Source organism: Rothia sp. CCM 9419 (assembly GCF_048512815.1).
In the GTDB taxonomy this organism is placed as follows: domain Bacteria; phylum Actinomycetota; class Actinomycetes; order Actinomycetales; family Micrococcaceae; genus Rothia.
In genome coordinates, this window is sequence record NZ_JBLXXY010000009.1 from 1 (window position 1) to 57671 (window position 57671).

The window sequence follows — 57671 nt, forward strand, 5'->3', positions numbered from 1 at the left end:
CTCATCCAGTGGCTTCGCGAGAAAATATTTTCTGAACCACACCCCTCTTAGTATCTCTCCCTTATCAGAGAACAGATTCTCTGAAATTATTCTTCTTAATGGAAGAAATGACGGCTGCCAGTAAAGTACATTGTCACACCAGCAGATTCAGCGGCAGCAATGACTTCTTCATCACGAATAGAGCCACCAGGCTGAACAACCGCACGAACACCAGCGTCTATGAGCACCTGTAGACCATCAGCGAAAGGGAAAAAGGCGTCAGAGGCAGCAACTGAACCGCGAGCGCGTTCAGCATTATCGGCAAGAGTGTTAGCGCGTTCAACCGAAAGTTTACAAGAATCTACACGGTTTACCTGCCCCATGCCAATACCGACAGCAGCACCTTGATGAGCTAGAAGGATAGCATTTGATTTTGCAGAACGTAGGGCACGCCAAGCAAAGCTCAAATCTTTGAGGGTTTGTTCATCGGCAGGTTGACCGGCAACGAGAGTCCACGCGGTAGGCGTATCACCCTCAGCTTGTAACTGGTCTGCATCTTGGAATAATGCGCCACCAGAAATTTGACGGTATTCGATGGTGCTTCGCGTATAGTTCTGAGGCAGTTCGAGAATACGTAGGTTCTTCTTAGACCGTAAAATCTCTAAAGCATCTGCACTATAGGACGGTGCAACAATTACTTCGGTAAAAATGTTTTTGATGTTCTGCGCCATCTGTGCGGTCACTTCGCGGTTTGCTGCAATAACACCGCCATAGGCAGACACCGGGTCACAGGCGTGAGCGTTCATATGAGCTTGTGCAATAGGGTCTTCAGCTTGTGGTGGTGCAATTGCCACGCCACAAGGATTATTGTGTTTAATAATAGCTACTGCGGGTTCATCGAAATCATAGGCGGTGCGTAGAGCGGCGTCAGCATCAACGTAGTTGTTATAGCTCATTGCTTTACCGCCGAGTTGTTCAGCTTGGGCAATGCCGGGGGCGCTAGCGGGGTCTACGTAAAGAGCTCCTTGCTGGTGAGGGTTCTCTCCATAGCGTAAAGATTCTGAACGTTCAAAGGATAGTCCCGCAAAAGGTGGCCAGTATTGGGCGTTCTCAGATCCTTCTAGCTGGGCGGCTGTCCATGTTGCTACAGCGGTATCGTAAGTGGCGGTATGTGCAAAAGCAGCTGAGGCAAGACGGCGACGTTCAGCTAAAGTAAATCCACCGTTTTGGGCTGCGTTAATGACGTCATCATAGCGTTGGGGGTCGACGACAACAGCTACTGAATGATGGTTTTTTGCGGCTGCACGCACCATGGAAGGACCACCAATATCGATTTTTTCGATAATAGCATCGTGGTCAGCGCCAGAAGCAACGGTTTGCGCAAAAGGGTAAAGGTTAACGATAACAACGTCAAAAGGTTCGATGCTCAGCTCTTCTAGAGTTTGTCGGTGTTCTTCTTTCCGACGGTCAGCTAGAATACCTGCGTGAATCCTCGGGTGAAGAGTTTTGACGCGACCTTCAAGACATTCGGGAAACTCGGTGATATCAGATACTTCTGTTACTGGTACGCCAGCAGAAGCAATCGTCGCTGCGGTAGAACCTGTTGAAATGAGTGATACACCGGCTTGGTGTAGTTCGCGTGCAAGGTCTTCTAATCCAGTTTTGTCGTAGACAGAGATGAGCGCACGTTTGATGGGGACACGGTCTAGCTGAGTAAGGCTCACAAATACTCCAATTTTTTGTCTGGGTAAAAGGTGTTATTTTGAGCCGTTTTCAGCCCCGGCCCACGGGCTAGATACCAGTGATGAGGTATCTACATCTGTGGCACCGGCGCTTATAAAAGCGGGGGTGTATGTTCTTCAGGAGTGGTTTTCTCCGTGGCATTCTGCGAAGAACGTAGAGTGTGGCTTATCTGTTCAAGAGTGTTCACAAGTAATTCCCGCTCTTTGACTTTGATACGCTCGTGGAGGGTTTCTTCGGTGTCTGTATCTTCCACAAAGACAGGAGCTTGAGCAAGGATAGTTCCGGTATCCACCCCTGCATCAACTAAATGAACCGTCATTCCAGTGACTTTAACCCCATAGGCGAGGGCGTCGCGTACCCCGTGTGCTCCGGGGAAAGAGGGTAAGAGAGCAGGGTGGGTATTGATGATACGTCCGGCGAATCGTTCAACAAGTTGTTTGTCCACGATGCGCATGAAGCCAGCGAAGACGATACGATCAGGGTTATATCGGGTGAGGTGTCCTTCAAGGGCGCGGTTCCATTGCTCGCGAGAAGAATAATGATGTGGTTCGCACAGGAACGTTTCAATACCGTTCTCTTGGGCTCGTGCGATACCACGGCACGGTTTATCTGCACCGACAGCAAGAATATCCACAGTGAGGGTGCCTGCCGAAACAGCATCTATGATGGACTGTAAGTTTGTCCCTGACCCAGAGACCATCACCACAATACGCATGGTTCACAGTGTACCCCACCTTGTGGCGAAGCTAATAGTTCAATTATTTATATGACTTAAAGTATTTTGCGCATGAGAGAGCAGGCGCGAGGAATCCCTCAAATCTCTCAGAGCAGGTATCCTAGAGAGTATGTCTGTACAGCCTATGCTTCCTGAGAATGAGTCCTCCCCCATGGTTCAAGACGCAAAGCAGCGTCTTGACGTCTGTCATCGTTTGAGCATTGCTTTTGGCCTTTTAGGGTTTGTGTTCTCCTCGTATAGCGGGTGGTGGCTTATTGCAGCAGTGTCTTTTCAGTTAGGGATGATTATCAGCGCTGTTTGGGGCATGACGTATATTGCTCGGGCACGTGCGTCCTCAGGCATGTATGTGACGTTCACATTCTTTATGGTGATTGCGTTAGTGCTCATGTTTAGCACCGCAATACAAATAATTTTTATGGACCAAACAAACCAGTTTGCAGATTGTACCCGTCATGCTCTGACTATTGTCCGGCAGGAGCAGTGTAAAGCTGATTTAGAAGATAATCTTTTAGGGTCCTTACTCAAATAAAGCCGATATGGGCAGTTATACCGGGAGTTATAGGGGTACTGGTAGCAGTACTCATGGTGGTGGTTGTAGAGCGATTAGACTGGGACAAACAACCCCCGCAATAAACTTCAAAATAAAACCTCAAGGTATTGTCTTCAAGCACATTTGATGATGCTCTAGATACATCCCATCAGCTCAATTATTTAAGTGAGGTTTTCTCACACCCTCAGAACGCCAAAAGCTCTGTGCCCCGAAAGGCGTTAAGAGTCATCAGACTGCGACGAAGAACGACGTCGAGTTTTTGGACGGCGTATGACTCGCCCATGTTTAAAGTGAGTGAGGGTTTTCCCTTCAGAAGAATCCTTATCTCCAGTTACCTGATCGGCTGCAGTATCATTTTTTTGTTTCGATACATCATCTTCAGTTGACGAAGCCTCTGCCTGAGCCTCGAGGTTTTCCTCTTCGATATCAGAAAACAATCGTAAGTTTTGGGCTACGACAGATTCAAAATCAGCAGTTTTTTGCTCCTCTTTTTGAGCCACCTCAGATAGCGTCATATCCGATAACGGTTCATCAGAGTCTTCTAAGAGACGACGCACAGCCTCGGAAGAAGGCTTATTGGTTTCATCATGCTGTTCTTCAACTTCTGCGATAGCAGAATTCTGACGAGAGTTTCGACGTTGCGCTTTTTTCTGCTCGCGGGCAAGACGTTTACGACGACGGCGCTCTTCACGGTCATTCTTTAGCTCAGAGAAACGCTCAAGCTCAGTAATAGCGCCACGATGGAAGATAGGGGCCATCACCGATCCCATCATCACGCCACAAGCAATCCAACCGGCAGATAAAGCACCAAATAATAAAGCATCTGGCCCTAAATCAGTAAAACGTCCCATACCAAGAGAACCGCGCGATGCCCAACCGCATAACGCCAAAATGATGCCGGCAGGAATAGAAACAAAGATAGCTAAGGCAAAAGTTGATAGTGGCAAAGAAATCCAGCGGAAAGGAATTTTAAGAGAAAGCCACTCATCAAGATGGTCTTCGCCGGCGCGGAAGAACCACCAGCCAGCAACAATACCGCACAGCACAGGAACCGCAATAGCAATATAGCTCCACGGCTCATTGACCGTTGGTAAGGCACCCAGAAGAGGGAAAGCGGGGAGCACACCAGTAGAGTGTTCAAAGAAGTTTACGGAGGTATGTTCTCCCAATGAGAAACCAGCTCCGACACTCCAAGACATCGCCCAAAAAACTACGTTAGGGATGACCCCAAGCTGTAAAAAGGTCAAAGCCGTATCGCCGATAGCACCAGCATCAAGCAATTGATAAATTGTGACGACATCGCTCCAATGCCAGAGCAAAGACAAGCTCAGTAATAGCCCTCCACAGCCAATAAACGCAAGAACTGCCACGATTGATGCGCGAAGAACCGTCCAAACATAAGAACCCGTCCAACGTGAGTACTGGCTAAACTGAGCAACCCATTCTGCAGCGTTAACACCGATCATTCTCGCCAAAGAACGAGACTCGTACCAGCCACCAAGAATAAGCCCTGATAAAACGACCCAACACGGTACAAGTGCAGAAGCTACAGGGTACGCTACCGCAGCAGTATCTGTTGTCAAAAGGCTCAAGCCCCCAGCACAGGCACTATAAGTGATAGCTCCGGTTAATGTTGGTATCCAGAATTGTCCCTCACGAGATGCTTGAGCTAAGACTCGTCCTGAACGGAAACATAACCATAAGGGTATCAGCGTTAAACCCAACGGGATAAAGCTCATCGTCCCCTGAATATCGGGGGTGTCTCCATACGGGGCAGAGATGTTCAGATGAAGAGGAACCCCATGGATTAGAAGCCACATTTGGCTAACTAAAACTGCCATAGCGTAGAGGTCACGCTGTTCAAAACCGCCGGTAAACCATACGGCACCCAGTAGTAGCACTACAGCAAAGCAAGAGTAGAAGGCAGTACGAAAGAGTTCGACAACCCCCTGTAGCCAGAGGGGCATCGGTATCGAACGTTGTTGAGGTTTCATCACGCTGGTTTTCATCGTCTTTTATCTTGTCATGAACTCTATTGAACTCTGAAGTTCACACAGCTTTTCTCATCCAAATGAGACATAAACCAAGGATTTTCTTCACCGCGTGCACCCCACTGAACCATACCATGTATGCCGGTCAAGACGCTAAGCTCATCACAGCCTACATCTTAAGATCATGCAAAAGACACAGTGTTTATAGTCCTCGCGCGGTGTTTTCATGCAACGGATTAACGGCAGGGACTCCCCAGCGACGATAAATATCTGCTTTAGAAGAAACTATTTCTAGCTGATGCACTTCAGCGGTAGCAGCCATGAGCCCTTCAAGTGCGGCGGTAGGCAATGGCGTATAAGGGCCTTCTGGTGAGGGGCGTTCTTCAGCACGAATTTGGCGACCGGCCCATGCCAAAGATACGTTCGTATCAACGTCGAGGACCTGCCCGCTAAAACGTTCGAGAAGTTCGTTAACCCACCGCTCTGTTTCAGGGTAGGGGTAAAGCCCTTTAAGTTCGCCTAGGCTAAGTGCTGATATGTACATCACCATATATGAGCGACGGCGAAGAAACGCAACGACCTGCGGATGTGGTGTGGCTTTGCGAATCTCTGCTAGTACATCAGAGTCTAGAAGTAGTCCTCTTATACTCATGCTGCTTGTAAGATACCGTATTCCTGGTTAGGGATACCGTGCGGATTAGGAGAGAGCAAAAAGTTAAGAAACTCAGAACGCTCATGGGAAATACGAGTGTAATCTTGAATGCTTACGGCAGCGTAACCGCCACGAGTTTGAGCAGAAGAAACAGTTTGAATATTGTGCTGAGGGCGAGCGGTGTTGTGCATGATACAACTGCGCTGAATGCGCTTTCCTTTCGAAGTGCTCTTGTCCGTACCAGCCTGCGTACTATGACGCGAATACGAACCGCTTCGTCATCCGAGCCACCCGTGAACATGGGGTTGGCGTTCAACTAAAGTCGGAGCTTATCAGTTGAAACTCTTGAAGCTGAATCCAGAATAACGCAACCACCACAAAAAACAAAGAGCTCAACCCAAAATATTTGAGAGATTTAGGCTACACCAGCTTTGGTGCAAGCTCATCCGGTAACCTAGAACATATATGCACCCTGCCAGCAGAGGATACAACCACCGTGAATGCACCATCAGCTTTCCCCAGAATCCCCGTCAGCGCAGCAAAAATTATCCAGCAAGTAGGACACCGCACCTACCTGCGCGGAAAACAATACATGCAAGAAGGCAAAGTCGCCCGATACTCCTACGACGCCCAAGCACACATCCTGACAGGAACAACCTACGGCGACGCAACAGACCCATACCTCAGCAAAATTGTCTTCCCCGCAGAACAGGTTGAAGGATCCCTCGCTTTCTCCGCACGATGCACCTGCCCAGTACGCACCGACTGCAAACACTCCGTAGCCATCATGCTCACCGCCATCGAAAGAGCCGAAAAAGTTAGCAAAGCTCAAAGTTCCACTCAACGCGTCACAGACGGACTCAGCGAAGAACAGCTCAAACACCACGGAATCACTACTGCACAAGAGCTAGCAGAACAACAAAAAATGTCGACATGGCGCAGAACACTGTCACAAACACTGGCGCAGCATCACCGGATACCCTACGAAAATAACAGCAATACCATCGCCGCTCTCGACCTCAAAATGCACGTTAACTCCCGCTTCGCACTCGGTAGCGGTCAACACAAAACACCACGTATCACCCTACAAGCACGCCCACTCGTCCAAGGTAAAAACAACCGTTGGATTAAAGACGGCATCAACTGGGAACACTTCCAAAAAGATTACACCGGAAAGACAAGCAGCCACGCCCTCCGACCCGAACACGAACGATGGTTGCGAGAGTTCTACTCCATCATCAGACCTTGGCAATCAGCGTATACTTCCCACCGCGATTGGGTAACACTTTCTACGGTTAACTCGTCCCTACTATGGAAAGTACTCAAAAAAGCAGAAAAAATAGCACTGCCCATCCTGTTAGAGGGAACACCCATCACTACGGCGCACACCGAAGAAGCCACGCTAAAAGCAGAACTTCACAGCTACAAAGACGGTCTACGCATCACACCAACACTCACCACAGGAGAAAATGCCTTCCTCGCATACTACTGCCACCCAATAGGCCAGCCCCGCAACGGATTCATTGCCCTCGGGCACAAAGCACAAGAACACTACAAAGCCACAGCACAAGCTGAACATTGGGAAACAACCCTACCTAGCGCCATCAATCCAACACGTCTCAACGACCGATACGCCGCAGCCGACCTCATTTTCATTCCCCTGAAAGAAACACTCAACGGCGCAGCAGAAACCCTTATCCGAGAAGAACATATCGAAATCCCCTCACAAGATATCAATAGTTTCTATCAAGAGTTCTACCCATATCTCACACGCAATATCAGCTTCTGCACCAACGACGCAACGATACAACCACCCCAAGTGCAACAACCAGAGCTAATTCTTCACGTCTACTTCGACAGCGAACAAACACCCCACGCCCACACCCGCTGGGAATGGGAATACCCTAAAGACCCGCTCAAGAACACACGAGATGAAAGCAACCTCGAATACTTCCCAGTACAGAGCACCTTATTAGACATCTATGAACAGCGCGATAAAAACTACGAAAATACAATCCTCGCGCAACTCAAAAATATCTACCCCGCATTACAGCTCACAGAACAACACTTCTACGACTGGGATGTTCAACAACTCACCGAATCGATACTGCCCCAATACCGCAATGTTCGTGGACTCCGCATCCAAACTCATGGACAAGAACCTCAATTCACAGAACTGGACGTTACCCCCGAAATCCAGATGAGAGTTGAACCAAGCGACACCCAAGACTGGTTTGACCTTGGAATTATTGTCACCATTGGTCAATGGACCGTATCATTCTCTACGATCTTTGAGGCACTCAACGCGGGGAAAAAACACATCCTTCTCGGTGATGGCAACTACTATCCCCTCAACCGACCAGAATTTATCAAACTACGTCAACTACTAGCCGAAATAGAAGACTTCTCAGAACCAGACCAACCACTTAGCCTCAACAAACACCAATTAGGGATGTGGGAAGAACTCGAAGATCTTGCCACCACCACACAATCATGCCAAGGATGGCAAGAAAATATTCACAGCCTCCTCAGCGACAAAGACAGTAGCGATAACGTACCGACTCCAGCAACACTCCAAGCACAGCTACGCCCCTACCAAGAAGAAGGCTACCAATGGCTCTACTTCCTGTGGAAACACCGCCTTGGAGCCGTCCTCGGTGATGACATGGGGCTTGGTAAAACACTACAAACTATTTCCATGATGCTCAAAGCCTATGAACAATGGGTCGAAGAGCTCAATAACAGCACCCCATCATTTGCTCCTTTCCTCATCATTGCCCCCACCTCTGTTGTTCCCAACTGGGTACAAGAATTAGAACGCTTCGCACCAGAACTTGAAATCGCCGCCATCACCACATCCACTGCAAAATCGCAACAAACACTCACAGAACGTATCGGTCAGGCACAAGTCGTTATCACCTCATACACTCTGCTACGACTAGATTCCAACGCTTTTAACAGTTACGCACAAGAAACACCGTGGAACGGGGTCATTCTTGATGAAGCGCAGTTCATTAAGAATGCGAGGACTCAAGCACACCAAATAGCACGAAAAATACCTGCACGTTTCAAACTTGCCGTCACCGGAACACCCATGGAAAACAACCTCATGGAGTTATGGTCTATCTTCTCTCTCGTGGCACCAGGTCTATTCCCCAGTGCACGAAAATTCAAAGACTATTACGTACAACCCATCACTGAAAGCAAAGACCACGAAAAACTCGAACAGTTACGGCAACGGATACGCCCGCTGATTCTCCGGCGAACGAAAGAACTTGTTGCCACAGAGCTACCAGATAAAACAGACCAAAGAATGCCCATTGCTCTTAACCCAGAGCATCGTAAAGTATACGATATGCTCCTACAACAAGAACGCAAAAAAGTTCTGGGACTGCTCAAAGATATGGACAAAAACCGTTTTACGGTCTTCCGTTCGTTAACAAAACTACGCATGATGGCGCTAGCACCTCATCTAGTCGACGAAGAGTACTCGCACATTACCTCATCAAAACTAGAGTACCTTCAGTCGTATCTGCCAGAAGTTCTCTCTCAGGGACACCGTGTACTGATTTTCTCCCAGTTCACCAGCTACCTTAAAACCATCGCAAAAGATTTAGAAGAACAGAATATTGAATTCTGCTATCTTGACGGTTCGACAAGAGACCGCGCAAAAGTTATCGAACAATTTGAGCGAGGAGAAAGCTCCGTCTTTCTCATCTCTCTCAAGGCGGGAGGGTTCGGCCTTAACCTCACCTCAGCAGATTATTGTTTCTTGATGGACCCGTGGTGGAACCCTGCAGCAGAGCAACAAGCCATCGACAGAATCCACCGTATTGGGCAGACCAGACATGTGATGGTTTACAGGCTTATTGCTGCGGGAACCATTGAAGAAAAAGTTATGGAATTACAAAAAAATAAGTCTGCACTCTTCGACGCTGTTGTTGATGATGGAGATTTCTTTAGCGAAAAGATGACAGCAGAACATATCCGAGAACTATTGAGTACCTCGTAGCGATGAGAAGAAGTGCGTTGTAACAACCACAATACCGCCACATAACAGACCAAAGATCATGGCAAAAAATGTTTCAGCGCACCATGCAAGCACGCTCAGAAGAGTACCGGAACTCCACGAGGTGAGAGCATGAACAAGGTATTCAACTGCATGTTCTGGGGCGTGAAAACCGATATCTGCTAAACCGCTCAAGACGATATGCCCGCCCACCCAAAGCATCGCAAAAGTACCAAGTAATGAAATACCTTTCATCACAAGAGGCATTCCTGACACGAGCACAGCGCCTATTTTTTGTGTCATAGAAGATTCACGGCGCATGAGCGCTAAGCCGACATCATCCATCTTCACGAGTACGGCAACAACACCGTAGACAAGTAGAGTAATCAGCACCGCCACCACGATGAGGGAGATAATACGAATAGCCCACGTTCCCTCATGAGCAATAGTGTTCATGGCGATGACCATAATCTCGGCAGAGAGAATGAAGTCTGTTCTAATCGCCCCAGAAATAACGTTTTTCTCGGCTTCTTCCCCAGCAATAATAGCGGGGGTTTCGGTCTCTTCTGCTGAGTGCGGATGAAATAACTCTAGTATCTTCTCAGCACCTTCAAAACAGAGGTACAGACCACCTAACATTAACAACGGAGTTAATGACGCTGGCCATAACCAACTCAAAAAGATAATCAGTGGAAGAATAAAAAATAGCTTATTCCGGAGAGAACCAACCGCAATTTTACGAATAATAGGTAGCTCACGACGAGGTTCTACCCCGTTCAGATATTGGGGAACAACAGCAGTATCATCAACAACAACACCAATAGCGCGAGCGCTTGCTTTAGAGGCTGCGGCAGCGATGTCGTCGGTGCTTGCCGCTGTGAGTTTTACTAATGCTGCGATGTCGTCTAGGAGCGCAACTAGCCCGCCAGCCATGAGGATCTCTTTTCTTTATATCTGTCCAATAAGCTACTACCCCAAGAATACAAGGGAAGTTATCGTTCATTATTGTTCAAGAGTATTTTCGGTTGGATATCTCCACAAAGCTGGTTTCCAGTATGTCGCTAGCACGATAGCACCAACGCATATCACACCACCAATGATGGCTGTCATTGAGGTACCAAATAGTGCAGCTCCCAGACCCATCACACCAATACCGATGTTAGGCCCACCAGCAAGGGTCATGATGAAGATACCTTGAAGACGTCCGCGAAGCCTATCGGGGGTTTCTTGTTGAATGATAGTAGAACGGAATATACCGCCTACACCATCTGCCCAGCCTGCTACCGCTAACGCGCAAGAAGCACAGACAAGAGGTAACAGGTTTTCGTGCAAGGACTCGCTCGGAGAGCGTCCTTCTAAGAAGAATGCAATTGTGCCGAAGAAAACGAATCCTATCCCCCACAACACATAGCTCATTGTGAGGAAAGCTCCACGGCGTTGTATAGCTGATAGCCACCCCGAAAAAGTGACCCCAATAAAAGCCCCTAGTGCGCCAGCTGAGAAGAGCACACCGGCGCCAAGGTCTCCACCACCAAAGGAGAGGAGCACTAGAGCCGGAATGAGAGGACGGGCTTGGATACATATCATCGCAATCAAATCAACGATGAACGTCATCGCAATGACGGGGGTGCGCCGTACAAAATAAAAGCCTTCTACTACGGAGCGAAGACCACGAACCTTTGGTGTTTTTTCATCGTGTTCAGGAAGGACTGTAGGAAGTTTATATAGCGCCCAGATACTGACCAGTAGAGCAAAAACGTTAACAAGGTATGTGTAGTTATATCCGATAGAAGCAATGAATAAACCGCTGAGTAAAGGCCCAAGAGCCATGCCCAAGGAGCCAACGCTCATATTAAGTGCATTGGCAGATGCAAGAAGTTTTGGCGGAACTATTCGAGGGATAATAGCGCCACGAGCAGCCTGATTAATGGGGAAAAGTAATGATTCTAAAGCAACGAGAGTATACAAAACCCATTGGTTCTGGAGATTGATCCATGATTGCAAGGCAATGAAAAGGGTCATGAGCCACATGCCCCAGCTGGCGGTTAAAGAAACTTTACGACGGTCATAGTTATCGGCAATGACTCCTCCGTAAAGACCTCCTATGATAAGGGGTAACACCACAATAAAGCCGAGAAGCCCTACGGCGAAGGTGGAGTGCGTGAACGAAAAAATTTCTAGGGTGACGGCTGTTGATGTAATTTGGAAACCCAAACTAGAAAAGAGAGAACCAATCCACAGCCGGCGGTACTCGGGGAGTTCTTTGACCGGCGTTAAATCCATAAAAATTTTCGCCATGAGGGAAATACTACACTATGGCTAACCGTGTCTTATGCCGTCTATTTGCGCATCTTTTCAGGGGTTATCGGTGCGTTGATGAAGATTATCTGATGACGCAAAGAAAAGTAACACCAGCATTTTTGGGCGGCACTAATTCTATGATGAAAGAATAGACAGAAAATTTTACGCATAAAGTTTTCTGATTGATGCCGTTGAGCACACCTTCGAAAGGATTATCAGATGGCACAACAGCCTCTCAAAACATTTAATGATGGACACACCATCCCTCAGCTAGGTTATGGATTATGGCAGGTTGAAAACGACCGCGCAGAAGAAGTGACACAACTAGCACTCGATGCCGGATACCGACATATCGATACCGCAAAAATCTACGGCAACGAAACTGGTGTGGGCAGAGCATTAGCATCTAGCCACGTAGCTCGTGAAGATATCTTTGTCACCACCAAAATTTGGAATGACGACCAAGGGTACGACCAAACACTTCGAGCCTGTGAAGAATCCTTAGAACGCCTCGGGCTCAAAAGTGTTGATCTTCTCCTCATTCATTGGGCTTCTATCCATCGTGAAAAATATGTTCAGACGTGGGAAGCTTTCATTGAGTTGCGTCGTCGTGGACTAGTACGTTCCATCGGTGTCTCAAATTTCCCCGAACAACAATTACGCGAAATTATTGAGGTAACAGGGGTAACCCCTGCTATCCATCAAATTGAGTTGCACCCATATTTCTCTCAAGAGAAGTTGCGTGCAGTTCATCAGGAGCTTGGAATATTAACCGAGGCATGGTCTCCGTTAGGTCAAGGTGGCCAGTTACTCAGTGACCCTGTCATCACTGAAATCGCTCAAAAACATCAGGCCACACCGGCACAAGTTGTTATCGCATGGCATTTAGCGTTAGGCAACGTTGTTATTCCTAAATCGGTCACGCCAGAAAGAATTGTGTCCAACTTTGAGTCGCTACAGGTACGCCTCGATGATGCAGATATTGAGGCTATTAACTCATTGACTCGTGCAGATGGGCGTATTGGCCCTGACCCGTCACATATCGAGTTCTAAGAGCAGCTTTTACCTTCTCAGGTGAGGCAGACGTCATAGGGCGTCTGCCTCTTTGAGGTTAAACTGCAACTAATACCACGCTATTTTTTAGCGCTATTCTCCTCTTTTAGAGAGGTAATAATGCTATTTTGAGGTGATGTGTTCTAAGACTTTATGGAACAAAGCCCATGATGAAAGAAAAGAGCTGAGGGCATGAAAGAAAGTTTTTTTAAGCTTCTTCAGAATGAGAAAGTCCGTTTTCTCATTGTTGGTGGTGGTTGCTTTGTGCTTACCATGGTCATTAACTATGCCCTCAAATACACAGTTCTTACCGCAAAACCGACAACAGCTCTTATTTTTGCAACCGGAATAGCAAGTATTGTCTCGTATATTCTTTCTTCACGTTGGACGTGGCAAGGCTCCTCCGGAAAGCCAACGTTCGAGCAGTTCTTAGGCTTCTTCATTGTGACGGTCATCGGTATTGGGTTGAACGCTCTTCCACAGTGGGTATCACGCTATATATTTCATTTGTCGTACCCCAATATCTCGTTTCTGGCTCAAGAAATAGCGGACTTTATTGCTGGACCTATTCTCGGTACAGCTCTAGCGATGGTCTTTAGATTTTGGGCGCTTGACCGCTTTGTTTTTAAAGGTTACGAGGCTCGCAAAAAAGCAGAACTACACGAAGTGGTACCTTTCGACAGTGAGCAGAAATCACCTTCTGTGCCGATGGATGAAGGTTCTGTTCCGCCAGTGCAAAAGACCTCATAGAATTTAGAGGTTATTTGGGTTTTTATGCTCGACGTTGCCGACGTCGAGCATTTTTCTTTGCAATAGAAGGTTCGTCTTCAAGCAGTAACGATAACGCTATACGCCCACGGTTTGTATCAACGTGGGTAACACGGACTTGTACAATATCGCCAGAACGTACAATATGGTGAGGGTCTTGAACATAGCTTGTGCTCATCTGTGAGACGTGAATGAGTCCGTCTTGGTGAACACCAATATCAACAAAAGCTCCAAAACCAGCGACGTTTGATACTGTCCCTCCAAGAATCATGCCGACTTTGACGTCATGGATGGTTTCGACACCTTCAGTAAAGTGCACAGTACGAAACGTTGGGCGCGGGTCACGGCCGGGCTTTTCGAGTTCATCCAAAATATCGTTGAGCGTTTGAGTGCCGAAACCCTCATCTAAATATTTTTGTAATTCCATCTTTTTTCGAACACTCGACGGTATCACTTCACCTGCAAGTACCCCAGCATCCTGAAGGAGACGACGAGCTAACCCATAAGACTCAGGGTGAACGGCAGAGACGTCAAGAGGTTCGTCCCCTCCCCTAATACGAATAAAGCCGGCAGCTTGTTCAAAGGTTTTAGGGCCTATTCCAGAGACGTTTAGAAGTTCCTGACGGTTTTTGAAAGCACCATGTTCTTGCCGATAGTTCACAATATTTTGAGCTAACGCACGGTTCAGACCTGCAACATGAGAAAGCAATTCAACGGATGCGCTATTAACCCATACACCTACACGGTTGACGCAGTCTTCAACAGTTGCGTCTAAGGAGCGTCGTAGCGCATGAGCTGAAATATCATGCTGATATTGACCTACGCCAATAGATTGCGGATCTACTTTAACAAGCTCAGCAAGAGGGTCTTGTAGACGACGTCCGATAGAGACTGCCCCGCGCAGAGACACATCGAGCTCTGGCAGTTCTTCGCTTGCTAGAGCAGATGCAGAATAGACGGAAGCTCCTGCTTCTGAAACAGTAACTTTTTGTACAGAGATTCCCTCATTTTTAAGGGTGCTCAATAATTCGCTGGCAAGTTTATCGGTGTCGCGAGAGGCTGTTCCGTTACCAATAGAAACCAGTTCAAGATGATGTTCTTTAACGAGTTCAGTTAAGGTATTCAGCGATTCAGCCCATTGTTTTTTAGGGGCATGAGGGTAGATAACAGTAGTATCGAGCACCTCCCCAAGTGCAGATAACGCGGCGACTTTTACGCCAGTGCGTAGACCGGGGTCTAAGGCGAGTACAGCACGTTCACCAGCTGGTGCTGCTAAAAGTAGGTCTCGTAGATTTGATGAGAACACATCAATAGCAGATTTTTCGGCGTGTTCTCGCAGACGAGCCCTTATCTGTGTTGCAAGGCGAGGGAGAATACGATTTTTCCAAGTAGAACGTACTGTTGATGCCAACCATCCAAGAACACGGTCTTCATCGCTGACAGTGTTGAGCACCTGCACCGGAATACCTAACGCAAAAGCGATAGCAGACTCATAGGTATAACGTTCTTGTTCGTTGCGTTCACTACTTGCACGAAGTTTTGCGAGGTCGCTTTCACCTGATTGTTTTAAAAATTCTGGGGTTTGAGCTATTTCTATACGAAGCTCAACGACGCCCTCTTTCTCGGCTCTCATCAAAGCAAGAACACGGTGGCTAGGTATTTTTCTGAGCGGTTCAGAAAAGTGAAAGTAGTCGCTAAATTTGCTGTCGTGCTCTCTGTGCGCCGGAAGTACACGTGAGCTAATGACGCCATGAGACCATAAGCGTTCACGGAGTTGTTCCATCAGTTCGTGGTCATATAGCGCGTATTCTTCGAGGATGGCGCGAGCCCCCTCAAGTGCAGTTTTTGCATCTGGTACAGCAGTATCTTCTGGTTCTTCTGTACGAGATGGGCGAACATACGCTTGAGCGATTTGTTCTGCCTCTGCTAGTGGGACTTCGAGGAGGTCGTCGACAAGTGGTTCTAGCCCTGCTTCAAGCGCACATTGTGCGCGTGTTCGTCGAGCAATTTTATAGGGGGCGTAAAGTGACTCCAGCTCATTTTTTGTGCGTGCGGCAAGCACTGAGGCTTGTAAAGATTCTTCGAGTACACCACGTTGAGCAAGGAGTTCAAGGATTTTATGGCGACGCTGTTCTAGGTCTCTGAGGTATTCAAGTCGTTCTTTGAGTTCACGTAGCTGTGTGTCACTCATATTGCCGGTGTGTTCTTTACGGTACCTAGCAATAAAAGGAACGGTGGCGCCTTCATCAAGGAGCCGGATGCTGGCTCTGACACCGAAAATAGGTGCGCCTAGTTCACCAGCGAGCGTTTTTTCGAGTTTGTGTCTGTCCGTTCGAGGTGAATCCATAGCTTCTAGTTTCTCATTAGTTCAGTCTTTTTCTCGTTTTTCAATCGAATAAGGCATGGAAAATCTTGGTTTATTGAAGTAATACGGGTATATATATTTGTTAGTTTTGTTCTTGAGTGTTTAGATTTTGATAACGAAACTATGTACACATTTTTACCGACACAGACTAATACCGGAGTTTAAGGAAATATCTCATTATGGCAAGTAACGAGGACTATCACCGTTTTCTCTCTCACTACTCGCCGTTGATTGAAGAACTTGCTGATTCTGGCTGGTCCAAGGAAGAAGCCTGTCATCGAATTGCAACGCTCTTCCCGGAAGAATCTCCTAATATGATTCGTCGCGCAGTTTTTTCACGACGTTGGACTTTTAACACTCGCACCGAAAATATTCTCAACAACGTGATGATGTCGGCTGCGGTATGGTACTCCGTGGCGGTCACCCACGATATGGAACCAGACCCTCAGTATGCCGCAGCATATCTTGACCCCATTATTTTGGAAGATATCCCCCGAATATTTGCTAAGGCCAACGTTAGCCCCGAAGCGATATCTCTCATTCTAGGAAAATGCGGTGCCGCGCTCAAAGCACTCAGCGAAAACCCTTATATCCGCCTTGATGAGGCTTCCTACGACGACTTTTTCGACAACGTCCCCGAAGAAGCTCGTAATATCGTCGATGAGGTCAGTAGCTGGCCGCCTCATCGACAAATTATTGAAGACCGTCTTGGGGACGGCAGCTGGAGTATAGCGCTGATGCGTGTAGGAGTGTGCCCACCAGATTTAGAGGATTACGGTATTAGTGTCTCTGCATCCAGCGTGACAGACCGTGATTTTCGAAATGCTCTAGCAGAATTTTTGAGCTACTGCATCAGATATGACCGCAAACCCACCGTGTTGGTTTATGGTAATTGGTCTATTAGCCGTAACCCTCTAGGACGAGTACCATTACTCGGCACAGTACGTAGCAAATACGGTTCATGGTATAACGGTCTTAAAAACGGTCGTCGACTCATTAATGATGCGCTCAAGATAAGTTCGCTTTCAACTGTTCCCGCACGAGAAACTCAGGATTCAGCAGGAACCTCAGTTTCTCGTTCTCGTTCGGTAGATTTAAAAACTCTTTACGAGAATGGTATTGGTATTGTTCATTCTCCTTCAGAACGGCATAACCAGTTACCGTGTAGTACTCCTTGGGAGCGTATGACAAATTCTTTACGTGGCACACTTCGTGAGCTACCTTGGGGGCAAAGCATACGGTTGTATTATCTTTCAGAGATCAGTGAAGAACAGGATACGACGATTCCTCGTTTATTTATTCTGCGCTCCCCTTCAGGCTATATTTGTGAGTTGATTACTGAAAACACTGTTTTTTATCGTGGAACAAGCTATGACGCTGCTGTTCTTGAAGAACATGGTTGGGCGTCTATGTCTGAGGACCTTTTCTCATGGGGGCAGACTTTCACGGAGGTAGAGTCAGCCACATACGAAATCATGTATGCCTTGCGATGGGCGTTGAACTACACTCAGCCTGAGCTTTTCTATTTTGAGGATCAAGAACCTCCCGGAGAAGTATCTACACCATAATCCTTTTGCGTTCCGTGGGCAGCTTTAACGTTTTAGCCCAGAACGATACGCGGGCTGTTGCGGGCACTCTTTTAACACGTTTTCCATAGCTTGTTTCTCGGCGGGCGTGACCCACAGGTGATATATCGCTTTGACTGATATTTGTCGCGCAACATATTCGCAGCGATATCCTCGTTGCGGTAACCACTGAGAGGCGTCTTGATTAGATTTTTCAGTATTGACGTCGTATCCAGTTGCTTGAAGATTCAATGGGTCATTCGCTAAACGCTGACGTTGTTCGAGGGGCAGTTCTGCGGCACCAGTTTGCCAAGCATTAGAAAGTGCAACAACATGGTCGATAGGTACCAGAGGGCTGGTCTTCTCCCCTCGAAGAAAGTCAATGCTTTCGGCAGTATATGGGTCAATAAACGTCCCCGAAGCGACTTTACAGCCACGAGCGTATTTTACATGGGATAAATCTCGAGCTAAGACGTCGTTACGCTGGTCGCAACCGTTTCGATCAATATCTTCCCATGAGGGGCCAAATTGTGAACGTGAGTATCCGCGAGCACCAGCGGGGTGCTGTACGGGGAGAGTTTTGAGAACTTCACTAGCTGTTGAATAGGGTTGTGCGAAGTGACGTGCAAACCCAGTTTCTACGGGGACGTTTGGTGCTCCGAGGAGTTCTTCTATTTTTTCGTGCTGTGTCCAGAGAAATATCCCTGCACCGATGAGCACCGCCCAGAAGAGTGTGCTCATCCGGAGGAAGAAGGGGCGAGAGCGTCGTATAGGTTGCCGGTGTCGGTAGGTTCGGTAGTGGGTGGAAGAACGGTATTGGTTTCTCATCAAGGATTTTCGGTTGTTATGTTCGTGTGTTCTAAAGGCTCAGGGCGAAAGCCAACACAGCGTGGTGTTGTACTCTCGCCCTGAGTGAGAACTCTTCTGAGGTTTTAGAGGGTTTCTTCGTAGGAGGTGTCTTTGGTGCGTGCCTGTTGGGCTTTTTTCTGTAGTTCGAGGTGGGTGGGGTTCTTACGGACGAACATCCAGCCAATACCTAGAAGGATGAACCATAGTGGCATGGCGAAGAGTGCTTGGCGGGTGTCATCGTAGAATGCCAAGATGATGACCATTGCGACGAAGAATGCGAGCACAATCCAGCAGGCAAGAATACCTCCTGGCATTTTGTAGGTGGATGCTTCGTGACGTTCTGGGTGTTTTTTACGATAGACGAGGTATGAGATGAGGATCATCGTCCAGTTGAAGATGGCAAGTACTGCGGCAACAGTGGTGACGAGAGTAAAGGCGCTAATCACTGATTCTCCCGAGTACAGCAGCGCGAGGGAGGAAAGTAGGAGCACGCTGGTGAGGAAGAGTGCGTTACGTGGGACGCCTCCGGGGCTGAGGATACGGAAGATACGCGGTGCGGAGCCTTCTTCTGCGAGTCCGTAAATCATACGTGAGGTGGAGAAGATACCAGAGTTTGCCGAAGATGTTGCAGAAGTCAGTACTACGAAGTTGACCAGTGAGGCGGCAAATCCGAAACCGGCGAGGCTGAACATGGTGACGAAGGGGCTCTTTGCTGGGTCAATGTCTTGCCAAGGGGTTACCATCAGGATTACGGCCAGCGTCAGTACGTAGAAGAGGATAATACGAATCGGTACGGCGTTGATTGCTTTGGGTAGTGTTTTGTGCGGGTCGCGTGTTTCTGCTGCTGCTGTTCCGACAAGTTCTGCGCCGAGGAAGGCGAATAGCGCGATTTGGAATGCGCCGAGGAATCCGACGATGCCGTGGGGGAAGAATCCGCCATCTGACCAGAGGTTTGTGACGCTTGCTGTGTCGCCGTTGGGAAGTTCAAAGCTGATAGCAACCATGAAGATACCTACGATGATGAGCGCAAAAATGGCGACTATTTTGATGAGGGCAAACCAGAATTCTATTTCACCAAAGTTTTTGACGCTGGGAAGGTTCAGTGCCAGAAGTAACCCGATGACGATGATAGCTGGTATCCATTGTTGTAGGTGTGGCCACCAGTATTGCGAATATCCGGTGATGGCGATAACGTCAGCGACGGCTGTAACGACCCATGTGAACCAGTAGGACCATCCGACGAAGAATCCTGCGCCTGGGCCGAGGATGTCGGAGGCAAAGTCAGAAAATGATTTGTACTTGAGGTTTGAGAGGAGTAGTTCTCCCATGGCGCGGAGGACGAAGAAAATTGCCGTACCAATAATCATGTAGACAAAGAGAATGGACGGACCTGTCAGGGAGATGGTTTTTCCCGATCCCATGAAGAGTCCTGTTCCGATAGCTCCGCCGATGGCGATGAGCTGGATATGTCTATTGCTGAGTCCACGTTGTAGTTCGTTTTCTGTTTGAGCATGCGAACCATGATGTTGGTCTGGCATCTCGCCTCCATTGTTTGATGGGCATACGTGTCTTGAATGGTTCTCTAGGGTGAGAGGGTGTCGCCGACCTGCATGCCTTTGTGGTCTTTGATATTTGTGTTAATCCTAGTCTGGTTTTGAGGTGTTCTCCGTTTAGACAGGCTAGGATACCCTTCACTATTGCGGGCTGTTAGTCCCTATTATTGCGAGAAAATAATGAATTGTATATCACATTTTTTTATTTGTTGAGTTTTAAGGGTTGCTGGCATGCTTCATTCTCTATCCTCTAGGATGATTAGGTTGCTCATATTCGGGCAGATTCGGGCGGTGCTTTTGTTTCCGTACGCGCCCGTACTAGATTGAGGAGACTCGTGGAAACGACAACGCATACTAATAACGAAAACACCGAACATCTAGCAGAAGATTCTACTGTTCCTGAGAAGTTTCACCGACAGCCACTTTCGTTCGTTCGTCGTGGCGATAGGCTCACAGGTCGCAGACTCACCGCGTGGGAGCAGTATGCTCCTACCCATGTTTTGCAGATACCTCGTCTACTCACTGATACGTCAGTAGCGCCAGAGGCACAGTTTAATGCTGAAGAAGTCTATGGCAGGGTCGCTCCTCTTGTGGTAGAAATTGGTTCTGGTCTCGGTGAGGCGATTGTTCATCGTGCGCAGGAGGTTCCTGAGCATAACTTCCTCGCTGTTGAGGTGTATACCCCCGGTATTGCTGATTTACTACGCAAGATGGCAAGTGCTGGTGCGGAGAATATTCGTGTAGCGCAGGCTAATGCTCCAGAGCTTTTAGAGAACATGTTAGAACCAGCTTCTGTCGATGAGTTGTGGGTGTTTTTCCCTGATCCTTGGCATAAGACTCGTCATCATAAGCGCCGTCTTATTAGTACAGAATTTGCCCATAAGGTTGCACGCGTGTTGAAACCTGGTGCAACTTGGCGTTTAGCAACTGACTGGGAAGAATACGCTATTGTAATGCGTGACGTGCTCGACGCGCACCCCGATTTTGTTAATGCGCATCGTGGCGAGGGCGCAACAGAGGAAGACCCACAAGGCGGTTGGGCACCGCGCTGGGAGGGTCGTGTGTTAACGAGTTTTGAACGTAAGGCTCGCGAAGCTGGCCGTGGAGCACATGATTTGACCTATATTCGTCGATAGATGAAAAATGTTGGTAGGTTTAAACTACGTTTGTAACAGGTGCTATGTCTCTGAGTAAGCGGCAGTGAACACCTCTACGTTATGGGGCGGGGCGGAATACAAAACTGTATTCCGCCCCGCCCCGTTCTTTGATGAGTGCTCTTTGAGGAGTGCACCTACATAATGCTAATGAGACGCTTAGCGTCCGGTCTTCTCGTAAGAATCAATCGCACCGTCATGGCCTTCCATGAACTGGTCAATTTCTTCTTTCGTTGCTGTCAGGTGAGGGTCATTCTTCAAATACCAGCGAGTCTCACGAACAATCAGACCTGAGAGAAGGAGCAAACCAATCAAGTTTGGAATAGCCATTAGACCATTAGCAATATCTGAGAATGTCCATACAGTCGTTAGTTCAACAGTGCATCCGATGAAAACTATGGCCGAGAAAAATACACGATAAGGTAGCACACCAGAACGGCCTAAGATACGTTCGATACAACGTTCCCCGTAGTATGCCCACCCTAGAATTGTAGAGTACGCAAAAAGTACCAAACCGATAGTGACGATCCAACCACCAATCGGACCAATTTCTTGGCTAAATGCCCAGTTGGTCATCGTAGAAGCAGAAATTAGTTCGCCGTTCTCACTCTGATGCCAAGCACCGGTAATAATCAAAACGAGGCCGGTACATGTCACCACAATAATCGTGTCGATAAAGGTCTGTGTCATGGAGACCATGCCTTGACGTACAGGGTGAGTTGTCTGAGCAGCGGAAGCAGCAATAGCAGCAGAACCCATGCCGGATTCGTTCGAGAAAATGCCACGAGCTACACCGTACTGAATTGCGTAGATGAGTGCTGAACCTGCAAAACCGCCTACAGCAGAAGTGCCGGTAAATGCCTCTGAAAAGACTGTAGCGAATGCTTCAGGAATCTGCCCTAGGTGTGTTCCTAAAATGTATAGAGCACCACCGACGTAGAAGATAATCATGACAGGAACGAAAGCGGATGTAACTTTACCAATGGATTTGATGCCTCCGAGGAGTACGAAGAGCGTCAAGAGCGCCAAAATTGTACCGGTAAAGCCAACAGGAACGTTAAAAGTGGTGTATAGGTTACCGGCGATTGAATTACCTTGGGTCATGTTACCGATGCCGAAAGAAGCAATTACCGCAGCGATTGCAAAGAATATTGCAAGAGATTTGCCGAGCGCTCCACCAATACCACGTTCAAGGTAGTACTGTGGTCCACCGTTGACTTCGCCTTTTGAGTCGTGGGTGCGGAAACGTACACCAAGAAACGCCTCAGAGTATTTAGAGGCCATACCAAAAATAGCGGTGACCCACATCCAGAAGAGAGCACCTGGACCGCCAATAGAAATAGCTGTTGCTACGCCTACGATGTTACCGGTACCAACTGTTGCAGCAAGAGCAGTAGTTAGCGCCTGAAATTGAGAGATGTCTCCACCTTGTGCGTCAGCATCTTTACGATCGACAAATGCTAGACGGTTCGCCACAATGAGTTTGGTCAGTTGGATGAACCCGAGGCGAATACTCAGATAAATACCTGTACCTAGAAGTAAAGGGATGAGGACGAAGGGCCCCCAAATAAAAGAGGAAATCGCCCCTAGGACGTCGTCGATGTTCATATGCGTTCCTTGTTGTTTTCGCCCGTTGCGAGCGGTTTCCTAGCAGATGTGTGGTGTTGCAGGTAGCGTTGTTCCTTATTGAGAGAAACCACAGCTACTGCTTGAAAGCACAGCTTACGTGACGGGCAACACTATGTGCAACTATGTCCACCAAGTAAGACGACAAGCAGAGCATAGAAAAATCTGCCGTACCCATTCAACAGAACAAACCTGTTAAGAATAGATACGGCAGAACCTTCATCCATAAAATATGTAGTTATCGAGGCTGATAGAGCACCATGGCTCGAGAACGAGCGTGGGCAGACGGGCGTTTACCACGAGGAACCCTCACGATGTCGCCAGAAACGCCAGCAGCAAAGACGCGAGAGGATTCCCCTAATCGGGTCTTCGCTGTTGCAAGCTCTTGACGTAGAGACTCTATCTCGTAGCGCAAGGTCTCTACTTCAGATTCAAGCCCCATAATACGGCGAATGCCTTCAAGAGAAACACCGTCTTGAGATAGCTGCTGAATCTCTTGCAGCTTCGCCACATCTCGTGCTGAGTATCGACGAGCACGTCCCGGCGCACGCTGAGGCTGAACTAAACCCAGACGGTCATACTGACGCAAGGTTTGAGGGTGCATCCCGGCAAGCTCTGCCGCCACTGAAATAACAAAAACCGGCTGATCTGCTGATAAACCCATACTTACTCAGCTGCTTTCCGTAGAAATTCGTCTCGTACAGTATCGTCATCTGCAGCAGCAAGGAACGTATCAAAAGCTTCTTGAGCCTGTTCAGAAAGATTCTGAGGAAGATGAATTTCTGGAATAACCATCAGGTGACCTGCTCCAGTTTTAGAGGGGAATCCGTAGCCTTTAGCACGAAGTTTCACACCGGAAGAAGAACCAGCAGCCAAACGGAGTTTAACAGTCTTACCAGAAGGGGTGGGGACGCTAAGAATAGTTCCTTGAACAGCTTCTTTAATGCTGATAGGAATATGAACAATCACATCATTGCCTTCACGTGTAAAGACAGGATGTTTACGAACCTTAACGACAACCGTCAAATCGCCAGCTCCGCCAGGGCCGGGGTGTCCTTTACCGCGCAACTTAATTTTTTGTCCATCTTTAATGCCAGCAGGAATACGAGCTTTAGCTTCAGAGCCATCTGGACGAATAACAGAAGCAGTCGTTCCTCGGTAAGCGTCGGCGAAGGAAATGGTGACACTTGTTTGCGCATCTTGTCCTTTGGGGGCAGGCTGAGAAAAGCCTCCAAACCCACCAGCAGAAGCGCCCCCAAAACCGCCGCCTCCACCGAAAAGACCGCCTAATAAATCTTCGATGTTAACGTTGCTAGAGGTTGAAGAGCTACTGAAACCTCCGGGGAATCCAGAACCTCCGGGGAACCCTCCCCCACCAAAACCAGCGGCACCATACGTACGAATTTGGTCGTATTCTTCGCGGTGTTTCTTATCAGAAAGAACATCATACGCTTCAGATACTTCTTTAAATTTTTTCTCAGCTACAGTATCTCCAGGGTTCTGATCTGGATGATATTTACGTGCTAATTTTCGATATGCCTTTTTAATTTCAGCATCGCTCGCCTTCTCAGAGACGCCCAGCACCTTGTAGAAGTCTTGATGAAGCCAATTTTCACTAGCCATGTTTTGACGCCTCCTTTCAAAAGCGTTCCTTAAGTTCTCTTAAAAATCTATATAACAAGAGGCAGTTAATCCCTCTCTGTCAGAGGCACATTCCTGCCATATCAGGTACGGTACAGAGGAGTAAATCCCCTAAGTGTAGTGCAGGCGGACCCGCCGATTCGAGCCCGCCTACACTTTTATCTATTTACATTGCTGCCGCAACAGCAACCTGTGCAGTTCGCACAATTCGATCATTCACACGATATCCATGGCGCAACACCATTGCTACATGGTCTTCTGGAATGTCTTCAGAAGGCTGCTGCAGAACAGCTTCGTGAACCTTCGGGTCGAACTTATCGCCGACGGCACCATAACGTTCCATGCCCTGCTTACCAAGAGTTTCCTCTAGCTTATTAGCAATGGCAGCAAACGGGCCTTCTTCAAGGTCACCATGCTGACGAGCTGCATCGATATCATCAATGACTGGTAGCAAAGCAGATACCACATCAGAGATAACAAACTGACGCAACTGTTCCTTCTCTTTTGCACTGCGGTTCTTGAAGTTCGTGAACTCTGCCTGTAACCGACGCAAATCCTCGAGACGTTCAAGCGCCACTTGCTCAAAATCTTCAGCTACTTCTTCAGAGACCTCAGCTTCTGCTGAAACGTCCTCAGGTAGAGGTTCTGTTCCAGCGTCTTCTTGTGGCTCTGGGTGTTCTGGTGCAGAAGGAGCGTTGAAGGCTTCTTCCAAAGGATCAGTGTTCTGAGAGTCGTTAGTATTCTCGGACATCACTTATTTCTTTTCGTTGTCGTCGTCGATGACTTCGGCGTCTACTACGTCGTCGTCAGCTTCCGCAGCACCTTCTTGAGTTGCTTCTGCCTGAGCTGCGGCGTAGATAGCTTCGCCAAGTTTGCTCTGGCTAGCCTGCAATTTCTCAAATGCAGACTTGACAGCGTCATCATCTTCACCTTCGAGAGCCTTCTTGAGTTCGTCGACATCTGCCTGAACTTCAGTCTTGACCTCTTCAGGGAGCTTATCGCCGTTGTCCTTGATGAGCTTCTCGATGGAGTATGCAGCAGTTTCTGCTTGGTTGCGGGTTTCTGCAGCCTCACGACGAGCCTTATCCTGTTCAGCGTGTGCTTCAGCGTCCTTAACCATGCGGTCGATGTCTTCCTTAGAGAGGGAAGATCCACCGGTAATGGTCATGGACTGTTCCTTGCCGGTACCCTTGTCCTTAGCGGATACGTGAACGATACCATTTGCGTCGATATCGAAGGTCACTTCAATCTGAGGAACGCCACGAGGTGCAGGAGCAATACCAGTTAGCTCAAAGGTACCGAGGTTCTTGTTATCGCGAGTAAATTCGCGTTCACCTTGGAATACCTGAATAGAGACAGAAGGCTGGTTGTCTTCTGCAGTGGTGAAGGTTTCGCTACGCTTGGTAGGAATTGCGGTGTTACGTTCGATGAGTTTAGTCATCACACCACCTTTGGTTTCGATACCAAGAGATAGTGGAGTTACGTCGATGAGAAGAACGTCTTTGCGGTCACCCTTGAGCACGCCTGCCTGAATAGCAGCACCCATAGCAACAACCTCATCAGGGTTAACACCCTTGTTAGGTTCGCGACCACCGGTGAGTTCTTTAACAACTTCGCTTACTGCTGGCATACGGGTTGAACCGCCCACGAGGATAACGTGTGCAATGTCAGAAACGGATACACCAGCTTCTTTGATGACGTCATTGAAAGGCTTCTTGGTGCGTTCAATCAAATCAGCAGTCATGTCCTGGAACTTTGCGCGAGTGAGTTTCTCGTCCAAGTGGATAGGACCTTCTGGAGTGACAGAAAGATACTGCAAGGAGATATTGGTTGAAGTTGCGGAAGAAAGTTCTTTCTTTGCTTGTTCAGCTGCTTCACGAAGACGCTGAAGAGCAATCTTGTCTTTCGAGAGATCTGCACCGCTCTTGGATTTAACCTGTTCGAGCAGCCAGTCCACGATGCGCTGATCCCAGTCGTCACCGCCGAGTCGGTTATCGCCGGAGGTTGCACGCACCTGAATGGTGGAGAATCCGTCTTCGTCCTTGCCAACTTCAAGCAAGGAAACGTCGAAGGTACCGCCACCGAGGTCGAATACGAGGATGAGCTCGTCTTCTTTGCCCTTATCCAGACCGTAAGCTAGAGCAGCGGCGGTAGGCTCGTTGACGATTCGGAGAACGTTAAGTCCAGCAATTTCTCCTGCTTCTTTGGTTGCCTGACGTTCTGCGTCGTTGAAGTATGCAGGAACAGTGATGACAGCGTCGGTAACGGTGTCGTTGAGGTATGCTTCTGCGTCACCTTTGAGTTTCATCAAAGTGCGAGCTGAAATTTCTTGAGCGGTGTATTTTTTACCGTCGATGTCGGTTGTCCAGTCAGTTCCCATATGACGCTTTACAGAAGCGATGGTGCGATCGACGTTAGTAACTGCCTGACGCTTTGCGACGTCACCGACAAGAACTTCGCCATCTTTAGAGAAAGCGACGATAGAAGGTGTGGTACGTGCGCCCTCTGCGTTAGCGATAACGACAGGTTCGCCACCTTCAAGAACTGAAACGACTGAGTTTGTGGTACCGAGGTCAATGCCTACTGCACGTGACATATTATGCACTCCTTAGAGATAGATGTTGTTTTCTTAGGTATCTGGCTTTATTGAACACCGTGAACGGATTTTTCAATAAGCGCTTGTCTTAAGTTTCTCACTTCTGAGCCATTTGTCAATAGAGTTGAGTCTATTTAACTCAACTTTATTTATACAACTAACAATATTTTTATGGATATTCACCTCAGTACACCCAAAAAACACCCTAAAAACCGGCGTTCTATAGAACAAACATTGCAAGCTGTTCGCTTTCAGCAATTAATCTTCGAGGTATCTTTACCCACCCACAAGCTCACTCTATAGAAAAGCCATATAAGAACCAGCGCCAACCATCACGTAACTATCAGAAATATGACACAACTACCTAGCGGACAAGCGTAAACACTTGTCCCTACAATTCTGTTCTTCCATATCTTCTCTACAAAAAACTGACATACGCTAGAGCAAGACCGGGCGCACCATCGCGCCACCTATCACAAAACATATGTTAGGAAGACAGCATGACTCACTCAGAATCACGCCGCATCGTTCTTAAAGGCGCAGCCCTAGCAATCCCTGCACTTGCTATCACGACAACCGCAGCGTTCTCCCATAGCACCGGCGCTGACGAAGAACACCACGGACACGGACACGGTGGAAGCACCGGAGACGGTAACCACCATCATGATGGACACGGTGGACACGGTGGACACGGACATGGCAATGGTGGACACGGGCATGGCAATGGTGGAAGCACCGGCGGACATGGTGGACATGGTGGACACGGCGGAACCACAAACCCCTCATACCCAACGCTACCTGCAGGATGCCCCGACGGAGCATGGCGCAAAGACATCCCTTGCGCATCCTTTATTGACCAATCCAACGGTGAAGGACGAGCATGGCACTGGGGACGCGAAGTCTCACTAGCTCTCTCCGCAGAAGATGCAGGACCTAACGGATACGACGTACAGTGCTATATCGTCCCCGTCAACAACGATTACAACCGCACCAACACCTACGGCAACGCAAGCGCACGCTTCCAATCCATCACCACCGGATCAGGAAGTGCCCCAGGATTCTACGCCGGCAACTGGTCCGCCCCAGTTAATGCTTCTGGTGCAGTCATCCCCCACTCTTTCAACGGTTCTACCGGAAACCCCAATGGCTCCGACATCGTGCTACCCTCAGGATCCATCATGGTTCAAGCACAAAAATTACGGTTCTCCGGAAAAACCGGAATTGGACGCCTCAACCTTAACCTCAACAACCGTTGGTTCTCCTCCGGTAAAAGCTGGGTCAAAGCCATCTGGGTCATCCGCAACAACGATATGGGACACTGGCACGTACTCGACACCGTAGGATATGCAGGCCCCATCAACCGCCCCGCATACGACGGAAAGTTCTAAACTCCACCTCAGATAAAAAATCCTATGCGGTTTCTGCACTCCCCTCCCAAGGGGAGTGCAGAAACCGCATTTTCTATCAGTTCTCCTACCCCACCATCTATTCACAAGAAAAGATAGGTAATATCTCCCCCACCATGAAAAGATAGAAACATGAATAAAATCTTGGTTGTCTGCACAGGAAACATCTGCCGTTCCCCCATGGGAGAATACCTCCTCAGAGAGAAAATCACATCACAACAACTCAACGTTGAAGTATCCTCATGCGGAATATCTTCCGAAGAATACGGAAACCCCATCGACCCAAGAGCACAAAAAGTCCTCAACGAACATGGAATCGACAGTAGTAAACACCGGGCCAAAACCTTCACACAAGAAGACTTTGACACATACCACCTCATTCTTGCCATGGACACCAACCATTACCAACGATTGCAGCAACTCGCACGAAACCCCAAAGACCAAGAAAAAATACACCTCTGGCGCGAATACGACCCACAACTACACAACACACCATTCGAAGAACGTGGCATCTATGACCCTTGGTACGGAACTCAAGAAGACTTCTATCACACCCAACGCATGATTGAAGACGCCATCCCCGGAATTATCCACTACATCCAGACCCACTAAGAACGAGGAAAACTCAACGCCCATGAGCATACTGTGTATCGAAGAACAACAACTACTCGAAAAAATCCATCACAGCATCTGCCAACAAGGCGCCCCCAAAATCATCACCGTTGACGGAAGAAGCGGAGCCGGAAAAACAACGTTCTCCCACCACCTCTGCACCTACCTCAACCAACATAACGTCCCATCCCAAACCTTCACCCTCGAAAACCTCTACCAAGGATGGAACGGGCTACAGGCAGGCATCAAGCAGTGGCATCGAAACCTCAACAACCTCAGCGACAACCCACAATCCCCCCTCATCTGGTTCGGGTGGAACTGGGATACACAACAACCCACAGGACCACACCTCACAACAATTGACCCACGCCAAACGCTCATCGTCGAGGGCGTCGGCGCCACACCACCTCACAACTACCAAGCACCATTTAACGTCATCACATGCTGGCTCGACATGCCCTCACACCACCGCAAAGAACGAGCGCTCAACCGTGACGGAGAAACATACCGCCCCTATTGGGATACGTGGGCAGAACAAGAAAACCTCCAACTACCTGCACACCCAGCATCACATATTGACTATATTTTCTCGCCACCTGTATAAAACGACACCCCAAGAATAGGATGAAATTATGACAACAGTAGTAATGCTCAACCAGCAACATCCAGAGGGCGAACTCGTAGACCCCTCACGCCCACTTATCAGCATCGAAGATGAAGGACTCACCCGCGGAGACGGCGTCTTTGAAACGATGATTGCCGTCAACCGCAGCATCCGAAAATTTGACGCACACTTTGAACGGCTAACAAATTCTGCCCGAAAATTGCAGCTCCCCCTACCAGCAAAAGAGCACCTCACTCAAGCGCTTAAGACAGCCCTAGAAAATGCCGAACAGGCTCACACCACGACACTAGGTGAAGAACACACCGTCAAAATTATTATTTCTCGTGGTACCACAGCAAACGGCCCACACAGCTGGGTTACCGTCGCACCGACACCTCAAAATACCCTCGACCAAAGAACCCACGGCGTCAAAGCAATCACGCTGCCTCGCGGACATGATCCTGCTCAAGACACCGCATACCCGTGGCTACTTGCCGGCGCAAAAACTCTCTCGTACGCCATCAACATGGCCGTCCTACGATACGTACGAACCCAAGGAGCAGACGAAGCAATCTTCATCACCGATGACCGCCGTATTCTAGAAGGCGCAACCAGCTCTGTCATTGTGGCACAAACTATTAATGGGCAAAAAACCCTCCTCACCCCAGAACCAAACCACGGAATCCTCCCCGGCACTACCCAAGGAATGATTTTTGAGCAAGCACGCAAACACGGCTGGGAACTCAAATACCAAGAGCTTTACCCTCAGGATTTGCTCGAATCTGAAGGTGTCTGGTTAGCTTCTTCCGTACGGCTTATCGCTCCTGTAACACACCTCAACGGAACAGCATTAGCAACGTCCCAACAGACCACTGAAGAATTCTTAGCATTCCTTGCAGAAGGGTAAAACACGCAACCTTAAAAACTACTGCCAGATAAAAGTTAAGGTACCGGCTCCTAAAGCACCTAAAACACCTGCCAAAACCGTCAGCACAACACCCACCGTAAACCATACGTCTACGAGACCGTACTGCGGTATACGAGCCCAAGTGCGAGTTGAAGCAGACCCAAAACCGCGGGCCTCCATCGTTATAGATAAGCGTGTACCACGACGAATAGCCTGAACTAACAAGGCGAAGCTCTGACCACAAAACGTTTTAACACGTTGCCACAACGTATCTTCTGATCCAAGACCGCGAGCGCGTCGAGCCTGCCCTAGTGTATTCCATTCGCTCAACAACAACCCGACAAGACGTAAAGCAACCAATGCTCCGAGCACAAAACGAACCGGCAATTTTGCGCTCTGCGCCAAAGAATCAGCAACGTCCGTTGGGTCGGTTGTTAGCATGAGCATCATCCCAGGAAGAACCATTGCCAAGCCACGAATAGTCAGAACAATACCTGTCACAAGAGAACCAGTGCTCATCGACAAAAATCCCATGTCAAAAAGCATCGTCCCTGTCTTCTCCACCAAAAGAGCAGTCGACCAGCCCGATAGTAGAACACCAAACAATACAGGCCAAAGCTGACCCAAAAGACGCACAGGGTCCAACCCTAGGGCCCATAAACCCACTAACTCGATACAAAAGATGATGGTGATGCTCACCCAATCTTTGAGCAGAATAAGGATAATTGTCAGAAGTAAAGTGAGCGCAACTTTAACCCCTGCATTAACGCTTCCAAGAATCCCTTCTTTTTCTGCGGTAGACGCAAAAATATCAAAACTCATCAACGTTCTTCTTCCCCGTGATAGTCTGATTCCGCGATAAGCCTTAGCTGTATTCCTCCTAAAGCACGCACAAAATCATCATCGTGAGTTACTGAAACGACTGCTGTGCCCTGTTCCAAGAGTTCTTGAATCAAAAGCACCAATTCCTTCCATGTATGAGCGTCTTGCCCAAAAGTAGGTTCGTCAAGAATGAGGACCTGAGGTGCTGTTGCCAATGCGGTTGCTACAGAAAGACGGCGTTTCTCACCCCCAGAAAGGGTGAACGGGTTTGCTCCTTCAAGATGACGCAAACGTAAACGTTCAGATAACGCGTCAATACGGTGTTTAAGAGCTTGTTCGTCGACAGGTTCTTGACGAAGCCGCGCAAGTTGTCGTGGCCCAAATTCAAGTTCTTCACGTACCGTAGCAGTTAAAAACTGTTGCTCAGGTTCTTGAAAGACTAGACCAATACGCGAAGCAATATCACGAGAACGCCACTGCGTCATATCAGGTGAAGGCTCCTTATACTGCCGTGACGGTGAAGGAGCAGCTTCTTCTAAAAATGCTGACGTTGCTACAATCTCCCCAGAAACAGGGTAGAGTAACCCAGCTAAGGTCAGAGCAAAAGTAGATTTTCCGGCACCATTACAGCCAAGAACACTTGTATGTTCACCAGCTCGGATAGAAGCATTAATCCCTGAAGAAACAATAGGCGCATCAAAAACATACGGTTCAGAACAATTCTTAAGGGCCTTTCGTCGTTTACGTCGCTCTCGTGCAGAAGGATAATGACGAGTTACTGCCACATTACGAGCACAAATTAGCTCTGCCCCAGCCTGTTGCGTTGAAGGAAGAACCTCTGGTGTGTAGTCGGGAACCCATACCCCCGCAGAAATAAGCTCTTCCCTCGCTTCTGCAAGAACCTCAGTAGGTGAACCATCATGAGTAACACGTCCACCTGCGCCAAGAACAATAATTCTGTCCATATGCTCAGCCCACACACCAACACGATGTTCAATAACGACAAGGGTTGCTCCCGTATGTTTTTGTGCGCGTATTACGGCATCACGAACATCTTCAACACCAGCAGGATCAAGATTTGCTGTTGGTTCATCTAAGAAAATACCACCGGGATGCATCGCAAGGATGCCAGCCAACCCTAGTCGTTGTTTTTGTCCGCCAGATAGGGCACTCGTCGGATGTGATAAGTCAAACTTCTCTAAGCCAACATCTGCTAGAGCGCGTTTAACACGTTCCCATATTTGTTCATGCGGCACACCTAAATTTTCGGGCCCGAAAGCAACATCATCTCCTATACGAGATAGCACAATAGATGACTCTGGGTCCTGTTGCATAAGTCCTACTGCGCCGTGAGCATCTTCAGCAGGTATACCATCGATGGTGATAGTGCCCTGTTGAGATTGGCCATCATCGTCGTGTAATAGCCCGCCCATGGCGTGCAGAAGGGTTGATTTGCCTGCGCCAGAAGAACCCAAAAGAAGCACTTTTTGTCCAGGTTCAATGGTCAGGTTTACAGATTCTAGAGTAGGTTTTTCTCGTCCTGCGTAATGCCAACCAAACTCACGTACACTAATACGAACGCCACGCACCGGCTGAGAGTCAGCAGGCGGTGGCGTTATGGAAGATGTTGTATCCACGGTTAGGCGCGTGCTCGTTTCGACCGTCCAGAAGCCAAGGACGACAAGACACCCGTTTGTGCTAGTGCTTTCATTAAGAACCACGAAAGAACCCCAGCAAGCAATGCCCCAGAAATCGTTCCGCATGCCGTGTAAACCAGCATCTTCGCAAAAGAAAGCTCATTTGCGTAGTAGATGATAATTTCTGAGACGCCCATACCGAAGCCAGATACTGCGCCGGCAAGAGCTGCGACCATAATATTCCACTGGCGGTAAAGGAATACCACAAAAATAAGTTCTGCACCAAGACCTTGGATTAAGCCTGAGATAATAACGGACATACCAAAATGTGTGCCAAGGATACCCTCAATGATGGCGCCAAGAAGTTCACAATATAGTGCTGCACCAGGTTTACGGATAACAATTCCGCCCAGCACACCAGCAATCAGCCAGCCACCGCCAATAAGAGGCATATATTCTGGTACCGTTGCAAAAATCGTTTTTGCCAGCGGGTAAATCGCAACAGACCAGAACCAGAAAATGAGTCCGCATGCTACGGACAGGACAGAGGCGATAACGATATCGTTAACTCGCCACGCTAAAGAAGATTTCTTAGCCATCGTAAATTTTCCTTCCCGAATACAGGAAGGGGAACGTTACACTACGTGAACGTTTGAGAGAACTCGACTTCCTAAACGCCGGTACTAACCGGATCAGGTTCGAGGGTCTGCTTTCGCACTCTCAGCACCCTACGGTGCTCCCCTGTCGCTTCTATACGTATATGTTTATACGGCTTTATTGTCAAAGCCTTGTTCAGTATAGTTTGTTCACTACGTTCAATTCCACCCTCCAGAGAAGTTATGACAATATCTGCAGTTTCCACACTTTCTTAGAGAATTATTCGTGAGTAGTAATACGCTGTTGGGCTTCTCCTGTTATAGGATTGCTAAGGATACTCATCAACGATGGAGAAAAACATGAACCCCATTAATCTTGTAGGAACCGCAGCTTCTCTTGCCGGCATCACCGTGGCAAACAAAGCGCTCTCTGCAACATGGAAAAAAGTAACCGGAAATGAACCACCCGCAAGCAACCCCGACGATGATGAGCGTTGGCGAGACATCATTCTATGGTCACTTCTGACCGGTCTTGTTGGCACCGTTATCAAAGTCAGCATCACCCGTAAAACTAATGAGGTCAAAGCAAAACGCAAAAATGACCCCATCGGACAAAACGAAGTCTAAGAACAACATCTCTTAGAAAACCTCATCCTCGTGTAGACGGCAACAGTCATCTTGTTGCCGTCTACACTTCTTTAAACCCCATAAACTTACCGCTCATCAGCACTAACAAATCCTTTGAAGATAAGCCCACTGTAAGTGAACCTTAGACAGTGCACATAGTTCTGGTAAAAAGTACACAAATTTCTTCACTTTATCTTTGTTTCTGCGGGTATTTCACACCATTACCCATGCTCAATAGATACTCTTATCCTTATGAGCAAACACGCCAAAGAGCAGAACGAATCTGCACCATTAGGGACCCGCGGCACCATCACAGCCTGGGCATTATGGGACGCCGGTGGCGCTTCCTTCAACGCGGTCATGACAACATTCGTCTTCACCGTCTACCTCACCAGCAAAGCATTCGGCGACCCTAAAGACGCCTCCGAAATGCTATCCACAGGCCTCGCCATTGCAGGACTGCTCATCGCATTACTTGCCCCCGTCACAGGGCAACGCGCAGACGCATCAGGTCAACGCACCCTATGGTTAGCAGTCAACACGTTCCTCACAGCCGTGCTCATGGCACTCTGCTTCTTCACCTTCCCCGAACCACAATGGCTCCTCTACGGTGTAACGCTCATCTGCGCAGCAAACGTCATGAACGAGTTCGCCATCGTCAACTACAACGCGCTACTTCCAGAACTATCAACGCCCTCAACGGTTGGAAAAATTAGTGGTATCGGATGGTCTGCAGGCTACTTCGGCGGAATCATCGCCTTAGGAATCGTCCTCTTCGCGTTCGTGGGACTTGGCTCAGACACCGGTTTCTTAGGTATCTCACCCGATAACTCTTTGAATATTCGCGCAGTTGCCATCTTCTCAGCAGTATGGTCCATCGTGCTTAGCACACCGCTTGTTATTGCGCTCTATCGTCACGACCGTCGTCACCCCAAAAAACCAGTAGCACCCAAAGTTGGGCTCATCGACTCCTACAAAAAGCTCTGTACAACACTAAAAGCCCTCTACAAAAACTCACCTAAAACCCTCGCATTCCTCTTTGCTTCAGCAATTTTCCGTGACGGGTTTACCGGTATTTTCACCTTCGGCGGTATCGTCGCCGCAGGTACTTTTGGGTTTAGCACCACAGAAATCATCATCTTCGCTATCGCAGGTAACGTTGTTGCCGGTATCGGTGCACTTCTCGGCGGTAAATTTGATGACCTCATCGGACCCAAACGAGTTATCGTCTCTAGCCTTGTCTGCTTGCTCATCTCTGCAACCCCGCTCCTATTTATCCAAAACCCTATTGTCTTCTGGATTTGTGGATTAGGGCTCTGCGCTTTCGTCGGGCCAGCACAATCCGCGTCACGAACCTACCTCTCGCGTATCACCCCACCCGGGCATGAAGGAGAAATCTTCGGACTATACTCCACCACAGGACGCGCAGCAGCACCCCTAGCACCGCTACTATTTGGACTATTCGTCTGGGCGTTCGGTGCACAAATCTGGGGTATTCTTGGCATCATGGTGGTTCTCGCAGCAGGTCTGTTACTCACCCTGCCACTACCGCGAGTACACCGCAAAGAACACCAAGAAACCCTCGAAAAAGGGCAACTATAATACGTCACTTACCGCTTATCAAAGAATAGGGTGGGTGCTTACACTGTTGTGTAAGCACCCACCCTAGCTTTTGTATTGCACCATACGACACAACATCCACTAAAACATCACGGCTTCTGATAAGAAATCATCTGAGAATCCACAAGATTCTGCAATACAGCAGGGAACTGGTCATCAGGAATAGGCCCATACTGCTGTTCAATCCGCTGACGAAAAACATCCACAGGCAACGGCTCATCCAGCAACAGCCAACTATCAGCAGCGAACTCCGACACCTCAGACAGCCGCCCACCACCATAAATTAACGAAGCATCATCCAAAAGCACAGCAGACGTACCCGAGACACGAGACACAAGGCCCGCCGGTACTTCCTGCTCAACAGAATGAACAATCTGCCACGACGCAGAAGACTCCTCCGCCGGCGAAGACAATAACTCCCTAAAGACCGGCAATGTCTGAGAAATCTCAGAATACACCACACGGCGCACACCGCCACAACGCTTCATCGCATCCAGCAAACGAGGTAAACCATCATCGGTGAGTAACAAACCAGAAGTCTGACCAGCAATCTCCACTAACGCTTCAGCCCAACTCACATCCTCCACATACGGAACAGTTGGCTCCTCAACACGCCCCAAAAGTACGATACGAGATAGCTGATACGAAAAATTATCTGGCGCAACTACCGAAATACCCAAAGACCCCGGATCTATCTGATGTTTAGGAGAACCCTTCTCCACAATCACCGACAACGGCTTAGGATACGGACGTACATATAAATCGTCCTGCACAACAGCCGTCTCATCCGACAAATACGCAAAATGCTGCCCCAAAAAACGAGACGCCGTCGTTTTACCACGCCCTGACGGGCCAATTAAAATCATGGCACGGCCAGAAGATTCATCACCCAAGGCAGCCGCATGAAAAAGACTCACCGAACCAGCTAAAGTACGAAGCATCGCCAACGTCACCTCAACCGTCAAACGCTCTTGAGCGGCATCAACATGCTGAACGCTCAAAAACTGCAAGCCTTCAACACCCCGATATTTTTCAGGGCAACTCAACTCCGCAGAAACAAAAACTTTCCCATCCGCAGTGCTCTGCTCTAAATCGCCCACACAACGAACAGGGTCCATCGCCGCCCACGAACTCAGAACGTCCGCAACCAGTGACTCTTCAAGAGAATCGTCAAAAAATAATTCGACGCTCGTACCCGCAGGGCATAAACGTATAGCGCGCATCAAAAACCCTAACCGTCCGAAACGATATTAGTACGATGAAAATTCAGATAGCTACGCGAAGCCGTCGGACCACGCTGACCCTGATAACGGTTGCCGTATGCGCCATCACCATAAGGGTGCTCAGCCTCTGAAGACAACCGGAAAAAGCACAACTGACCAACCTTAGAACCAGGCCACAACATAATAGGCAACGTCGCCATATTTGACAGCTCTAACGTCACATGCCCCGAAAAACCAGGATCAATAAAACCAGCTGTAGAATGCGTCAAAAGACCCAAACGCCCCAACGACGACTTACCCTCCAAACGGGCAGCTACATCAGCAGGCAAAGTGACAGACTCATACGTGGAACCAAGAACAAACTCCCCCGGATGCAAAATAAACGGCTCATCCGGAGCGACCTCAACCAAACGAGTCAACTCAGACTGATCCGACGAGGGATCAATATGCGGATACTTATGATTATCAAAAAGACGGAAAAAACGATCCAAACGAACATCAACCGACGCCGGCTGAATCATCGACTCATCAAAAGGTTCTAAAACTATACGACCGCCAGCAATCTCCTGGCGAATATCACGGTCTGAAATAAGCACACTCTAAAAATATCGTATTAAACGTACAGAAATTTTCATTTAGTACCAGAACGCGCTAAAGTATTCACAACATAGCAATAAAAATGAAGACAGACCGTCTTACCAACGCTATATGCGGCTGTAGCTCAATGGTAGAGCGCACGCTTCCCAAGCCTGATACGCGGGTTCGATTCCCGTCAGCCGCTCCATCTAGACACCCATTTGGATACAAAGATCTGAGTGGATAGAGAACCCCCTTGGGTTACGCGTTTGGCCTAGTCAAGCACATACCCGAGGGTTTTTTGTGTTCTGACTGGGTACAGAGTGGCTGTTGAGGAGCCTCGATTGGAGGTGAATTGGGTGTCCGATGGGTAGTTTGACGCCGTCCCTGCTAGGTTTTGGTAAAGAAGCGTCACTGGATGAGCTGCAACTTACATCAGGAATCGATGCGTTGCATCGGCTAATCTACATGCGGCACTCCTCACAACTACCGGCGCTTTGAGCGTGACCATGAGATTAACATAGGATTATTATATTTTATGCAAGCATTTGTAGACAAAGATGACTACAAGGAGTCAAGAATGAAAATAAATCTCAAAGTAGCGATTCTGTCCGGAAGTTTAATTGCAGTTAACGCAATTACAACTACACCAGCATTTGCGTCATCATATGAACAATGAGAACAATAGCCATTCTAACAACTCTCTATCAGTGTCGGAATGGCACAACAGAAACTTCAGCCTAGACTCGCCGGACGTGGGCAACCCCCATCCGATAACCATTAACGAATGGATTTGACGAACAATGTTACCGGACGCTCTGTTGGTAAATCTTACAAGAACTACAAGTCCGCTTCCGACCGATGTGAATACCTTGCTAATAGCGGCAAGCTAATGACGCTGAAATAGTTGCTTAGATGACTTTCAATCAAAATGAAGCGTTTAACCCAAGTGTCCCAAAATGGACGTTTGGGTTAAACATCATTCGCTCACTTGTAATCATTATCGGGCTTCTGTGTTTGACTGGAACTGTTTTCCCACATTTCATCGTTAACCGATTCGTCACTTCCTACCTGCCTTTTGCGCAGATTATGGCATTCCCTCGGATTCTTGGTGTGTTTGCTTTGTTGTGTTGCACGTTGCTTGCTTTTTTAACACGTGGCAAAAGTTTTACTATCTTGCGCTCTCTGCAATATGTAGTGTGGTGTTTAGTCGGAATTAGTCTTGTTTTTATTCCTTTTGGGCTGCCTCAACTCGGTGTTTCTCCAACATCGCAGGCTCAACGATCGCTCATCATCGTTACTTATAATTCGGGAGGAACCTTCGCTCCTGCCGATCTTAATGAGATTCTTGAAGAAGGTACCCCTGATATCATCGTCCTTCCCGAAACAAGTGCTTACGACGCTAAGCGTGCCATTGAAAGTATCGGATATGGTGGAGAAATATTCGATACACCTCATAGTGGTTTCACTGCGGCCTATAGCGGTCAGATTGCTCCGACAACTATCATCGTTAGCCAGAGACTCGGTCATGCTCATCTCTCGAGTGCACCAGCCACCACATTTGGCACTGTTGCGATAGAGTTTACAGATGATGCCCTGCCCTTACTTGTGGGGGTTCATACCGCACCTCCCTTGCCGGGATTAATGGAGGCTTGGCGAGGTGATTTAGAACGGCTAGTCGCGTTCGGCGAAAATGCCACGCGGTCTACAATTCTAGCTGGCGATTTCAATGCGACTACCCGCCACTCAGCAATGGCATCACGTTATCATCTTCTTGATTCCCAAGAATCGTGCAGAACAAAGCAAGTAGGTACGTGGCCAGCCAACGTTAACGAAGTCTTGCGCACACCAATTGACCATATTCTAGTAACCTCAGATTTACGAACCGAAGGTTGCCAAGCGTTCTCTGTTGGTCGCTCCGATCATCTCGCCTACAAAACCGATGTCATAATCACTAAATAATAATTTGGATTTAAACCTAAGGTGCTTCCTGGAATTCTCTGAAACTGGCAGACATCTTAACTGCGAATCTAGATTTCCATTAAGAAGAGTACTCCTTCCAGAGCGCCTTGGCTGGAAACCTGTGGCAAAACACAGGGTCTGCTGGGGCGCAGGTCTACATCTACTGACGAAACCCGAAGGCTACCTCAGCCAGTGGGTCAAACAGTCCACGCGGTGGATACTCATGCATATTTGGGCACGAGCCTCTATCCCACATCAACCTATCAGAGACTAAGGCGAAGCGAGCGGGAACGTATATGACGAACGCAAGCTTTTGGGGTTGTAGAACATTTCACACCAATGATGTCAAATGTGCCGGAAGACACATACTGAGTGCTAATATTCTTTCGTAGTGCAATGGTCCTACTACACAAAACCTAAGGAATAATTCATGACTACAAGGTTTAAGGTGGCGGTCACGACTATTGTTTCACCCGACCAATTTACCGGTTCTTGCCGTGCCTAGTCAGGAGGAAGGTATATGGAGAACGTGAAGCCACATCTTTTGGATTCTCAGTTCTGGCGTTGGGCGCTGTTTGGGATCCCAGTGCTAGCTCTGGTCGCATACTTTTTCACTTGGGACGAATTAGCGAATATCGAGGCAACATGGTTGAAGTTGCTCATCGTTGCTGGTGAAATTGCTGCAGGATACGTTGGCCTGGCCATGCTGTTGTGGTGGAATGCTTTCATGCAGCACAGGAATAAGAGCAAGCGTTGATTACACTTGCCTGCATGCGTCAGTAGTGCAGAAGTCTTTACTCTGTTGCTTTACGACACTGCCGCAAGCGGTTTGGCATGAGGTTAGATAAGTCAGCACTGTTTGGGCGTTAACCCCTTTAGGGGTTAGCGCCCAAACACTTTATCTAGCAATTTGGAGGAGCTGAGTTTTATGTTCTGGGTTGGCTTTCAGCCACGCCCCCCATGAGCTCGTCCCGGTAGCCACCGCACTCTTTGCTAAACCGACATTATCGGGATGGTATCTAGTCTTAGCTGACAATCCATATCCTGCTGGTTTTTATGTACCCCTTTGGATAGAGAAGTATCCACTAGTTATTCTCAATATATACATATATAAAAAGGTCTAGTGCTCAGCTGCATAGTCCGCTCTCCTCTGATATTTGAAGAACATAGGTTCCTGATTTTTCATGTTTAGAGGCTAGTGATTACAGCTAGATTTCCTAGCCGTTTGAAAGTTGTACGACGATAATATTTACTATGCTTTGCAACACGCCCCATTAATTCGCATGAGTTTTTCATATAAAATTAGCCATGTCAGGTGAGGACGACGCAGTCCTCGGTGCTCTCGAACACCTACCTTATTTAACATGCAATGTCGCATGTCAGCTTGACAGAAGGAATAGAAATGACGTCAACAAAACCTTTTATTAGCACGGCTTTTGCCTTAAATTACAGCTTTATTCTTAATTACTACTGGAAATGCTATTGCAGCAGAGAACTCCTCAGGGAGTTCACCATCTTCCGGCGCTACAGTATACGAAAAACCGCACCATACGACAGCTTTGATTCTCGTTACATTGGCGACGACATGGATGCTGATTCACACGGGTCAGTGCTTCCAGCGCGCGCCCCAAGGTTTGTTGGACGTATTGACGTTCATAATGCCCATAAGTCTGGATTAGAAGTTTCTGGGCGTGTCTCATGGACACTAATGAGTGAGGTTCCCCGCAAAATGGAACTGCGGGGAACGCTAAAAGCGAAGGCAGGATGGTTTGGGTATTCAGCCAAAGCTTCATCCAGAAAAGTATCTGTATGGCCTGGTGGAGGCAGAGGTAAAGCGGCCGTTGCGCGTTATCAGTGTAAGGGATCAAAAAACACCAAATGGTACACGTACGGGGAAGGATTTGCGACTGGGACTCAAAAGTCATGGGGATACAACAACGGTACAGTAGTTACACTCCGATGCGGAGCATGAAACAGTGAGCTAGAGAAACTAATGAGATTTCACTCTTTGAGAATACAGCTCAAAGGAATCGCAGTAAATTCTTTTGACAGTGGTGTTCAAGAACTAGACATTGCCGATAAGTTTTCACAGCTTGCTCGGTCCTTGGGGCTGGAAGGCTCCCTAGACGCTTATGCAGGGTTATGGACCACCCAGCCTGTATACAACGAGCGCTCATTGCTTAAAGGAGACTTTTTGGCCGAAGGGCTGCATTTAGACTTGTTGTGTGACAGCAATTATGACATTCCTTTTAGCTCGATTTTCTTATGTTTAGGGGAGACTCTTAGACGAATAGCCACGTGCCGATTAACAGAAGTTACTGTTTTGTGTGATCCACATTCAGTTAGCATGCCTGTTAGAAGGGCAAACTGCCGAGGAGATATGTGGCATTTCTTAAATATGAGCGTAAATGAGAATCCACTCCCTATTGCTCAGTATTCAGCCCTACGCCTTATCCTTAGAGATAAACAAAATTTTATTATCTCTAATAAAGAAGTGCCATTAATGACGCAGCACTGTTACTTGCCTGAACTGGCGTTACCATTTTCTGGAATCTGGTCACGGTGGAAGGAGCCTCTGCATCATGTTGGAACAATTCAGATCACGGTCAGTTAGTTCGTTAGCATTGATTTTATCTCTCACCTCATCAGAGTGATTACAGAAAATCACTAGTTCATTTTTCAGTAAACCAGGTAACGAGGACTTCAAGTCCTTTTATATTTTCTCTCACACTTACCCGATAAGTAGATAACATGTCCAATTTGAACACTTTAGAATTCTTATTTTCCGAGTATCATTTCCGCCAACTTACAAAGTTTATCCAGAAGAATACAAGCCTACGATTCTTGGTCTCTATAGACAAGAACAAGCTTTAACAAATCGCTGCGAACGAATATGTCCTACAGAAATTTATTTAGAGCGCCCAGCATATGCGTACTATTCTCACAGCTGCATACCATTTTTATTTGATGCACAAGGGACAAGGATTCTACCCTTTGTCTCAAGGGAACCCAGCTACAGAGATAGATTTGGCAGCCTCTTACTGCAGATATAAAAATTTTTAACATTAAAATCATTAAAAGTATTGCTTAATATTTACTACAAGCGTAGCGTTGCAGACAGGGGAACGCTAACCGTAAAACTCTTATAACAAGGAAGTTATACGATATGAAAAAAACACTCAAAAACAAGGTTATCGCACTCGGAGTCGCCTCAGCTTTGGCACTAGGAGGGGCACCTAGTGCCCAAGCAGCGACCTTTGGAAATCACCTTAACGGAGCTTCTACCAGAGAAGTCTTCCAAGTAAGATACGATGGAGCAGCCTGGAACTATAACGGTTCAGGGTACAGAAACGCCTGGTTCAAATACACGAGAAACGGTAAAGTCTTGATGTTCAGGTACGCATGGACAGGGAAGACTACCGGTTCAGTCTGGGACAACCTCTTCGACTGGGGCTCTAATCAAACAACTCAATTCCGATGGGGACATAATAGATAGGCTTTAGCCTTCACTTTGGCTCCACAGTAGCTAGAAATGGAATACGGTTAGCGCCCCCCCCGAGTCAGATTAAAATTAGTTAGGGATAGAAAGAATGCGAGGATTGCCACCTAAATCATTATTAAGATGGGATAAACGTATTGAATTATTATCTTTATACGCGATACTATTTTCGTTCTTAAGCTTCATCTTATTCATCGAAGGCAAAGCCTCAGAATCTGCAATGATATCAAGATATTTTAAGTATGTTATAGACTACAAGCTATCATTAATAGCCACTATGTCAGCAATAATGTTAGCATTTTATTATCAGTCATTTACAAAATTTCGTATTGAAGTAAGATGCAGAATGCTCTCTGGGTGCACATTAAAGGCTATTAGAGCTAGATATTTTATTGAATCGTTATTTATCCTAAGTACTTGCCTATTATTTTTTATTTTAATTAATACAGCATTAAGGTTGAGTCTATTTAACCATATATATTTATACATAATTTTACTCACCTATATCATGATTAGCACATTTCTCCTGAGGCACCAATGAAAATATTCCAATTTTTTTTCCGAAATTTTTTCTTTCGCAAACCTATTCTTGCAATAATTTCAATAATCTTACTCTTTATAACTAATTATCTAATTTTTACAGCCTCTCGCGCTGCCCATTCAAGCACTGAAGGACATTTGGAGATAGAAAAAATCAACCATGACGGTACTTTTATTGAAAATCTTGACCCAGAGTCCATAATAGACCCCGAAAAAATATCATCTACTAATATGAATGATATTTATAATTACATTAGCTCAAACTATAATTATGCTTTTTTTACCGATGGTCTTATAACAAACTTAACTAACAAACAAGATATCGAAGTATCTGCAACATATATTAATAAAAAATACAATGAAATAAACAAGTTCCCTCTTTACGAAGGAAACGATTTGTCCTTTGCCGATACCATAGAAGAAGATACTGAGATTCCAATTTTAGTTGGATTTGGACTCTCAAAAGAGTATCCGTTAGGTACCCACCTTAAGATTTATGATCCTGCCTTAGAAAGAAATATAAATATTAAAGTAGTGGGAATCATGAAACCAAATGTATCGCACTCTAACTATTATGCCCTCGATTCTAAACAATATTATAACTTCTCAATTGTCATTCCGGTAAATGACTCATACATTAATCAAGCCAACACAGCTTTTAAGCTAAACGGATTAATGGACCTTATTCTTACAGAGACCAACGAACAAAAAATTTCCTCATTAAAAAAATATATTCACAATAAAATAAATGTTAGTTTCAATTACTACAGCCAACAAGAAAATATTGATTTTTACAATGAATATTTTTACTCTTCCATGAAATTTATTGTATACATAACAGGTGCATTAGTTGCGATAATTACACTTCTGTTACTTTGGAGCTCAATATCTTCAGCAAGAGTAATGATTCGTGATTTCACAATCAATTTACTAGTAGGCTTAAGTTACAAAAAGCTTCGAAATCTATTATACCTATATCATATAGGAGTTTCTACTATAACCTTAGTGGCTATATTTTTATCAACTGCATACTCTAGGCAAAACTTTTGGATAAATAAAGAATCATCTTTTGTAACATATGGGTTTTTAGGATTGATTGAAATGGATTGGACTGGAATATTTACTGTATTTATTTTTAATATTTTCATAACAATAATAACAGTAAATATCACTTTACGTAAAATACAAAAAATCCCTATCTCTGTAGGAGTTATAGAATGAATAATATATTAGAAATATATCTAGAAGAAAAAGTCTATCGTAATAAAAAACAGCAAATAAAGCTTCTTCAAAATTTTTCCCTCGTTGTTGAACAAGGAGAAAAAGTTGCTGTTGTTGGAGAGTCCGGCTCAGGGAAAAGCACGTTACTCAACATATTGGGCCTTATCGACACCTCATACTCTGGCACTTATACACTATTCGGGAAATCTACGCAAAAACTTTCTGATAGAGAGTTAGCAAAGTTAAGAAATAAAAATATTGGATTTGCTTTACAAGAATCAGCTCTCATTAATTCTTTAAGTATCGAGGATAATATAAAACTTCCACTCATATATTCGAAAAACCGAACATTAAAAGAACATCAAAGATTCAACGATATCATTGAGGCTATTGGGCTATCCTATATACTCAAGAAAAAACCTCTTGAATGTTCCGGAGGTGAAAGAGCTCGAGCTGTCTTTGCTAGAGCAATTATTATGAAACCACAGGTTATTTTGGCTGATGAACCCACTGCTTCACTAGATGACAAAAATAAATCAAAGATTATCGATTTATTATTTGGCGCAGCTCATGATTTTGGCGCCTCAGTCATAACAGTAACGCACGATAATATTTTTGCGCACCAGCATGATCGTGTTATCCAGCTAGAAAGAAAAGAATACTAACGTTCTAACTTTCACTTTTTTCTTTACTAGAAAAAGAGAAGTGAAATACGACTTCTTGTCATCAAGTTCATCGATCTACGAGGTCAGAACGCACAGACCATATAGCGACATCGGCGGAGCCTTGTACAACGTTCACACCAGAAACAGGTAGCCATACCCCACCGTCTCCCACGGAGTACTCCCCCGAATACACAACAGAAACATTCACCTGCACATTACCGGTAGAAGAATACTGATGACTTGTTGGTGTTTGCTCATCCCATACTCCATCACCTAAAACTTTCCCAGGTGAGCTAAGCACACCCGAGGATGCACCATCACCATAATCAAATACATAACCCACGGGCACGGCACGAACTTTTACAGGAAACCCAAGAACCTCCACATCAAAATCTTGAGGGTGAGCTTTGACCATAAAGTTTGTATGGTAGTTCACCAAAGTATCAGCGCCCGGTTCAACAACAATCTCGGGCGCGTCAATAACTAATCGTTCAAAATCTTCACCAGAAAACACTGGAAATTCAATGACGTCAGAGTCCAGCTCGGCTTCGGTATTATCAGCACCAGATGGGTCTGGTGCGACTCCTGCTGGGCGAGAACCACGAGACGGGCACCATGTTTTACCAGTATCTGACCAACCATTGCCAGAAGAAGATTGAACCCGATGTGCAACATCATCAGCAAAAAGCCCGCAACGAGGAGGCACACAACGTTTCTTACCATCACAATAGCGAACAAGACGATACTCTATCTGCGGACCAGCATATGAAATCGCACTCTGCCCACCCGACGAATTAGCGATAATGGGAATACCGGTAGCAGTGATATACGCATTCGGAGGAGCTTGAGGATGAGCCTTTCGGCGAGAAGATTCAGGTATACGGCTTGATATTTTTAACTCAATAAATTCTTTATATCGTTTAGTATCTATCTTGGTATCTAAGGCATAAGAAATACTACTTGTACACAAAATAGACAGTACAGATAATATAACTATCAATAACCTTTTATTCGTTGTAATCAATTCCTTCAACCCCTAACAATGCAACAAAGGTCCATTGATTCTGGTCATAATATAAAGCGACAGAGCCTGGTCGTCCTTTAAATAAATCCCCAGTTTCAGGCTCACACCTACTACTACCAGTACAGTTATACGAATCGCTAAAAGATGGTCGAATTAGAAAACGATAAGTCCCGTCTTCGCCCAAAACAAAATCGTTATCCTCAAAATCAACTTTCATAACAAAGTCAACAAGCCAAGCACCCTCTAAATACCCCTTTTTCAGGTCCCGATAAAAATCCTGCTCATAATCATTATCCGGCGCAGTAATACGAGAAATATCATCCACATCCCCCGTACTCGAAGCATAATTACGCAAATCAACCCAATACCGAATAAACGCCTCAGCACCTTCTAAAGTCTCTTCACGAGCAGCCTCAGGAAAAACAGGCTTCGGCACATTAAACGCACGATGCTTTACAGAAGCCGCAACATACTCACCAGCATCAACTTTCTTTTGTTCCTCTGCTGTCAGACCAGACTCGTTAACATCATCAGGTGATGTAGAAGCATTTTCGGATTCTGACGTAGATGAAGTACCAGCTGACGAAGAAGCTGACGCGCTAACACTTGCCGTCATGGAAGCTGAAGGCGAGTTCATCTTATCTTTTTCAGATACCGGTTCTTGAGCAGAGCATCCGCATAGTAGGGAACTGATACATAGCACTACGCTAGAACGAAGCAACCAGCTTTTAAACGACATAAGAGCACCTGTTTCATAAGGGAGTTAGTAGTCTAAGTTCAAAGACAAACTTAATTTTTCATTAAACCTACAATGAGAAGAGTGTATTGGAAAGAAGGTTATGGCTATCTGTGGATATATGACAGGTCAGTGGCAGTGCAGAACTTTTTTCTTCGTCATTATATTCGCGGTTTAGCGCGCTAAAAGTACCATTAGTGAATAATGTATACCCTTATGGGGACAGAGTTTTTTGTTCTGGCGTTTTATGATATTTCCTATCAACGACAACGCATATTTGGTTGTGCGTATCACAATTATTTGCGGTTTAGGTTACGCCTCGACGTCGAGGGGAAGACCGCACTATGCGTGTCAATGAAGAAGGTAGGAATATGTTATGGCTAGGTTCAAGAAATTACGTTTCCTTGCGGCAGCTGCGTTGAGTACTGTTTTCGTGGCGCCGGTAGCAGCACCTGCTCATGCAGTAGTTGGAGGGTTCAATTCTAATCAGAGCGCAACTGTTCGGTTATGGGCTTATGGTTATAAAGCACCAGACTTATTGTGTAGCGGTAGCCATATTGGTAATGGGTGGGTTCTTACAGCAAAACATTGTGTGGATGATATTGGTGTCAACACATGGTCAAGTCGTGTTGTTTGGGGAAATCCTCGTATTAACTGGAATCTTCCAGAGAATCAGTATACCGGCCCAAATTCTGGTATCGACCGAATCGTCACCCATCCAGATGAAAATAAGGATATGGCGTTGGTGCATGTACCAGGTTTAGCCAAAGCTCGTGTGGCAACTTATCGTTTGCGTGATGGTGGCACTGCAGAAGATCTTAAAAATGCTCGTTGCACGGCGTATGGTTACGGCTTGTGGGAGGACAACATTGATTCTGAGAGTTCTTATGCTCAACGTCAGCGAGGTTTGAAGATGAAGATTCGTTATGCGAGTACTTCTATTAAGAACTCTAATTCAGCGCAGCTTCGTGGTTATAACGACCGCGGTGGCTTCCTCGTAACAGGTGATTCTGGAGGGTCTCTTGTGTGCAATGGAGTGCTTTCTGGTGTAACTGTTGCTTATTGGCCTAAGTCAAAGTCTAATTCGTTTATGTCTATTTCTGCTCCTGAGCGTGACTGGATTTATCGTACGACTGGTATTTAGTTGTTTCTGATATTAAACGGGTGGGGCGCCCTCAAGACTTTTCTTGAGGGCGCCCCACTTGTTAGCTACGGGTTAGCTTACATGTTCATAGGAACAGCAGTTTCAGATTCTGCTTTTTCCATTGCTTTTTGAGCTGCTGGATCTTCGAACATCTTGACTGGGTAGTCTTTACATGCTTCAGATGGTTCCATGAAGTTTTCTACAGTGTTTTCCTTGACGATGTCGAGGTTTTCCTGAGTAATCTTCCATGGCATCACAGCGGTGAGTGGTTTGAACCAGCCGCGTGCAGGTACACCAGTGATGTAGTCTTGATGTAGGTCGTAGTTGTTGGGTGGGTAGATGGTGACGGTGAGGGTGTAGTCGCCGGGTTCGGTGATGGAGTCCTTTGGCAGGTTGGTGCCGTAGTGTGAACCGTCGATTGCGTTCATTTCCATCATCATGCCGCTTGCAACAGTTTTGCCTTCGCTGTTGTCGAGCTTGTACATGAGGTGTAGGTCAGCAGGGGTTTCGTCGACGGAGTAACCCCAGTTGGTTGCGAACTCTGTTGCTTTGAGATCGAACTCAAGGTGCATTTGTGAGTCTTTGTAGTCAAGCATTTTCATGGTTGACTTGGGGTTGTCGAACATTTGTCCTGGTTGGAAGAAGTGGATTGCACCGATGAAAGGTCCAAAGTCAGCTTCTGGTCCGGCTTGTTCCTGAAGTCCGCATTCGTCGGGGCGTTTGTTGGCTGCTACTGCGCCTTCTGCTTCTTCTTCAGGTGCAGCTGCTTCGTCGCTAGCTTTAGCTTCTGCGCTCACGCTGGCGGTTGCTTTTGCTTCATCTGCAGTTTTTGATTCTTCGTTCTTGGTGCAGCCTGCTAGCGCGGTCGTTGCGATAGCAAGTGATGCCAAGGTAACGAGGGTCTTCTTACCTAGTTCCATGGAGTTTCTCCTTAGATATTTATGTCGCAATGAATATCCGTACCTGTATGGTGAGGATATTTATTGTGTCGAGGGTTTTCCTCTTTTTACACCTCAATGGGTGAAGTTTTTGTGTGGCCCTTAGTTTTTAGCTAAGGACTGTTGTTTTTCTTGTTCTGCTTCGCGGCGTTCGCGACGCTCTCGTAGGGTATGGGACAAGATAATCCATACGCTGGCAACGAAGAGAATGATTTGCGGTAGCAGTGTTTCTGCTTGGGGGTATATTCCTAGTTCTGGAATGTAGTATTCCATCCATGGCAGGTTGGTGCTTCCAAGGATGACGTTTGCTTCTTTAAGTTCTTGTACGCCTTTTCCGACGAAGGAGATACACATGATAAAGAGCATGATGGAAGTTCCCATGAAGATGGGGCGTACTGGTAGTTTTGCTCCGCCAAAGCGGAAGATGAGGAAAATAATTGCGAGAAGAGCAACACCGGCGAAGAATCCTAAGGCTATCCAGAGGGGGTCGCTTTTTCCGCCGGAGAAGGATGCGGCGTAGAACAAGACGAGTTCTGCTCCTTCTCGGATGACGGCGAGGAAGGCTGCAAAGACGAGAGCTTTTGCTGCTCCTGCTGATACGGAGGTTTTAACCATTCCGTTGATGTATTGTGACCAGTTTTTTCCGGAGGATTTTGAGAGCATCCAGTTGGAAACGTAGAAGAGCATACCTACGGCGAGGAACATGGTGATGCCTTCGAGCAGTTCTGATGCTTGTCCTGTTCCACCGAGCAGTTCAGAAAGTCCCCAGGCGAGCAGGAAGGATAGAGCGATAGCTGCAGCGACACCGAAGTACACGTATTTGACGAGGTTTTTATTGCCACTTTTGACGAGGTAGAGCACAATCGCGACAACGACGAGGAGTGCTTCGAGTCCTTCACGTAGTAGTAGGGTCATCGCGGTGCTGAAGTCTACCCATCGTTGGACGGTGGGGTCTGCTTTTTCTACGTGGTGTGCTTCAAGTAGTTTGTTTCCGATAGATTCGGGAGAGTCTGCTGGTGATACTCCGTCAAGTACCATGGCGTCTCGTGCCACTGCGGTTTTGATGGTTTCTAGTTGTTGAATAACGTCGGGGTTTCCGGGGTCAGCTTTGATAGCTAGTTTTACGCGAGTGAAGCGCCCTTCCATTTTGACTTTTCGGTTTCCCGATAGTGTCATGGAGGCTGGTTCTAGCGAGTTTTCGTACCATCCAAAGTATGCTTCGCCGATATCATCTAAAGTTTTGTTGTAATCCTTATTTTTGTAGGCGGCGATGGCTTGGTTAATTTCTGCTGCCATGCACAACGCGTAGTCTTGGTGGTTGCGTTGTGTTCCGTCTGGGTTGGTTGCGCCTTTTTCGCAGATTGGCAGAGTTTGCTCTACTGCACTGCTGGGGGTTGAGCTGTTCTGAGCTGGTGCCGCAAGAACTTGTGTAGGTGCTGATGATAAGAGGATGAAGGTGGCAAAGAGTACTGCTATTGCTCTTATCAGAATATTTTTAGATGTATTTTCGCGAAGCGAAGCTGTCAATGTGTTATTCCCTAGTCTGGGTTTTTGGGGTAGAACCCTATTGGTATTCAAGGGTACTTAGATTAGTCTAACCTAATTATCAAGATTTTTTGGTTCTGAAATTTTTTATTGCTCCTATATTTTTGAGTGGCTTCTGATTCAAAGACACGTATTTTTTAGTTTTCTTCTCTCTTGTTTTCTAGGTTTGCTCAGGTTTTTTGTCGTATTTCTAGGGTTATTCAGGCATGTGCGGTTAGTCTTAAAGACAGTTAGTTTTCTTCATTCGCTCTATTTTTAGGGAAATATTCGTGACTCCCCTTGTTCTTTGTTCGTTAACGGTTGTTGCCGTTCTTGTTATTAGTGGTATTGCTAAGGCAAAAGAGCCTCAAAGTACCGCAACTGCTCTGGTCAATCTCAGGTTAGATAGTTGGCTTCCTTTAAAGTTCATTGCAAAGACTCTTCCTTGGGTTGAGTTATTTCTTGCGGCGTGGATTCTTGTAGTTCCTGGTCCTATTGGGGCTTTGGGGGCCTTTGTCGCAGTTATTCTTTTTGCGGTGTATTGGGTTGTTATCGCTCGTGCGGTAGTCACAGGAAATACTGCTTCGTGTCAGTGTTTTGGTTCTGGCTCGCAAGCACCTATCTCTGTATTTACGCTTGGCCGAAATACTGCACTTTTTGGTGCAGCGATGGGTGCGTTGGTTGGTGCTGTCCAAACCGGTAATTCTGCGTTGGTTCAGTTTTTCTCTCTGAACAGCGAAGGCTGGCTATGGATTTTCTCAGCTGTAGTTTTGTCGTCAACACTGTGGTTTATTTATCGTTCTGAAACTGTTCCCGCATCGCCTACGGTAGGGAGATCTGATTCTCTCGAAGATTCTTCTGCTCTTGAGAGTTACCTTCAAGAGTATGACGGTGTTGAAGCTGAGTACGTTCGTTTGCCTATTCCTTTTGGAACATTAGAAAATAGTGATGGTTTCCAGGTTAACGTACGAGAATTTGCTTCTTCACAGGCACGTATTTTGCTGTGGGTGTCTCCCGGTTGTGGCCCGTGTCAAGGTCTATTAGAGCAAATAGATGACTGGCAAGAGCAGCTTCTTCCATTAGTGAAGATTCATCCTATTGTCTCGGAGCATGATTTGATTCCTTATCTGGGCCTTTCAGATACTTTTGAGCCGTTGGTTGATCCGCAGCACCAGTTCCAGCCAGCTTTTGGTTGGGGTTCTCCGATGGCGGTTGCGTTGGGTGCTGATGCTCTTGTCGCGGGTGGGCCTGTTCGCGGGCAACAAGATATTGAACAGTTCTTTGCAGATATTATTGCTCAGCTTACTGAACCTGCCGAAGAAGAAGATGAGGCTGTGTCTGCAACAGATGATGTTTTGGAATCTGTCGCAGACAAAGATTCTTAGACAGTTTTAAAGAATGCCGGTAACGTTGTACGTACCGGCATTCTTTATATATAGGTTAGGTCAATATCATGCGTGATAAGTCGTTGTGGCAGATTAAAAAAGAGCAAAATCCTGGTCATTCTCAGTGGTATATTCAACGTTTTAAGACGATGCAAGAGCAAGGCGCTGATATTTTAGGTGAGGCCCGTCTGATTGATGCGATGTGTGCTCGCGGTTCTCGTATTTTAGATGCTGGTGCTGGCCCCGGACGTATCGGTTCTTATTTGCAGAAGCAAGGCCATCAGGTTATTGGTATTGATATTGATCCTGAATTAATAGCTGAGGCCCAGCGGGTGTGCCCTGAAGCGCAGTGGATTACCGCAGATTTGGCAGATACAGCTGAAGTGTTAGGTTATTCTCAGCAAGATGTTGAAGCACCTCAACCTTTTGACATGATTGTCTGCGCCGGAAATGTGATGACTTTTCTTGCACCGTCCACACGTGTTCAGGTACTTCGCGGATTCGCTACCGTTCTGGGTACGTCAGGTCGAGCTGTTATCGGTTTTGGCGCTGGCCGTGGCTATTCTTTTGAAGATTTTTTCTCTGATGTTCAAGAAGCGGGGCTAGAAGTTTCTCAGCGTTTCTCGACATGGGATTTATATCCTTATACGCCTGATGCTTCGTTTCTCGTCGCAGTATTAGCTGTTCCTTCAACTTAAAAAGATGATGGTGGTGTTTCCGTTAGAGAGGAAAACACCACCATCATTTTTATGGGTAAGTCTTCGTTTCTTTTAGAGAAGATGTATCTCTTCAAGAACTTCTGTGGGCAGAAAGTTTGCAGAAACGACGAGAGACAGCAGCAATAAATACACAATAATGGCTAAGGTGGAACGCCACTGGGGGTGTAATTCGTTAAAGCTCACAAGACCGGGGTGTTGTTTATTCATCTGCAAAACGTTGATGTTCGGGTACATCACGGTTTGCGGTGAGATATCGCCACTAATCTTTTTCATCGTTTTTTTGTCCCAGATTCTTCCGTCCATGCGGAAGATTCTTTTTTTCTGTGCGTTAGTAGCCCAGAGTGCTGGTACTCCACGGTGCCCTAAACTTTTAAGACCTTTTTGGGCTTTGTGCACCGATTTTTTTCCGATGAGACGTTCAGCAAAAATTGTTTGGTGAATTTCGTTGAGCTCAATGGTTCTCCACCCGAAGGTTCGCCCCATCAGAAAATGTGTTTTCGTGCGCACTGCAATAGTTGGTTTCAAAAATGAGTACACGGACAGTGCTGCGGCTAAGACAACAAACACAAGAATAACGGTATAAGGCAGGGCAAGGCGTCGACGCGCAAGTAGCAGACCGATAGCAATAATGACAAGTGATGGAGGAACTGCTGCTATCAGACGGCGATGGTATGAACTGATACGCGGATGATAGGTTGCAAGAATTTCGCCGTATTTTTCAGGGACCTGATGGATATGTTCTGCCATAGGTTCATCTTATTAGTTTCTTCTCTACACAGGCGCTTCTTTTTCTGTGTTCTTTGCTGAGTTCTCTCACACTGATTTTCTGGGCTACATTAGTGGTATGCGTTTTCGTTCTTCTGTTGATCGTATCTTAGCTTTTTGGGCTGTTGGAATGTTCTGTGCAATAGCTCTGGCATTAATTTCTTTGAGCCTTATTAACCGTTTAGTGTACGCACCAGAAGGGCAAGTACATCAGTATTTTCAGGCTCTTGAACATGGTAAAGGAGCACGGGCTTTAGGCATTCTCGATGCTCACATTCCTGATGCTGATGGAACCTTACTAGATGGGAAAGCCTTAAAAAATTCTGTATCAGAGATTAAAAAATTTTCAATTACTAATAGTGCTATTACTGATGATGGTTCCAAAGCACAAGTAGATGTCGAATACGTCGTTGATGAGTCAACGTACCAAAGTAGCTTTCACCTAACAAAGGTCGGCTCTCATTGGGGAGTCTTTGACCAATGGCGTATCGACCCTCAAACCCTTCCTATGATTAGATTGCAAGCACCAGCAGTGCACAGTGCAACCGTAAATGGTGTGAAGGTGGGTGTTGATTCAACATCTCAGAATTTTGCGGTTCTTTACCCTGGTGTTTTTTCAGTAACTTATGAGTCATCCCTGTATTCGGCTGAACAGCAAAAAGTTCTTGTCAGGGGGAATGACCCTCATGAAACTACAGTAGATTTACGTCTTGTACCGAGCGAAAACGCCCAGAACTCTATTACGTCACAAGTGTCAGCAGATTTGAATGAATGTGCATCAAAAAATTCTCTATTTCCCGCAAATTGCCCTTTTGAATATGATTTTGTGGGGCGTGTTCAAGGAAATGTCTCATGGACTATTAAGAAATATCCTACGGCTGAGGCCGTTATTAATGATGAGGGACAGTGGGTGTTGCCTTCATCTTCAGGGGTAGCTCAAATATCATTTACCGAACTTGACCTTTATACAGGTCAACAGAACAAAGTGAAGGAGGACGTTCCGTTTACGTTTTCTGCTGATTTAGAGGTCTCCGATCATGAGGTAGTTGTTCGTCCTCGTTTTTAGGTCTACATTTTATGAAAAAAGGTTTTAGGCACATCGTTGTGTTGATGTGCCTAAAACCTTTTTTCTTAGGAGTTTACGCCTCGTAGGTCGAGAGTGAGTGTTTCTTCTCCTTCACCGTCGACAACTACGGGAATACCCCAGTCTTGTTGGTAGAGGTGGCATGCTGCGTGTTCAGGAATTTCTTGTCCTTCTTCTCCGTCGCAGGCAGCAGCTCGAGCGGTAATGTGTAGTACCGCATTATTAATTTGGGGGTTGAGAGTTAACGAACGTTGTAGCCCTTGGGATGTTCCGGCTCCTGAGAGGATGAATTCTTCAGGTGTCGAAGATACCTGTAACTGGGTGGGGTCTCCCCAACGGTAATCAAGTTTTTGTCTCGTTGGCGCACTAAAACGGGCCACGAGTTGCAGGCTCTCCCCTTTGAGTGAGGTCGCTGGGCGTGCTGTTTGTGATGATCCTTCATCAATTTTTTGTGCATTTTCAGGGATATTGATGCGGATGAGTTGGTGTGCGTTAGCTTCTACTACGATTAGGCGAGCGCCGGTGTCTGTATGTTCGATAAGGACGTCTGAGGGTTCGTCTAGGTCGCGGATGAGCGTTGTTACTTCTTGTGTTTCGGGTTGGTATCGGCGGATAGCACCGTTGTAGGTGTCAGCAATAGCTATTGATCCGTCAGGTAGGGCGGTCAGTCCGAGGGGGTGTTGTAGTCGTGATGTGGTGCTGTTTCCGTCAACGTATCCGAAGTCGAAAAGTCCAACGCCTATGGCTGTTTCTATGTGTGGGGTGTTGTTTTCAAAGCGGATGAGACGAAGTGCGGAGGTTTCTGAGTCTGCAACCCAGATGTTGCCTTGATGGTCTTCTGTTAGCCCGGAGGGTTGGGCGAACCAGCTGTCTTGGGTTGTTCCGTCTTTGAGTCCTTCAGCTCCTGTTCCGGCGAATACACGGATTCTATTGGTGTGTGGGTTGTAGCTGAAGAGTTGTTGTGTTCCAGCCATGGCGATGATGAATTCTTGTGCTTGGTGTGACCATGTGATGTCCCAGGGTGAGGAGAGTGCAACGTCGGTTGGGTTGAGGTTTTCTGGGATGTGGTTGGGGTCTTTTGAGCGTGCTTTTTCGCCGTCGATGAGGCGTTGTACACCGTTGCCAGCGATGGTTGTGATGCGTTGGGTTTTCCAGTTGAGGGCGCGGATACGGTGGTTGACGGTGTCTGCGATGAGGATGTCGTATCCGAGTGTTTCGCGGAGTTCTTCAGGTACGAGGCATAGACCTTGTGGCTCGTTGAAGAGCGCTTCATCGCTGTTTCCGTCTTTCCATCCTCGTTGTGTTGTTCCGATGGTGCGTTGCGCTGTTTCGAGGTCGGGGTTGAGTTGTACGAGTCGGTGGCGTGCACTGTCGGTGACAAGGTAGGTGGTGATGTTTTCTTCGGAGTATTCGGCGGGTAGTTCGATAGCTTTTCCGGGGAAGGCTAGGGTGCCTTGTGGTTTGGGGCGTGGGACGTAGGGGCTGTTGCCGTAGCGTAGAGTGCCGGATTCTTTGTGTTCTTGGATGAGTTCTTCGACGAGTGTGGTGAGCCCTTGAACGTGTCCTTCTCCGGAGAGGTGCGCAACGATGTATCCTTCGGGGTCGATGACGACGAGTGTGGGCCAGGCTCGTGCAGTGTAGGATTGCCAGGTGCTTAGTTCTGGGTCGTCGAGGACGGGGTGCGCGATGTCGTACCGGTCGATAGCTGCTTCGAGGGCTTTAGGGTCTGCTTCGTGTTCAAATTTTGGTGAGTGTACTCCGATGGTGACGAGGACGTCGCCGTATTGTTCTTCGAGGGGGCGTAGCTCATCGAGGACGTGGAGGCAGTTGATACAGCAGAGTGTCCAGAAGTCGAGAATGACAATTTTTCCGCGAAGGCTTTGTAGGTTGAGGTCTTTGCCTCCGGTGTTGAACCATCCGCGTCCGGTTAATTCGCTAGCGCGTACCTTGTGTGAGCGTATTGTGTTGTTCATTCGAGGTAGTCTTTCGTATTGATATTGGTTCGTTGATGTGTGTTTACACTATCTTAGGATGTATTTTTGTCTGAAAGTATTTCTTTTCTTGAGGTAGTGCTTGTTATAGATTGTCATATTTTGTGATGTTGTGTCATATAGGTGATGTTCTCTTTTATTTTGTTATTACCCCTTGTCGGAGTAGTCTATGTAGCGGTAAAAACACTTTCCTGATGGTTGTGTATGGGCTTGTGTTGTTGTTTGCGTTTTAGCAGAAAGTAGCAGTTTGGCTATGTCTCATGATTGTGAGAGTTCTATGTCGTCAGTATCTGATGGTTCTGTTGGGTTGGTTTCTCCTTCTGAACGTTCGTTGACGAAGTCGTTGAGTCCTCGTCATCTTTCGATGATTGCTTTAGGCGGGGCTATTGGTGCGGGTCTTTTGGTGGCGTCTTCTACTGCTATTACGGTTGCTGGTCCTGCTGTGATTCTTTCTTATGTTTTCGCTGGTGTTATTTTGACTCTGGTAATGCGCATGTTAGGTGAGTTGTCTTCAGCGTCTCCGCAGACTGGTTCTTTTTCTGCGTATGCTCATCGTTTTATTGGTGCTTGGGCGGGTTTTACCGTGGGGTGGTTATATTGGTGGTTTTGGGCTGTTACGGTTGCTATTGAGGCGACGGCTGCTGCCACGATTATTTCTGGGTGGTTTCCGGCTTTTGAGCAGTGGGCGGTTGCCGGTGTTCTTGTTCTTGCTT

52 protein-coding genes, 1 tRNA gene and 2 riboswitches (1 of these 55 running past the window's edge) are annotated in these 57671 nt (G+C 47.0%); of the genes, 27 read left to right on the forward strand and 26 right to left on the reverse strand.

The window, feature by feature from the left end:
- Positions 1-95: 95 nt before the first annotated feature.
- Together purH and purN are read right to left on the reverse strand one after the other, a co-directional pair.
- The gene (purH, locus tag ACN08W_RS07715) at positions 96-1703 is read right to left on the reverse strand and encodes a bifunctional phosphoribosylaminoimidazolecarboxamide formyltransferase/IMP cyclohydrolase (protein WP_419103406.1); all 1608 of its coding nucleotides are present in this window, start codon (positions 1701-1703) and stop codon (positions 96-98) included.
- A gap of 110 nt (positions 1704-1813) precedes the next feature.
- Positions 1814-2437, reverse strand: coding sequence for a phosphoribosylglycinamide formyltransferase (gene purN / locus ACN08W_RS07720; protein ID WP_419109190.1), 624 nt, complete (start codon positions 2435-2437; stop codon positions 1814-1816).
- Positions 2438-2567: 130 nt separating this feature from the next.
- Between purN and ACN08W_RS07725 the strand changes: the two genes are divergently transcribed.
- Positions 2568-2987: a hypothetical protein gene (locus ACN08W_RS07725; RefSeq protein WP_419109191.1), complete on the forward strand. Its 420-nt coding sequence runs from the start codon at positions 2568-2570 to the stop codon at positions 2985-2987.
- A 239-nt stretch (positions 2988-3226) separates the two neighbouring features.
- On the opposite strand, the gene ACN08W_RS07730 is transcribed toward ACN08W_RS07725, so the two are convergent.
- From ACN08W_RS07730 to ACN08W_RS07740, 3 genes are all read right to left on the reverse strand, one after another.
- The gene (locus tag ACN08W_RS07730) at positions 3227-5017 is read right to left on the reverse strand and encodes a DUF6350 family protein (protein ID WP_419109192.1); all 1791 of its coding nucleotides are present in this window, start codon (positions 5015-5017) and stop codon (positions 3227-3229) included.
- A gap of 184 nt (positions 5018-5201) precedes the next feature.
- Positions 5202-5651: a plasmid stabilization protein gene (locus tag ACN08W_RS07735; RefSeq protein WP_419107473.1), complete on the reverse strand. Its 450-nt coding sequence runs from the start codon at positions 5649-5651 to the stop codon at positions 5202-5204.
- Entirely contained in the window at positions 5648-5842 is a 195-nt protein-coding gene (locus tag ACN08W_RS07740; protein ID WP_419109193.1) for a nuclease PIN, read from the reverse strand. The genes ACN08W_RS07735 and ACN08W_RS07740 overlap by 4 nt, the downstream gene beginning before the upstream one ends.
- Positions 5843-5873: 31 nt before the next feature.
- Positions 5874-6002, reverse strand: a riboswitch (SAM riboswitch).
- A gap of 145 nt (positions 6003-6147) precedes the next feature.
- On the opposite strand from ACN08W_RS07740, the gene ACN08W_RS07745 reads away from it, so the two are divergent.
- The gene (locus tag ACN08W_RS07745) at positions 6148-9663 is read left to right on the forward strand and encodes an SNF2-related protein (protein ID WP_419109194.1); all 3516 of its coding nucleotides are present in this window, start codon (positions 6148-6150) and stop codon (positions 9661-9663) included.
- On the opposite strand, the gene ACN08W_RS07750 is transcribed toward ACN08W_RS07745, so the two are convergent.
- The gene (locus ACN08W_RS07750; RefSeq protein WP_419109195.1) at positions 9646-10593 is read right to left on the reverse strand and encodes a DUF808 domain-containing protein; all 948 of its coding nucleotides are present in this window, start codon (positions 10591-10593) and stop codon (positions 9646-9648) included. The two genes, ACN08W_RS07745 and ACN08W_RS07750, sit on opposite strands and share 18 nt — an antisense overlap.
- Before the next feature lie 69 nt (positions 10594-10662).
- Complete coding sequence (locus ACN08W_RS07755; RefSeq protein ID WP_419107476.1) at positions 10663-11958, reverse strand: MFS transporter; 1296 nt, start codon at positions 11956-11958, stop codon at positions 10663-10665.
- 17 nt (positions 11959-11975) lie between these two features.
- Here ACN08W_RS07755 and ACN08W_RS07760 point away from each other — a divergent pair, with 17 nt between their 5' ends.
- From ACN08W_RS07760 to ACN08W_RS07770, 3 genes are all read left to right on the forward strand, one after another.
- Positions 11976-12113, forward strand: coding sequence for a hypothetical protein (locus ACN08W_RS07760; RefSeq protein ID WP_419103412.1), 138 nt, complete (start codon positions 11976-11978; stop codon positions 12111-12113).
- A 67-nt stretch (positions 12114-12180) separates the two neighbouring features.
- The gene (locus ACN08W_RS07765; RefSeq protein ID WP_419109196.1) at positions 12181-13014 is read left to right on the forward strand and encodes an aldo/keto reductase; all 834 of its coding nucleotides are present in this window, start codon (positions 12181-12183) and stop codon (positions 13012-13014) included.
- Between the two features lie 192 nt (positions 13015-13206).
- On the forward strand, positions 13207-13764 hold the full coding sequence (locus ACN08W_RS07770) for a GtrA family protein (RefSeq protein WP_419107477.1): 558 nt from the start codon (positions 13207-13209) through the stop codon (positions 13762-13764).
- 22 nt (positions 13765-13786) lie between these two features.
- On the opposite strand, the gene ACN08W_RS07775 is transcribed toward ACN08W_RS07770, so the two are convergent.
- Positions 13787-16129, reverse strand: coding sequence for a Tex family protein (locus ACN08W_RS07775; protein WP_419109197.1), 2343 nt, complete (start codon positions 16127-16129; stop codon positions 13787-13789).
- 197 nt (positions 16130-16326) lie between these two features.
- Here ACN08W_RS07775 and ACN08W_RS07780 point away from each other — a divergent pair, with 197 nt between their 5' ends.
- Positions 16327-17715, forward strand: a complete 1389-nt coding sequence (locus ACN08W_RS07780; protein WP_419109198.1) for a hypothetical protein — start codon at positions 16327-16329, stop codon at positions 17713-17715.
- A 24-nt stretch (positions 17716-17739) separates the two neighbouring features.
- On the opposite strand, the gene ACN08W_RS07785 is transcribed toward ACN08W_RS07780, so the two are convergent.
- Together ACN08W_RS07785 and ACN08W_RS07790 are read right to left on the reverse strand one after the other, a co-directional pair.
- A complete protein-coding gene (locus tag ACN08W_RS07785; protein WP_419109199.1) occupies positions 17740-18540 on the reverse strand; it encodes an HNH endonuclease family protein in 801 nt (266 codons plus the stop codon).
- 104 nt (positions 18541-18644) lie between these two features.
- Positions 18645-20099, reverse strand: coding sequence for an amino acid permease (locus tag ACN08W_RS07790; RefSeq protein ID WP_419103418.1), 1455 nt, complete (start codon positions 20097-20099; stop codon positions 18645-18647).
- 350 nt (positions 20100-20449) lie between these two features.
- Between ACN08W_RS07790 and trmB the strand changes: the two genes are divergently transcribed.
- Entirely contained in the window at positions 20450-21250 is an 801-nt protein-coding gene (gene trmB / locus ACN08W_RS07795; RefSeq protein WP_419103419.1) for a tRNA (guanosine(46)-N7)-methyltransferase TrmB, read from the forward strand.
- A gap of 177 nt (positions 21251-21427) precedes the next feature.
- On the opposite strand, the gene ACN08W_RS07800 is transcribed toward trmB, so the two are convergent.
- The 5 genes from ACN08W_RS07800 to dnaK form a co-directional block, all read right to left on the reverse strand.
- The gene (locus ACN08W_RS07800; protein ID WP_419101984.1) at positions 21428-22876 is read right to left on the reverse strand and encodes an alanine/glycine:cation symporter family protein; all 1449 of its coding nucleotides are present in this window, start codon (positions 22874-22876) and stop codon (positions 21428-21430) included.
- Positions 22877-23132: 256 nt separating this feature from the next.
- A complete protein-coding gene (locus ACN08W_RS07805; protein WP_419101983.1) occupies positions 23133-23558 on the reverse strand; it encodes a heat shock protein transcriptional repressor HspR in 426 nt (141 codons plus the stop codon).
- 2 nt (positions 23559-23560) lie between these two features.
- Entirely contained in the window at positions 23561-24517 is a 957-nt protein-coding gene (locus ACN08W_RS07810) for a DnaJ C-terminal domain-containing protein (RefSeq protein WP_419109200.1), read from the reverse strand.
- Between the two features lie 184 nt (positions 24518-24701).
- Complete coding sequence (locus ACN08W_RS07815; protein ID WP_419109201.1) at positions 24702-25286, reverse strand: nucleotide exchange factor GrpE; 585 nt, start codon at positions 25284-25286, stop codon at positions 24702-24704.
- Between the two features lie 3 nt (positions 25287-25289).
- Positions 25290-27131: a molecular chaperone DnaK gene (dnaK, locus tag ACN08W_RS07820; protein WP_419103934.1), complete on the reverse strand. Its 1842-nt coding sequence runs from the start codon at positions 27129-27131 to the stop codon at positions 25290-25292.
- A 500-nt stretch (positions 27132-27631) separates the two neighbouring features.
- On the opposite strand from dnaK, the gene ACN08W_RS07825 reads away from it, so the two are divergent.
- The 4 genes from ACN08W_RS07825 (at position 27632) to ACN08W_RS07840 (ending at position 30660) form a co-directional block, all read left to right on the forward strand.
- On the forward strand, positions 27632-28519 hold the full coding sequence (locus tag ACN08W_RS07825) for a hypothetical protein (RefSeq protein ID WP_419107482.1): 888 nt from the start codon (positions 27632-27634) through the stop codon (positions 28517-28519).
- A gap of 150 nt (positions 28520-28669) precedes the next feature.
- Positions 28670-29149: a low molecular weight protein-tyrosine-phosphatase gene (locus tag ACN08W_RS07830; protein WP_419103936.1), complete on the forward strand. Its 480-nt coding sequence runs from the start codon at positions 28670-28672 to the stop codon at positions 29147-29149.
- A 22-nt stretch (positions 29150-29171) separates the two neighbouring features.
- Positions 29172-29753, forward strand: a complete 582-nt coding sequence (locus tag ACN08W_RS07835; RefSeq protein WP_419103937.1) for a tRNA (adenosine(37)-N6)-threonylcarbamoyltransferase complex ATPase subunit type 1 TsaE — start codon at positions 29172-29174, stop codon at positions 29751-29753.
- A 28-nt stretch (positions 29754-29781) separates the two neighbouring features.
- A complete protein-coding gene (locus ACN08W_RS07840; protein ID WP_419103938.1) occupies positions 29782-30660 on the forward strand; it encodes an aminodeoxychorismate lyase in 879 nt (292 codons plus the stop codon).
- Between the two features lie 18 nt (positions 30661-30678).
- On the opposite strand, the gene ACN08W_RS07845 is transcribed toward ACN08W_RS07840, so the two are convergent.
- Genes ACN08W_RS07845 through ACN08W_RS07855 form a run of 3 tightly spaced genes read right to left on the reverse strand, consistent with a single transcriptional unit; the run spans position 30679 to position 33718 of the window.
- The gene (locus tag ACN08W_RS07845; protein WP_419109202.1) at positions 30679-31482 is read right to left on the reverse strand and encodes an energy-coupling factor transporter transmembrane component T family protein; all 804 of its coding nucleotides are present in this window, start codon (positions 31480-31482) and stop codon (positions 30679-30681) included.
- Positions 31482-33119 carry an ABC transporter ATP-binding protein gene (locus ACN08W_RS07850; RefSeq protein ID WP_419109203.1) on the reverse strand — a complete coding sequence of 546 codons (1638 nt, stop codon included), beginning with the start codon at positions 33117-33119 and terminating at the stop codon, positions 31482-31484. Before ACN08W_RS07850 ends, ACN08W_RS07845 begins: the two co-directional genes overlap by 1 nt.
- 2 nt (positions 33120-33121) lie before the next feature.
- The gene (locus ACN08W_RS07855; RefSeq protein ID WP_419109204.1) at positions 33122-33718 is read right to left on the reverse strand and encodes an ECF transporter S component; all 597 of its coding nucleotides are present in this window, start codon (positions 33716-33718) and stop codon (positions 33122-33124) included.
- A gap of 51 nt (positions 33719-33769) precedes the next feature.
- A riboswitch (TPP riboswitch) is annotated at positions 33770-33872 on the reverse strand.
- A 191-nt stretch (positions 33873-34063) separates the two neighbouring features.
- Between ACN08W_RS07855 and ACN08W_RS07860 the strand changes: the two genes are divergently transcribed.
- Both ACN08W_RS07860 and ACN08W_RS07865 read left to right on the forward strand, forming a co-directional pair.
- Positions 34064-34342 (forward strand): DUF4235 domain-containing protein, encoded by a 279-nt coding sequence (locus ACN08W_RS07860; protein ID WP_419103942.1) that lies wholly within the window; start codon positions 34064-34066, stop codon positions 34340-34342.
- Between the two features lie 252 nt (positions 34343-34594).
- Positions 34595-35944, forward strand: coding sequence for an MFS transporter (locus ACN08W_RS07865; RefSeq protein ID WP_419109205.1), 1350 nt, complete (start codon positions 34595-34597; stop codon positions 35942-35944).
- A gap of 107 nt (positions 35945-36051) precedes the next feature.
- On the opposite strand, the gene ACN08W_RS07870 is transcribed toward ACN08W_RS07865, so the two are convergent.
- Positions 36052-37185 carry a hypothetical protein gene (locus tag ACN08W_RS07870; RefSeq protein ID WP_419109206.1) on the reverse strand — a complete coding sequence of 378 codons (1134 nt, stop codon included), beginning with the start codon at positions 37183-37185 and terminating at the stop codon, positions 36052-36054.
- Positions 37186-37193: 8 nt separating this feature from the next.
- Positions 37194-37781 (reverse strand): dCTP deaminase, encoded by a 588-nt coding sequence (gene dcd, locus ACN08W_RS07875; protein ID WP_419101969.1) that lies wholly within the window; start codon positions 37779-37781, stop codon positions 37194-37196.
- A gap of 114 nt (positions 37782-37895) precedes the next feature.
- Between dcd and ACN08W_RS07880 the strand changes: the two genes are divergently transcribed.
- From ACN08W_RS07880 to ACN08W_RS07920, 9 genes are all read left to right on the forward strand, one after another.
- Positions 37896-37969 (forward strand) — tRNA-Gly (locus ACN08W_RS07880).
- Positions 37970-38778: 809 nt separating this feature from the next.
- On the forward strand, positions 38779-39723 hold the full coding sequence (locus ACN08W_RS07885) for an endonuclease/exonuclease/phosphatase family protein (RefSeq protein WP_419109207.1): 945 nt from the start codon (positions 38779-38781) through the stop codon (positions 39721-39723).
- Positions 39724-39844: 121 nt separating this feature from the next.
- Entirely contained in the window at positions 39845-39997 is a 153-nt protein-coding gene (locus tag ACN08W_RS07890; RefSeq protein WP_419109208.1) for a hypothetical protein, read from the forward strand.
- 246 nt (positions 39998-40243) lie between these two features.
- A complete protein-coding gene (locus ACN08W_RS07895; protein ID WP_419109209.1) occupies positions 40244-40480 on the forward strand; it encodes a hypothetical protein in 237 nt (78 codons plus the stop codon).
- An 828-nt stretch (positions 40481-41308) separates the two neighbouring features.
- The gene (locus ACN08W_RS07900) at positions 41309-41695 is read left to right on the forward strand and encodes a hypothetical protein (protein ID WP_419107491.1); all 387 of its coding nucleotides are present in this window, start codon (positions 41309-41311) and stop codon (positions 41693-41695) included.
- A gap of 36 nt (positions 41696-41731) precedes the next feature.
- Positions 41732-42337 (forward strand): hypothetical protein, encoded by a 606-nt coding sequence (locus tag ACN08W_RS07905; protein ID WP_419109210.1) that lies wholly within the window; start codon positions 41732-41734, stop codon positions 42335-42337.
- Positions 42338-42889: 552 nt separating this feature from the next.
- Positions 42890-43219: a hypothetical protein gene (locus tag ACN08W_RS07910; RefSeq protein WP_419109211.1), complete on the forward strand. Its 330-nt coding sequence runs from the start codon at positions 42890-42892 to the stop codon at positions 43217-43219.
- A 540-nt stretch (positions 43220-43759) separates the two neighbouring features.
- Positions 43760-44983, forward strand: a complete 1224-nt coding sequence (locus tag ACN08W_RS07915; RefSeq protein WP_419109212.1) for a hypothetical protein — start codon at positions 43760-43762, stop codon at positions 44981-44983.
- Entirely contained in the window at positions 44980-45648 is a 669-nt protein-coding gene (locus ACN08W_RS07920; RefSeq protein ID WP_419109213.1) for an ABC transporter ATP-binding protein, read from the forward strand. The genes ACN08W_RS07915 and ACN08W_RS07920 overlap by 4 nt, the downstream gene beginning before the upstream one ends.
- A gap of 67 nt (positions 45649-45715) precedes the next feature.
- Here ACN08W_RS07920 and ACN08W_RS07925 read toward each other — a convergent pair whose 3' ends face one another.
- Together ACN08W_RS07925 and ACN08W_RS07930 are read right to left on the reverse strand one after the other, a co-directional pair.
- Positions 45716-46618, reverse strand: a complete 903-nt coding sequence (locus ACN08W_RS07925) for a hypothetical protein (protein ID WP_419109214.1) — start codon at positions 46616-46618, stop codon at positions 45716-45718.
- 37 nt (positions 46619-46655) lie between these two features.
- Positions 46656-47411, reverse strand: coding sequence for a DUF6318 family protein (locus tag ACN08W_RS07930; RefSeq protein ID WP_419109215.1), 756 nt, complete (start codon positions 47409-47411; stop codon positions 46656-46658).
- A gap of 373 nt (positions 47412-47784) precedes the next feature.
- On the opposite strand from ACN08W_RS07930, the gene ACN08W_RS07935 reads away from it, so the two are divergent.
- Positions 47785-48552, forward strand: coding sequence for a trypsin-like serine protease (locus ACN08W_RS07935; RefSeq protein ID WP_419109216.1), 768 nt, complete (start codon positions 47785-47787; stop codon positions 48550-48552).
- A gap of 77 nt (positions 48553-48629) precedes the next feature.
- Here the strand turns inward: ACN08W_RS07935 and ACN08W_RS07940 are convergent, their stop codons facing one another.
- Together ACN08W_RS07940 and ACN08W_RS07945 are read right to left on the reverse strand one after the other, a co-directional pair.
- Entirely contained in the window at positions 48630-49472 is an 843-nt protein-coding gene (locus ACN08W_RS07940; protein WP_419109217.1) for an iron transporter, read from the reverse strand.
- Positions 49473-49592: 120 nt separating this feature from the next.
- A complete protein-coding gene (locus tag ACN08W_RS07945; protein WP_419109218.1) occupies positions 49593-51017 on the reverse strand; it encodes an FTR1 family iron permease in 1425 nt (474 codons plus the stop codon).
- 287 nt (positions 51018-51304) lie between these two features.
- On the opposite strand from ACN08W_RS07945, the gene ACN08W_RS07950 reads away from it, so the two are divergent.
- Together ACN08W_RS07950 and ACN08W_RS07955 are read left to right on the forward strand one after the other, a co-directional pair.
- Positions 51305-52399, forward strand: a complete 1095-nt coding sequence (locus ACN08W_RS07950) for a MauE/DoxX family redox-associated membrane protein (protein WP_419109219.1) — start codon at positions 51305-51307, stop codon at positions 52397-52399.
- A 68-nt stretch (positions 52400-52467) separates the two neighbouring features.
- Complete coding sequence (locus ACN08W_RS07955; RefSeq protein ID WP_419109220.1) at positions 52468-53097, forward strand: class I SAM-dependent methyltransferase; 630 nt, start codon at positions 52468-52470, stop codon at positions 53095-53097.
- Positions 53098-53169: 72 nt separating this feature from the next.
- On the opposite strand, the gene ACN08W_RS07960 is transcribed toward ACN08W_RS07955, so the two are convergent.
- Positions 53170-53865: a hypothetical protein gene (locus ACN08W_RS07960; protein WP_419102411.1), complete on the reverse strand. Its 696-nt coding sequence runs from the start codon at positions 53863-53865 to the stop codon at positions 53170-53172.
- 97 nt (positions 53866-53962) lie between these two features.
- Here ACN08W_RS07960 and ACN08W_RS07965 point away from each other — a divergent pair, with 97 nt between their 5' ends.
- Entirely contained in the window at positions 53963-54949 is a 987-nt protein-coding gene (locus ACN08W_RS07965; protein WP_419109221.1) for a hypothetical protein, read from the forward strand.
- Positions 54950-55014: 65 nt separating this feature from the next.
- On the opposite strand, the gene ACN08W_RS07970 is transcribed toward ACN08W_RS07965, so the two are convergent.
- Positions 55015-56940 (reverse strand): NHL domain-containing thioredoxin family protein, encoded by a 1926-nt coding sequence (locus tag ACN08W_RS07970; protein ID WP_419109222.1) that lies wholly within the window; start codon positions 56938-56940, stop codon positions 55015-55017.
- A 295-nt stretch (positions 56941-57235) separates the two neighbouring features.
- Here ACN08W_RS07970 and ACN08W_RS07975 point away from each other — a divergent pair, with 295 nt between their 5' ends.
- Positions 57236-57671 carry the start of an amino acid permease gene (locus ACN08W_RS07975; protein WP_419109223.1) on the forward strand. It continues 965 nt past the right edge of the window, so only the first 436 of its 1401 coding nucleotides appear in the window; it begins with the start codon at positions 57236-57238; its stop codon lies beyond the right edge, outside the window.

What these genes read in the sequence shown, in the direction of transcription:
- ACN08W_RS07810 (WP_419109200.1), bottom strand. Translation starts at nt 24,517, where the DNA reads ATGGCTAGTGAAAATTGGCTTCATCAAGACTTCTACAAGGTGCTGGGC.
- ACN08W_RS07785 (WP_419109199.1), bottom strand. Translation starts at nt 18,540, where the DNA reads ATGAGAAACCAATACCGTTCTTCCACCCACTACCGAACCTACCGACAC.
- ACN08W_RS07865 (WP_419109205.1), top strand. Translation starts at nt 34,595, where the DNA reads ATGAGCAAACACGCCAAAGAGCAGAACGAATCTGCACCATTAGGGACC.
- ACN08W_RS07755 (WP_419107476.1), bottom strand. Translation starts at nt 11,958, where the DNA reads ATGGCGAAAATTTTTATGGATTTAACGCCGGTCAAAGAACTCCCCGAG.
- ACN08W_RS07740 (WP_419109193.1), bottom strand. Translation starts at nt 5,842, where the DNA reads ATGCACAACACCGCTCGCCCTCAGCACAATATTCAAACTGTTTCTTCT.
- ACN08W_RS07770 (WP_419107477.1), top strand. Translation starts at nt 13,207, where the DNA reads ATGAAAGAAAGTTTTTTTAAGCTTCTTCAGAATGAGAAAGTCCGTTTT.
- ACN08W_RS07750 (WP_419109195.1), bottom strand. Translation starts at nt 10,593, where the DNA reads ATGGCTGGCGGGCTAGTTGCGCTCCTAGACGACATCGCAGCATTAGTA.
- ACN08W_RS07930 (WP_419109215.1), bottom strand. Translation starts at nt 47,411, where the DNA reads ATGTCGTTTAAAAGCTGGTTGCTTCGTTCTAGCGTAGTGCTATGTATC.
- ACN08W_RS07825 (WP_419107482.1), top strand. Translation starts at nt 27,632, where the DNA reads ATGACTCACTCAGAATCACGCCGCATCGTTCTTAAAGGCGCAGCCCTA.
- ACN08W_RS07940 (WP_419109217.1), bottom strand. Translation starts at nt 49,472, where the DNA reads ATGGAACTAGGTAAGAAGACCCTCGTTACCTTGGCATCACTTGCTATC.
- ACN08W_RS07910 (WP_419109211.1), top strand. Translation starts at nt 42,890, where the DNA reads ATGAAAAAAACACTCAAAAACAAGGTTATCGCACTCGGAGTCGCCTCA.
- ACN08W_RS07870 (WP_419109206.1), bottom strand. Translation starts at nt 37,185, where the DNA reads ATGCGCGCTATACGTTTATGCCCTGCGGGTACGAGCGTCGAATTATTT.
- purN (WP_419109190.1), bottom strand. Translation starts at nt 2,437, where the DNA reads ATGCGTATTGTGGTGATGGTCTCTGGGTCAGGGACAAACTTACAGTCC.
- ACN08W_RS07765 (WP_419109196.1), top strand. Translation starts at nt 12,181, where the DNA reads ATGGCACAACAGCCTCTCAAAACATTTAATGATGGACACACCATCCCT.
- ACN08W_RS07735 (WP_419107473.1), bottom strand. Translation starts at nt 5,651, where the DNA reads ATGAGTATAAGAGGACTACTTCTAGACTCTGATGTACTAGCAGAGATT.
- ACN08W_RS07955 (WP_419109220.1), top strand. Translation starts at nt 52,468, where the DNA reads ATGCGTGATAAGTCGTTGTGGCAGATTAAAAAAGAGCAAAATCCTGGT.
- ACN08W_RS07830 (WP_419103936.1), top strand. Translation starts at nt 28,670, where the DNA reads ATGAATAAAATCTTGGTTGTCTGCACAGGAAACATCTGCCGTTCCCCC.
- ACN08W_RS07895 (WP_419109209.1), top strand. Translation starts at nt 40,244, where the DNA reads ATGGAGAACGTGAAGCCACATCTTTTGGATTCTCAGTTCTGGCGTTGG.
- ACN08W_RS07835 (WP_419103937.1), top strand. Translation starts at nt 29,172, where the DNA reads ATGAGCATACTGTGTATCGAAGAACAACAACTACTCGAAAAAATCCAT.
- ACN08W_RS07900 (WP_419107491.1), top strand. Translation starts at nt 41,309, where the DNA reads ATGGATGCTGATTCACACGGGTCAGTGCTTCCAGCGCGCGCCCCAAGG.
- ACN08W_RS07800 (WP_419101984.1), bottom strand. Translation starts at nt 22,876, where the DNA reads ATGAACATCGACGACGTCCTAGGGGCGATTTCCTCTTTTATTTGGGGG.
- dnaK (WP_419103934.1), bottom strand. Translation starts at nt 27,131, where the DNA reads ATGTCACGTGCAGTAGGCATTGACCTCGGTACCACAAACTCAGTCGTT.
- ACN08W_RS07840 (WP_419103938.1), top strand. Translation starts at nt 29,782, where the DNA reads ATGACAACAGTAGTAATGCTCAACCAGCAACATCCAGAGGGCGAACTC.
- ACN08W_RS07760 (WP_419103412.1), top strand. Translation starts at nt 11,976, where the DNA reads ATGGCTAACCGTGTCTTATGCCGTCTATTTGCGCATCTTTTCAGGGGT.
- ACN08W_RS07790 (WP_419103418.1), bottom strand. Translation starts at nt 20,099, where the DNA reads ATGCCAGACCAACATCATGGTTCGCATGCTCAAACAGAAAACGAACTA.
- ACN08W_RS07915 (WP_419109212.1), top strand. Translation starts at nt 43,760, where the DNA reads ATGAAAATATTCCAATTTTTTTTCCGAAATTTTTTCTTTCGCAAACCT.
- ACN08W_RS07920 (WP_419109213.1), top strand. Translation starts at nt 44,980, where the DNA reads ATGAATAATATATTAGAAATATATCTAGAAGAAAAAGTCTATCGTAAT.
- ACN08W_RS07815 (WP_419109201.1), bottom strand. Translation starts at nt 25,286, where the DNA reads ATGTCCGAGAATACTAACGACTCTCAGAACACTGATCCTTTGGAAGAA.
- ACN08W_RS07730 (WP_419109192.1), bottom strand. Translation starts at nt 5,017, where the DNA reads ATGAAAACCAGCGTGATGAAACCTCAACAACGTTCGATACCGATGCCC.
- ACN08W_RS07805 (WP_419101983.1), bottom strand. Translation starts at nt 23,558, where the DNA reads ATGGGTTTATCAGCAGATCAGCCGGTTTTTGTTATTTCAGTGGCGGCA.
- ACN08W_RS07960 (WP_419102411.1), bottom strand. Translation starts at nt 53,865, where the DNA reads ATGGCAGAACATATCCATCAGGTCCCTGAAAAATACGGCGAAATTCTT.
- ACN08W_RS07935 (WP_419109216.1), top strand. Translation starts at nt 47,785, where the DNA reads ATGGCTAGGTTCAAGAAATTACGTTTCCTTGCGGCAGCTGCGTTGAGT.
- ACN08W_RS07970 (WP_419109222.1), bottom strand. Translation starts at nt 56,940, where the DNA reads ATGAACAACACAATACGCTCACACAAGGTACGCGCTAGCGAATTAACC.
- ACN08W_RS07855 (WP_419109204.1), bottom strand. Translation starts at nt 33,718, where the DNA reads ATGGCTAAGAAATCTTCTTTAGCGTGGCGAGTTAACGATATCGTTATC.
- ACN08W_RS07845 (WP_419109202.1), bottom strand. Translation starts at nt 31,482, where the DNA reads ATGAGTTTTGATATTTTTGCGTCTACCGCAGAAAAAGAAGGGATTCTT.
- ACN08W_RS07965 (WP_419109221.1), top strand. Translation starts at nt 53,963, where the DNA reads ATGCGTTTTCGTTCTTCTGTTGATCGTATCTTAGCTTTTTGGGCTGTT.
- ACN08W_RS07775 (WP_419109197.1), bottom strand. Translation starts at nt 16,129, where the DNA reads ATGGATTCACCTCGAACGGACAGACACAAACTCGAAAAAACGCTCGCT.
- ACN08W_RS07780 (WP_419109198.1), top strand. Translation starts at nt 16,327, where the DNA reads ATGGCAAGTAACGAGGACTATCACCGTTTTCTCTCTCACTACTCGCCG.
- ACN08W_RS07725 (WP_419109191.1), top strand. Translation starts at nt 2,568, where the DNA reads ATGTCTGTACAGCCTATGCTTCCTGAGAATGAGTCCTCCCCCATGGTT.
- ACN08W_RS07860 (WP_419103942.1), top strand. Translation starts at nt 34,064, where the DNA reads ATGGAGAAAAACATGAACCCCATTAATCTTGTAGGAACCGCAGCTTCT.